At 69.5% G+C, this 56137-nt stretch carries 51 protein-coding genes, 1 tRNA gene and 1 pseudogene (1 of these 53 cut by a window edge); 27 read left to right on the forward strand and 26 right to left on the reverse strand.

The window, feature by feature from the left end:
- Positions 1-198: 198 nt before the first annotated feature.
- Entirely contained in the window at positions 199-1677 is a 1479-nt protein-coding gene (locus ACT3CF_RS11380; RefSeq protein ID WP_478422842.1) for a lipopolysaccharide biosynthesis protein, read from the forward strand.
- Between the two features lie 19 nt (positions 1678-1696).
- Here ACT3CF_RS11380 and ACT3CF_RS11385 read toward each other — a convergent pair whose 3' ends face one another.
- On the reverse strand, positions 1697-2125 hold the full coding sequence (locus ACT3CF_RS11385) for a CBS domain-containing protein (protein ID WP_478422844.1): 429 nt from the start codon (positions 2123-2125) through the stop codon (positions 1697-1699).
- A 76-nt stretch (positions 2126-2201) separates the two neighbouring features.
- Here ACT3CF_RS11385 and ACT3CF_RS11390 point away from each other — a divergent pair, with 76 nt between their 5' ends.
- Complete coding sequence (locus ACT3CF_RS11390) at positions 2202-2504, forward strand: hypothetical protein (protein WP_478422846.1); 303 nt, start codon at positions 2202-2204, stop codon at positions 2502-2504.
- A 45-nt stretch (positions 2505-2549) separates the two neighbouring features.
- Here ACT3CF_RS11390 and ACT3CF_RS11395 read toward each other — a convergent pair whose 3' ends face one another.
- The 6 genes from ACT3CF_RS11395 to hisS form a co-directional block, all read right to left on the reverse strand.
- The gene (locus ACT3CF_RS11395; protein ID WP_478422847.1) at positions 2550-4220 is read right to left on the reverse strand and encodes a DUF4139 domain-containing protein; all 1671 of its coding nucleotides are present in this window, start codon (positions 4218-4220) and stop codon (positions 2550-2552) included.
- 10 nt (positions 4221-4230) lie between these two features.
- On the reverse strand, positions 4231-5712 hold the full coding sequence (locus ACT3CF_RS11400; protein WP_478422849.1) for a DUF4139 domain-containing protein: 1482 nt from the start codon (positions 5710-5712) through the stop codon (positions 4231-4233).
- Positions 5713-5817: 105 nt separating this feature from the next.
- Positions 5818-6534: a DUF4167 domain-containing protein gene (locus ACT3CF_RS11405; protein ID WP_478422851.1), complete on the reverse strand. Its 717-nt coding sequence runs from the start codon at positions 6532-6534 to the stop codon at positions 5818-5820.
- Between the two features lie 263 nt (positions 6535-6797).
- Positions 6798-7631, reverse strand: coding sequence for a peptide chain release factor N(5)-glutamine methyltransferase (gene prmC, locus ACT3CF_RS11410; protein WP_478422853.1), 834 nt, complete (start codon positions 7629-7631; stop codon positions 6798-6800).
- Complete coding sequence (prfA, locus tag ACT3CF_RS11415; RefSeq protein ID WP_478422855.1) at positions 7624-8697, reverse strand: peptide chain release factor 1; 1074 nt, start codon at positions 8695-8697, stop codon at positions 7624-7626. The genes prmC and prfA overlap by 8 nt, the downstream gene beginning before the upstream one ends.
- Positions 8694-9950, reverse strand: coding sequence for a histidine--tRNA ligase (hisS, locus tag ACT3CF_RS11420; protein WP_478422856.1), 1257 nt, complete (start codon positions 9948-9950; stop codon positions 8694-8696). The genes prfA and hisS overlap by 4 nt, the downstream gene beginning before the upstream one ends.
- 224 nt (positions 9951-10174) lie before the next feature.
- Here hisS and ACT3CF_RS11425 point away from each other — a divergent pair, with 224 nt between their 5' ends.
- The 3 genes from ACT3CF_RS11425 to ACT3CF_RS11435 are packed head-to-tail and all read left to right on the forward strand — an operon-like array spanning position 10175 to position 16161.
- Complete coding sequence (locus ACT3CF_RS11425; RefSeq protein ID WP_478422858.1) at positions 10175-11446, forward strand: efflux RND transporter periplasmic adaptor subunit; 1272 nt, start codon at positions 10175-10177, stop codon at positions 11444-11446.
- A 6-nt stretch (positions 11447-11452) separates the two neighbouring features.
- Positions 11453-14641 (forward strand): efflux RND transporter permease subunit, encoded by a 3189-nt coding sequence (locus ACT3CF_RS11430; protein WP_478422860.1) that lies wholly within the window; start codon positions 11453-11455, stop codon positions 14639-14641.
- Positions 14638-16161 carry an efflux transporter outer membrane subunit gene (locus ACT3CF_RS11435; protein WP_478422862.1) on the forward strand — a complete coding sequence of 508 codons (1524 nt, stop codon included), beginning with the start codon at positions 14638-14640 and terminating at the stop codon, positions 16159-16161. The genes ACT3CF_RS11430 and ACT3CF_RS11435 overlap by 4 nt, the downstream gene beginning before the upstream one ends.
- Positions 16162-16189: 28 nt before the next feature.
- On the opposite strand, the gene ACT3CF_RS11440 is transcribed toward ACT3CF_RS11435, so the two are convergent.
- The 4 genes from ACT3CF_RS11440 to ACT3CF_RS11455 all read right to left on the reverse strand — a co-directional run bounded on the left by ACT3CF_RS11440 (position 16190) and on the right by ACT3CF_RS11455 (position 20303).
- Positions 16190-16819: a 2-dehydro-3-deoxy-6-phosphogalactonate aldolase gene (locus ACT3CF_RS11440; protein WP_478422864.1), complete on the reverse strand. Its 630-nt coding sequence runs from the start codon at positions 16817-16819 to the stop codon at positions 16190-16192.
- Positions 16816-17697: a 2-dehydro-3-deoxygalactonokinase gene (locus ACT3CF_RS11445; protein ID WP_478422865.1), complete on the reverse strand. Its 882-nt coding sequence runs from the start codon at positions 17695-17697 to the stop codon at positions 16816-16818. The genes ACT3CF_RS11440 and ACT3CF_RS11445 overlap by 4 nt, the downstream gene beginning before the upstream one ends.
- A gap of 10 nt (positions 17698-17707) precedes the next feature.
- On the reverse strand, positions 17708-19309 hold the full coding sequence (locus tag ACT3CF_RS11450) for a sodium:solute symporter family transporter (protein ID WP_478422867.1): 1602 nt from the start codon (positions 19307-19309) through the stop codon (positions 17708-17710).
- A 223-nt stretch (positions 19310-19532) separates the two neighbouring features.
- Positions 19533-20303, reverse strand: coding sequence for an alpha/beta hydrolase (locus ACT3CF_RS11455; RefSeq protein WP_478422868.1), 771 nt, complete (start codon positions 20301-20303; stop codon positions 19533-19535).
- A gap of 307 nt (positions 20304-20610) precedes the next feature.
- Between ACT3CF_RS11455 and ACT3CF_RS11460 the strand changes: the two genes are divergently transcribed.
- Positions 20611-20684, forward strand: a tRNA-Gly gene (locus ACT3CF_RS11460).
- A gap of 23 nt (positions 20685-20707) precedes the next feature.
- A complete protein-coding gene (gene hemW, locus ACT3CF_RS11465) occupies positions 20708-21862 on the forward strand; it encodes a radical SAM family heme chaperone HemW (protein ID WP_478422870.1) in 1155 nt (384 codons plus the stop codon).
- Positions 21863-22258: 396 nt separating this feature from the next.
- On the opposite strand, the gene ACT3CF_RS11470 is transcribed toward hemW, so the two are convergent.
- Positions 22259-23476 carry a penicillin-binding protein activator gene (locus tag ACT3CF_RS11470; RefSeq protein ID WP_478422872.1) on the reverse strand — a complete coding sequence of 406 codons (1218 nt, stop codon included), beginning with the start codon at positions 23474-23476 and terminating at the stop codon, positions 22259-22261.
- Between the two features lie 11 nt (positions 23477-23487).
- On the opposite strand from ACT3CF_RS11470, the gene rsmI reads away from it, so the two are divergent.
- A complete protein-coding gene (gene rsmI / locus ACT3CF_RS11475) occupies positions 23488-24390 on the forward strand; it encodes a 16S rRNA (cytidine(1402)-2'-O)-methyltransferase (protein ID WP_478422874.1) in 903 nt (300 codons plus the stop codon).
- Positions 24391-24406: 16 nt separating this feature from the next.
- Here the strand turns inward: rsmI and ACT3CF_RS11480 are convergent, their stop codons facing one another.
- Positions 24407-24607 carry a hypothetical protein gene (locus ACT3CF_RS11480; RefSeq protein ID WP_478422876.1) on the reverse strand — a complete coding sequence of 67 codons (201 nt, stop codon included), beginning with the start codon at positions 24605-24607 and terminating at the stop codon, positions 24407-24409.
- Between the two features lie 234 nt (positions 24608-24841).
- On the opposite strand from ACT3CF_RS11480, the gene ACT3CF_RS11485 reads away from it, so the two are divergent.
- The 4 genes from ACT3CF_RS11485 (at position 24842) to ACT3CF_RS11500 (ending at position 27065) form a co-directional block, all read left to right on the forward strand.
- Positions 24842-25246 (forward strand): YraN family protein, encoded by a 405-nt coding sequence (locus ACT3CF_RS11485; protein ID WP_478422877.1) that lies wholly within the window; start codon positions 24842-24844, stop codon positions 25244-25246.
- 132 nt (positions 25247-25378) lie between these two features.
- Positions 25379-26335 (forward strand): glutathione synthase, encoded by a 957-nt coding sequence (gshB, locus tag ACT3CF_RS11490; RefSeq protein WP_478422879.1) that lies wholly within the window; start codon positions 25379-25381, stop codon positions 26333-26335.
- Positions 26336-26343: 8 nt separating this feature from the next.
- Entirely contained in the window at positions 26344-26478 is a 135-nt protein-coding gene (locus ACT3CF_RS11495; protein WP_478422881.1) for a hypothetical protein, read from the forward strand.
- Positions 26475-27065: a DedA family protein gene (locus ACT3CF_RS11500; protein WP_478422883.1), complete on the forward strand. Its 591-nt coding sequence runs from the start codon at positions 26475-26477 to the stop codon at positions 27063-27065. The genes ACT3CF_RS11495 and ACT3CF_RS11500 overlap by 4 nt, the downstream gene beginning before the upstream one ends.
- 27 nt (positions 27066-27092) lie before the next feature.
- On the opposite strand, the pseudogene ACT3CF_RS11505 reads toward ACT3CF_RS11500, so the two are convergent.
- From ACT3CF_RS11505 to ACT3CF_RS11515, 3 genes and pseudogenes are all read right to left on the reverse strand, one after another.
- A pseudogene (locus ACT3CF_RS11505) lies at positions 27093-28249 on the reverse strand (IS5 family transposase).
- Positions 28250-28295: 46 nt separating this feature from the next.
- Positions 28296-28565, reverse strand: a complete 270-nt coding sequence (locus ACT3CF_RS11510; RefSeq protein WP_478422885.1) for a hypothetical protein — start codon at positions 28563-28565, stop codon at positions 28296-28298.
- Positions 28566-28625: 60 nt separating this feature from the next.
- Positions 28626-29162 (reverse strand): Abi family protein, encoded by a 537-nt coding sequence (locus tag ACT3CF_RS11515; protein WP_478422887.1) that lies wholly within the window; start codon positions 29160-29162, stop codon positions 28626-28628.
- A gap of 228 nt (positions 29163-29390) precedes the next feature.
- Here ACT3CF_RS11515 and ACT3CF_RS11520 point away from each other — a divergent pair, with 228 nt between their 5' ends.
- Positions 29391-29828 (forward strand): acetyltransferase, encoded by a 438-nt coding sequence (locus ACT3CF_RS11520; protein ID WP_478422889.1) that lies wholly within the window; start codon positions 29391-29393, stop codon positions 29826-29828.
- 16 nt (positions 29829-29844) lie between these two features.
- On the opposite strand, the gene ACT3CF_RS11525 is transcribed toward ACT3CF_RS11520, so the two are convergent.
- The 3 genes from ACT3CF_RS11525 to ACT3CF_RS11535 all read right to left on the reverse strand — a co-directional run bounded on the left by ACT3CF_RS11525 (position 29845) and on the right by ACT3CF_RS11535 (position 32175).
- Entirely contained in the window at positions 29845-30873 is a 1029-nt protein-coding gene (locus ACT3CF_RS11525; RefSeq protein ID WP_478423477.1) for a tyrosine recombinase XerC, read from the reverse strand.
- Positions 30874-31108: 235 nt separating this feature from the next.
- Positions 31109-31762 (reverse strand): fructose-6-phosphate aldolase, encoded by a 654-nt coding sequence (gene fsa / locus ACT3CF_RS11530; RefSeq protein ID WP_478422891.1) that lies wholly within the window; start codon positions 31760-31762, stop codon positions 31109-31111.
- Positions 31759-32175: a hypothetical protein gene (locus ACT3CF_RS11535; RefSeq protein ID WP_478422893.1), complete on the reverse strand. Its 417-nt coding sequence runs from the start codon at positions 32173-32175 to the stop codon at positions 31759-31761. The genes fsa and ACT3CF_RS11535 overlap by 4 nt, the downstream gene beginning before the upstream one ends.
- A 273-nt stretch (positions 32176-32448) precedes the next feature.
- Here ACT3CF_RS11535 and ACT3CF_RS11540 point away from each other — a divergent pair, with 273 nt between their 5' ends.
- Complete coding sequence (locus ACT3CF_RS11540; protein WP_478422895.1) at positions 32449-34620, forward strand: primosomal protein N'; 2172 nt, start codon at positions 32449-32451, stop codon at positions 34618-34620.
- Between the two features lie 69 nt (positions 34621-34689).
- Positions 34690-36276: a S1C family serine protease gene (locus tag ACT3CF_RS11545; RefSeq protein ID WP_478422897.1), complete on the forward strand. Its 1587-nt coding sequence runs from the start codon at positions 34690-34692 to the stop codon at positions 36274-36276.
- Between the two features lie 7 nt (positions 36277-36283).
- On the opposite strand, the gene ACT3CF_RS11550 is transcribed toward ACT3CF_RS11545, so the two are convergent.
- The 3 genes from ACT3CF_RS11550 to pncB form a co-directional block, all read right to left on the reverse strand.
- Positions 36284-37405 (reverse strand): methylated-DNA--[protein]-cysteine S-methyltransferase, encoded by a 1122-nt coding sequence (locus ACT3CF_RS11550; protein WP_478422899.1) that lies wholly within the window; start codon positions 37403-37405, stop codon positions 36284-36286.
- A gap of 69 nt (positions 37406-37474) precedes the next feature.
- Positions 37475-37960, reverse strand: a complete 486-nt coding sequence (locus ACT3CF_RS11555) for a PilZ domain-containing protein (RefSeq protein ID WP_478422901.1) — start codon at positions 37958-37960, stop codon at positions 37475-37477.
- A 77-nt stretch (positions 37961-38037) separates the two neighbouring features.
- Positions 38038-39342: a nicotinate phosphoribosyltransferase gene (pncB, locus tag ACT3CF_RS11560; protein WP_478422903.1), complete on the reverse strand. Its 1305-nt coding sequence runs from the start codon at positions 39340-39342 to the stop codon at positions 38038-38040.
- 312 nt (positions 39343-39654) lie between these two features.
- Between pncB and ACT3CF_RS11565 the strand changes: the two genes are divergently transcribed.
- Positions 39655-41049: a DEAD/DEAH box helicase gene (locus ACT3CF_RS11565; protein ID WP_478422905.1), complete on the forward strand. Its 1395-nt coding sequence runs from the start codon at positions 39655-39657 to the stop codon at positions 41047-41049.
- Positions 41050-41085: 36 nt separating this feature from the next.
- Here the strand turns inward: ACT3CF_RS11565 and ACT3CF_RS11570 are convergent, their stop codons facing one another.
- The gene (locus ACT3CF_RS11570; protein ID WP_478422907.1) at positions 41086-42024 is read right to left on the reverse strand and encodes a hypothetical protein; all 939 of its coding nucleotides are present in this window, start codon (positions 42022-42024) and stop codon (positions 41086-41088) included.
- A 40-nt stretch (positions 42025-42064) separates the two neighbouring features.
- On the reverse strand, positions 42065-42754 hold the full coding sequence (locus ACT3CF_RS11575; protein ID WP_478422909.1) for a dienelactone hydrolase family protein: 690 nt from the start codon (positions 42752-42754) through the stop codon (positions 42065-42067).
- A 203-nt stretch (positions 42755-42957) separates the two neighbouring features.
- Here ACT3CF_RS11575 and ACT3CF_RS11580 point away from each other — a divergent pair, with 203 nt between their 5' ends.
- The 8 genes from ACT3CF_RS11580 (at position 42958) to ACT3CF_RS11615 (ending at position 51520) form a co-directional block, all read left to right on the forward strand.
- Positions 42958-43512, forward strand: a complete 555-nt coding sequence (locus tag ACT3CF_RS11580; protein ID WP_478422911.1) for a F0F1 ATP synthase subunit delta — start codon at positions 42958-42960, stop codon at positions 43510-43512.
- Positions 43513-43522: 10 nt separating this feature from the next.
- Positions 43523-45052, forward strand: coding sequence for a F0F1 ATP synthase subunit alpha (gene atpA, locus ACT3CF_RS11585; protein WP_478422913.1), 1530 nt, complete (start codon positions 43523-43525; stop codon positions 45050-45052).
- Between the two features lie 105 nt (positions 45053-45157).
- Positions 45158-46045 carry a F0F1 ATP synthase subunit gamma gene (locus ACT3CF_RS11590; protein WP_478422915.1) on the forward strand — a complete coding sequence of 296 codons (888 nt, stop codon included), beginning with the start codon at positions 45158-45160 and terminating at the stop codon, positions 46043-46045.
- Positions 46045-46710, forward strand: a complete 666-nt coding sequence (locus ACT3CF_RS11595; RefSeq protein ID WP_478422917.1) for a hypothetical protein — start codon at positions 46045-46047, stop codon at positions 46708-46710. Before ACT3CF_RS11590 ends, ACT3CF_RS11595 begins: the two co-directional genes overlap by 1 nt.
- Positions 46711-46712: 2 nt before the next feature.
- Positions 46713-48185, forward strand: coding sequence for a F0F1 ATP synthase subunit beta (gene atpD / locus ACT3CF_RS11600; protein ID WP_478422919.1), 1473 nt, complete (start codon positions 46713-46715; stop codon positions 48183-48185).
- Positions 48186-48289: 104 nt separating this feature from the next.
- Positions 48290-48541 (forward strand): ATP synthase F1 subunit epsilon, encoded by a 252-nt coding sequence (locus ACT3CF_RS11605; RefSeq protein ID WP_478422921.1) that lies wholly within the window; start codon positions 48290-48292, stop codon positions 48539-48541.
- A 186-nt stretch (positions 48542-48727) separates the two neighbouring features.
- A complete protein-coding gene (locus tag ACT3CF_RS11610) occupies positions 48728-50299 on the forward strand; it encodes a CpaF family protein (RefSeq protein ID WP_478422923.1) in 1572 nt (523 codons plus the stop codon).
- 81 nt (positions 50300-50380) lie between these two features.
- A complete protein-coding gene (locus tag ACT3CF_RS11615) occupies positions 50381-51520 on the forward strand; it encodes a retropepsin-like aspartic protease family protein (RefSeq protein WP_478422925.1) in 1140 nt (379 codons plus the stop codon).
- Between the two features lie 27 nt (positions 51521-51547).
- Here ACT3CF_RS11615 and ACT3CF_RS11620 read toward each other — a convergent pair whose 3' ends face one another.
- Together ACT3CF_RS11620 and typA are read right to left on the reverse strand one after the other, a co-directional pair.
- Positions 51548-51910 (reverse strand): carboxymuconolactone decarboxylase family protein, encoded by a 363-nt coding sequence (locus tag ACT3CF_RS11620; RefSeq protein WP_478422927.1) that lies wholly within the window; start codon positions 51908-51910, stop codon positions 51548-51550.
- Between the two features lie 142 nt (positions 51911-52052).
- Positions 52053-53867, reverse strand: coding sequence for a translational GTPase TypA (gene typA / locus ACT3CF_RS11625; protein ID WP_478422929.1), 1815 nt, complete (start codon positions 53865-53867; stop codon positions 52053-52055).
- Between the two features lie 96 nt (positions 53868-53963).
- On the opposite strand from typA, the gene ACT3CF_RS11630 reads away from it, so the two are divergent.
- The 3 genes from ACT3CF_RS11630 to ACT3CF_RS11640 form a co-directional block, all read left to right on the forward strand.
- The gene (locus tag ACT3CF_RS11630; RefSeq protein WP_478422931.1) at positions 53964-54527 is read left to right on the forward strand and encodes an NADPH-dependent FMN reductase; all 564 of its coding nucleotides are present in this window, start codon (positions 53964-53966) and stop codon (positions 54525-54527) included.
- A gap of 159 nt (positions 54528-54686) precedes the next feature.
- Positions 54687-55895: a toxic anion resistance protein gene (locus ACT3CF_RS11635; protein ID WP_478422933.1), complete on the forward strand. Its 1209-nt coding sequence runs from the start codon at positions 54687-54689 to the stop codon at positions 55893-55895.
- A 6-nt stretch (positions 55896-55901) separates the two neighbouring features.
- Positions 55902-56137, forward strand: the 5' end (the start) of a protein-coding gene (locus tag ACT3CF_RS11640) for a hypothetical protein (protein ID WP_478422935.1). It continues 487 nt past the right edge of the window; the window shows 236 of its 723 coding nt (coding positions 1-236); its start codon is at positions 55902-55904; its stop codon lies beyond the right edge, outside the window.

Genomic DNA, 56137 nt, shown 5'->3' on the forward strand with positions numbered 1-56137 from the left:
ACCCATGCGCCTGATTTTCGGTGACCGCCGCGCCGTTCAGTGAAGAGCACCGCGTCGGTGGAGCGGCATATATGGGCCACCTCCAAACCCGTCAACACGCTTTTTCACTTTTGTTGCGGTTTTGCGTGTCGACGGTGACGCAGTCGCGGATTTCTGCGGTTTACGCGGCATAAACCCCGGACGGTCCATGGCGCCCTGGTGACCGAATCAACCGCGCCCGCACCGAATCAGCCCGTCGAATCGCTGCGTTCGCAGGTCCGCAACGCCGTGATCTGGCGTTCGGGTACCCAGATTCTGGGCCAGACGCTCACCTGGGCGTCGACCTTTTTCGTCATCCGCCTGCTCAACCCCGCCGATTACGGCCTGTTCGCGATGACGCAGGTCGTGCTGGTGCTGCTCAACATGCTCAACGGCTATGGCCTGGCGAGCGCGCTGATCCAGCGCGACGACGCCGGGCCGCACGCGCAGCGCCAGCTGTTCGGGATGCTGCTGCTGCTCAACGGCACGCTGGGGGCGATCCAGTTCTTCGGCGCGCCGCTCGCCGCCGCCTATTATCACCAGCCGATGGTCGCCGACCTGCTGCGCGTCCAGGCGCTGCTCTATCTGACGACGCCGTTCATCGCGCTGCCCTATGCGATGCTCGCGCGCAGCATGGACTTTCGCAAGCAGGCGCAGGTCAACTTCATCGCCGGGCTGGCCGGCGCGATCACCGCGCTCGGCGGCGCGCTCGCCGGGCTCGAGGTGTGGACGCTGGTCGCCGCGCCGATCGCGCTGTTCGCCACGCGCGCGATCGGGATGACGATCGCCGCGCGCACGCTGGTCTGGCCGAGCTTCGACTTTCGCGGCGCGGGCGACATCGCGCGCTATGGCGCGGTGATGGCGCTCGGCCAGGTCTTCTGGTTCGTCGAGAGCCAGGCCGACGTGTTCATCGCCGGCCGCCATTTCACGCCGCACGTGCTGGGCATCTATACGACCAGCCTGTTCCTGACGCAGATCCTGGTTTCGAAGTTCGTCCCCGCGCTCAACGAGGTCGCCTTTTCGGCCTATGCGCGGCTGCGCGACGACCGCGCCGCGCTGGGCCAGGCGTTCCTCCAGTCGGTGCGGCTCATCATGATCGTCGCGCTCCCCTGCTATTTCGGGCTCGCGGCCACCGCCGAGCCGCTGGTCGCGGTGGTGCTCGGCCCCAAATGGGCCGAGGCGGCGCCGGTGGTCCATGCGCTCGCGCTGGCGATGCCGTTCATGACGCTGCAGGTGCTCTATGCCCCGGCAAGCGACGCATCGGGGCGCCCGGGGATCAGCGCACAGAACGGCGCGACGGGCGCGCTGCTGCTGGGCATCGCCTTCCTCGTCGGCGTGCGCTGGGGGCTCGATGGGCTGATCGCCGCCTGGTACGTCGCCTATCCCCCCTATGTCGCGCTCTCGACGTGGCGGACGCTGCCCGTGCTGGGCGTGCGGGCACGCGCGCTGGCGGCGGCGATCGCCCCGTCGCTGATCGGCGCGGCGGCGATGGCGCTCGCGGTGGGCGCGGCCGACCATCTGTTCGCGATCGCCGCGCCGCTGCCGCGGCTGCTGATGCTCGTCGCGGTCGGCGTCGCGAGTTATGCCGGATGGATGCTCGTCTTTGCCCGTCGGACGGTGCGCGACATGATCGCGCTCGTCCGCGACCGCAGGAACTGATCCGCCCGCGACCGGGCGCTCACGCCGCCTGGATATAGGCGCGCATCGCCTCCGCCTCGGCCTCGATCCGCTCGATGCGGAACTTGACCAGATCGCCGATCGACACAAAGCCGATGCACGTCTCGCCCTCCACCACCGGCAGGTGGCGGATGCGGCGGCGCGTCATCAGCGCGAGTGCGCCGAGCACGCTCTCGTCGGGCGTCACCGTGATCGCGGGCGCGGTCATCACCTCCGCCACGGTGCGGTCGAGCGCCGCCGCACCGTCGCGTTCGAGCACATGCACCACGTCGCGTTCGGAAAAGACCCCCAGCACGCGATGGTCCTCCACCACCGGCACCGCGCCGATCCGCCGCGCGGTCAGCAAGGTCACCGCCTGCTGCACGCTGCGGTCGCCGCTGATCGAAATGACCTGATTGCCCTTGGTCGCCAGGATTGCCGCGATCGTCATCGCCCTCTCCTTCCTAATCGGCTCTTATCGGCCTGAGGCGGTTGCTTATCGCACGGATCGGCCCCAACTGAAAGCAATGGCCGAACCGACGCACGCGCTCGACGATCCTGCCTATGCCGCCCAGGCATGGCGCCGTTTTCGCCGCATCCTGGGATGGATGGCGGTGATCTCGCTGGTGACCGCGCTGATCAGCGAGGCGGCGCTCTACTGGGCGATGGGCGAACTGCAGCTCGTCACCGCGATCGCCACCTTTCTGGGCGTATTCCTGACGATGATGACCGCCGCCGGGCTGATGGGGCTGATGTTCCTCAGTTCGGGCAGCGGCCATGACGCGCGCGTCGAGGATCCGCTGCGCGACGCGGTCGAGATCGACGACTGACCGCCCGGCGCCGCCGGTCGCGCGGCACCCGCCGCCCGCGCGCGCTCAGTCGCGCGTGACCAGCCGATAATCGAGCCGCGCGACGCCGTTCGCGGGCACGGTGACGCGCCACAATGCCGCGCCGTCCTTGCTGCCGAGCCTGGTCGACGGACCTTCGATTCGCTCACCCGCGCCGGTGCGCAGCCTGGCCTCGAACGTGACCGGGCGCGCGGCGGCGTTGCGTACCGTCAGCCGGTGGCGCGCCACCGCGCCGTCGCGCGTCCGCGCCGCCGTGTCGTCGTCCAGCCGGATCGCGCCGCCGCCGCCGATCACGATATCGGCAGTCTCGCCGTCGGCCTTGTCGGCCATCCCGCCTTCGCCGAGCAACAGCCGCGTCCCGGCCGCGGGCGAGAACACCGCGACTCGCCCGCCCGGCAAGGGCAGGCCCAGCCCGTCCTCACGCCGGTTGCGCAGCCGCACGACCTGGCGGATCGGCGCGGCGTCGGGCGCGCCCGCAGGCGCGTCGAGCGTATAGAGCAGCGCGACCTTCACCGCCGGCTTGCGCACCATCGCCACCTGCTTCTGCGCCTGCGCCGCCACCGTCGTCGGCACCGGCATGCGATAATATTGCAGGTCGCCCAGCACCTCGCGCTGCACCTCCACGGCGCGGACGCGCGACCCGGAAACGACGATGCTTTCCGGCGCGGCCATCGCCATCGGCGCGGGCGGCGCGGGCGGCGCCGGCGGTGCCGGGGGATCAGGCGGCGGCCGGTAAAAGCAGCGAAAGGTCAGCGGCGCCTCGCGGTCGCGCGAATAGGGCGCCGAATCCTCGCGGTTCACCTTGCCCGCGATCACGCCCATCTCGGCATCGCGAAAGCTGGTCGGATCGCTGCTCGCCAGTGTCACCCACGCGACCAGTTCGGCCTTTTGCCCAAGGGCGTCGAGGTCGACGACATAATCGGCCTGCCAGTCGAAGCCCCAGGCGAGATAGGAAAGCTGAAGCTCGGCCTCGACCGCGTCGGGCGAATCGACCGCGACCGACAGCGTCGGCTTGGCCGACAGCCCCGGCGGCACCTCGGCATAGACCGGCGTTTCGAACATCGGGCCGCAATCGACCGCCTGAAACCCCTCGCCGGTCTGGATCACCGCCGCGCCGTCGGGGCCGGAGCGGATCACCGCCGCGGTTTCGGTAACGGCGCCGGTGCGCGGGTCGGTGCGCCGGATCGTCACCGGGCGCCCGAGCATCCGGGCATAGAGCGTGCGCGGCGAGAGCAGGTCGGCGTCGAGATTCTTCTCGCGCGCCGCCGCGGGCAGCCCGCGCACGATCGCGCTTTCGGGCAGCATTCCGCCCGCCACGCCTTCGAAACGGATCACGTTCGCCCCCGCGCCCAGCCGGACGCGCCGCGTCTCGGTGATGAGCGCATAGCCGCGACGGACCTGCCAATCGTTCATGGCGCGCGGCATCGGCGAATCGGCGCCGCGTTGGGGATCGCGATAGATCGTCACCGCCACGCGATCGGGCGCGGGCGACACCGTCACCCGAGGCGCCACGGGGGGCGTCGCTGTCGGCGTAGCCGCGGGTGTCGCCGCGGGTGTCGCCGCGGGCACATCCGGCACGCGACCCGGCACCGGCGCCGGATCGCGTTGCTGCGCCGCCAGCGCCGCGGCGCCGCCGCCCGGCCCGAGCAGCAAGGCCGCACCCGCGCACAGGCGCGCACGAAGCAGGACGCGCGTCACGCCGCCCCCGTCAGTAACGCGTGTCGAAATCGACGCTCAGCACCGTCGCGCCGTTGGCGGGGACGGTGACGCGCCACACGCGCTCGTCGGCGTTGCGCTGCGTGCCCGGCACCGTCTCGCGCGGGACGCGCGTGTCGCCCCAGCCGCGATCGAGCCCGGCCTGCACCACCTCCACCGTCACCGGCGTCGGCCGGGCGTTGGTCAGCCGATATTCCATCGACGTTCGCCAATAGGTCACAGCACTTTCGACCGTGGTGGTGCGCTGATCGCCGTTGGCGGTCGTGACGCGATAGCGCAACGAGCGTTCCCATTCGCCGCTGTCGATCTTGCTGCGGCGCGTAACCACCGGCTGCACCTTGACGTCGAATGCCTCGCCGGTGCGGATCGCCAGATCGGACCCCATCGGGGTGTGCGGAATCGCGTTCTCGCCGATGAACTGCGCCTGGCCGCGCGCGTCGCGCATATAGACGCGCACCGTCCCGGCGGGCAGCGCATCGCCCAGCCCGCCGTCGCGCGATGCCGAGAAATGCAGCACGGTGTCGACGCTCGCCGCCTCGTCCAGCCCGCGCTGCCACGGATTGTAGAAGGAATAGGCCTTTTCGCCGCGCGCGCCGTGGACGTCGAGGAAACTCACCTGCTTCTGCTGCTTGTCCGCGATCGTCGTGCGCCCGGCGATCGGATAGACATAATAGTCGCCGAGCTGCTCGCGCGCCGCGGTCTCGGTGCCGGGGCGGTTGCCCGAGGGGCGCCGCGACTGCCAGGCCCGACCGCCGTCGTCGTCCGATTCCCCCACCGTGCCCGCGACGAGCAGCGTGCGCGCGTTGCGGAAGGTGGTGCCGCTGCGGTTGGTGAGCGTCACCCATCCCTGGGCGTCGATCGTCCGCTTCGCCTCGTCGAACAGCACGACATAATCGGCCTTCCAGCCGAAACCGCGCGACAGATAGCTGAGCGTCGCCGGCCGGGCGCCCGCCGCATCGGCGTCGAGCGTGATCGACAGCGTCGGTCGCGCACGCAGATTGGGCGGCAGCCTGGGGAACACGACGCGGCCGGGCACCCCCCGGTCGCCGCCCAGCACCTCGATCCGGTCGCCGACGCGCAGCACCGTGCCGCCATTGTTGGCGAGCACCTCGGCGCTCTCGCGCGTTTCGGCGCCGGTGGCGGGGTTGGTGCGCACCAGCGTCACCGTCTGCCCCACCGCCTTGTCCATCAGCTTGTCGGGCGACAGCAGGTCATAGTCGAAATTCTGTTCGACGATCGCCGCGCCCGTGATCGCGAGCGTGACCGTCTCGGCGCGGATCGCGGCGGAGACGTCGGCGAATTCCTGGCGCGAGATCCCGCGCGGCAGGCTCAGCTCGCGCCGGTCCTGCACCAGCGCGAGGTCGTTGTTATAGATGGTGACGGCAACGTCGCCCTGCGCGCTGCCCGCCTCGGGCGCCTGCTGGGCATGGGCACTCAGCGGCACCGCGGCCGCAAGCAACAGGCTCCAACGCAAAACATCCTCCCCCGGGCTGGTCCGGGGAAGGATGTTAGCGACTTGCGGGGCGGGCGCCAGCCCCGGCGTTGCCGGCGGCGCTCGCTTGGTCCCGAAACGGGCGGATCAGCCCGCGGGCTGCGCCTCGGCGTCGTCGGCCTTGATCGTGCGGCGGCGGCGCGGCTTGCGCGGGGCCTCTTCGCCCTCGGCCGTCGTGCCCGTGTCGGCGCCCAGCGCGGGCGGCAGCACGGCGACGTCGATGCCGGGGGCCGTACCCTCGTCGGCGCCCGCCTCGTCGCGGCGCGGACGTGCGGTGCGGCGGCGCGGCGCGCGCTCCTTGCGCTCGGCCGATTCGGCCGCGTCGTCGGCCGCTTCGCCCTCGTCCGTCCCGGTCTCGGCCGGGGCATGGCCGTTGGCCTGTGCCGCGGCATGGCCGTTGCGCCGGTCCTCGCGCGGCTCGCGCGCTTCACGGGGTTCGCGCGGCTCGCGTTCGCGGCGCGGACGCGGCTCGGGCTGCACCTCGGCGGCCTCGCCCTCGAACTCGAAATCCTCGTCCTCGGCCTCGTCGCGCTGGCGGCGCTGGTTCTGTTCCTCGAACCGGGCGCGGCTTTCGTTCAGGACGCGAAAATAATGGTCGGCGAACTGGAGATAATATTCGGTGTTGACCCGATCGCCCTGCATCTGGGCGTCACGCGCCAGATTCTTGTACTTTTCGAGCAACTGGGCGGCATTGCCGCGGGCGCGATTGTCGATGCGGTTGCCGTTGCCCTGGTTGGAGCTGCCCCCACCCTGGCGCTGCTGGCCACCACGGCCGCGACGGCGGCCGGCCTGACGATTGTTCATCAAGGTCTGGTTGTCCTGTTCGTTTCTTTAAGCCGTCCGTCGATCCACCACAGGTCCCGGATGCATGTTACAAATGCGGCGGATCGCCCGTTGCTGGCGCTCCCGCCTGCCACGGCCACCGGACTACAGCGGCTCACATGACCATGGAGTGGGCCTCAGCCCCTGTTTTCAACGACTTGGTTGAAAGTGCCTTGCCCCGGCGCCGTTCTTAGCCGGTGGCGCACCAATCTCCAAGCGGAAATATGGGGCGCCGCACCCCCGATTCAAGCCGATGTCAGGTGCACGGCGCGCGGCCGTGCCCCCAGATCCTTATAGACGGTCGGGACGAGTTGCTGTTCCCTCGCCAGCGCACAAACCGCATCGGCCTGCGTCCAGCCGATCTCGATCACCGCGCAGCCGCCGGGCGCGATCAGCGCGGGGAGCGCGGGCAGGATGCGGCGATAGTCGTCGAGCCCGTCGGCCCCGGCGAACAGCGCCGATGCGGGCTCGTGCGCGCGGACATCGGCGCCGATCGGCTCGTCGACGGCGATATAGGGCGGGTTGGCGAGCACCAGGTCGAACCGCCCGGCGACGCCCGCCGCCCAGTCGCCCTCGGCAAAGGCCGCGCGCGCCGCCATCCCCAGCCGCGCGGCATTGGCGCGGGCATAATCGAGCGCGACGGGCGAACGGTCGATCCCCAGCCCGCTCGCCCCCGGCCATTCGGCGAGCGCGGCGAGCAGCAGCGTCCCCGGGCCGGTGCCCAGGTCGAGGATGCGGCGCGGCCCGGCTGCCCCGAAATGGGTCACCGCCACCTCGATCAGAGTCTCGCTGTCGGCGCGCGGCACCAGCGCGCCCGGGCCGACGCCCAGCTCGATCGTCCAGAAGGCGCGCGTGCCCGTGATGTACGCCACCGGCTCCAGCGCGGCGCGGCGCTCGACCAGTGCGGCAAAGCCCGGCGGCACCCGATCGTCGAGCCGCGCGAGCAGCAGCGCCTCGCGCGTGCAGCCCATCGCGTGCGCCATCAGCAATTCGGCATCGAGCCGCGGCGTGTCGCTCGTCGTCGCCAGCCGCGCCGCCGCGGCGGTGATCGCCGCGCGCGCGGTGGCGGGCTCAGCCATCGAGCTGCGCGAGCCGCTCGGCCTCGTCCTGCGCGATCAGCGCGCCGATCAGCTCGTCCATCTCGCCCTCCAGGATCTCGGGCAGGCGGTGGAGCGTCAGGTTGATGCGGTGGTCGGTCACGCGTCCCTGCGGGAAATTATAGGTGCGGATGCGCTCCGAACGGTCGCCCGATCCCACCATCGACTTGCGCGCGCCCGCGCGCTCGGACGCCAGCCGCTCGCGCTCGGCCTCGTACAGCCGGGTGCGCAGCACCTTCAGCGCCTTGGCCTTGTTCTTGTGCTGCGACTTCTCGTCCTGCTGGATCACCACCATGCCCGTCGGCAGGTGGGTGATCCGCACCGCGCTGTCGGTGGTGTTGACCGACTGGCCGCCCGGCCCCGACGATCGATAGACGTCGATGCGCAGGTCCTTGTCGTCGATCTTCACATCGACATCCTCGGCCTCGGGCAGCACCGCCACCGTCGCGGCAGAGGTGTGGATGCGCCCGCCCGCCTCGGTCACCGGCACGCGCTGGACGCGGTGGACGCCGCTTTCGAACTTCAGCTTGGCGAACACGCCCGCGCCCGTCACCGACGCGACGACTTCCTTGTATCCGCCCGCCTCGGACGGGCTCGCCGAAATCAGCTCGGTGCGCCAGCCCATGCGGTCGGCATAGCGCTGGTACATGCGGAACAGGTCGCCGGCGAACAGCGCGGCCTCGTCGCCGCCGGTGCCCGCGCGGATTTCCAGCATCGCGGCGCGTTCGTCGGCCGCGTCCCTGGGGAGCAGCGCCAGCGCCAGCCTGCGTTCGGCGGCGACCAGCGCGCCCTCGTTGGCGTGAAGCTCCTCCACCGCCATCGCGCGCAGCTCGTCATCGGCGTCCTGCGTCATCCGCGCGAGCGATTCGCCCTCGGCACGCAGCCGCCGCACCTCGCCCGCCGCCGCGGCGACGGGCTCGATCTCGGCATATTCCTTCGACACCTGGACGAAACGGTCGCCGCCAAGGTCGCCGGTCGCCATCAGCGCCTGCAACTCGTCGCGCCGCGCCTCGATCGCCGCGATGCGGTCCGCGGGGATGCGCGTCATGCGGCGGCGCCGCCCCCGCCCCAGGCGATCCCCGCCAGCGCCGCCTCGATCGCGCCCGCATCGGCGTCGACCAGCTTGAGCCGGGTGGTCGTCGCGCCGTCCTGGTGCCCCAGCGACAGCAGCGCGCGCGGATTGGCCTTCACCGCCTTGTCGAACCGCTTGCGCGGCGATCCGGTCGCCAGCAGTTCGGCGACGAGCCCGGCGCGGCGCAGCGCGGCGACCGCGGCGACGCCGTCGGCGCCCGCGCGATCGTCCTCGACGACGACATAGACCTCGATGCGGGGCGCCTCGGGCTCGGCGATCAGCATCGCCAGCCGCTCGACCCCGGCCGCCCAGCCCACGCCCGCCGTCTCGGGACCGCCCAGCGAGCCGATCAGCCCGTCATAGCGGCCGCCGGCCAGCACCGTGCCCTGCGCGCCCAGCCGGTCGGTCACGAACTCGAACGCGGTGTGGCGGTAATAATCGAGCCCGCGCACCAGCCGGGCGTTGCGCGTCCACGCGACGCCCGCCGCGTCGAGCCCGTCGGTCACCGCCTTGAAGAAGGCGGCGGCCTCGTCGGTCAGGTACGCGTCGATGTCGGGGGCGCTGTCGGCGATCGGCCGGTCGCGCGGATCCTTCGAATCGAGGATGCGCAGGGGGTTCTTTTCCAGCCGCGTCAGGCTGTCCTCGGACAGCGCGTCCTTGTGCGCCTCGAAATGCGCGACCAGCGCCGCGCGCCACGCCTCGCGCGTCGCGGCGTCGCCCAGCGTGTTGAGCTGGAGCGTCACGCCCTCGGCAATGCCCAGTTCCTTGAGGAGCTGGTCGGCGAGCACGAGCAGCTCGACATCGGCGGCGGGTTCGGGCGCGCCCAGGATCTCGGCGTCGATCTGGTGGAACTGGCGATAGCGGCCCTTTTGCGGGCGCTCGTAGCGGAACACCGGGCCGGAGGTCGCGAGCTTCAGCGGCGCATATTGCTGCCACCCCTCGGTGATGAACGCGCGCGCGATCCCCGCGGTGAATTCGGGGCGCAGCGTGATCGAATCGCCGCCGCGATCCTCGAAGCTGTACATCTCTTTCGAGACGACGTCCGAGGTCTCGCCCATCGAGCGGGCGAACACGCCCGTCGCCTCGAAGATCGGCAGGTCGACGCGCTGGAAGCAATAAAGGCTGCGGACCCGGTCGAACGTCGCCAGCACGCGCGCGAAGCGCCGCTGATCCTCGCCGAAAATGTCCTGCGTGCCGCGGATGCGGTTGGGGGTTTCGATACGTGCCATGGAGCGGCGCTATTTAGGGGGTCGCGCGGCGTTGCGCCACTGGCGTTTTCACCGCGGCGACGCGCGCGGGCGTCCCGCCGCCGCCGCTGCGGCTTTTCGCGATCGTTTCTGCTACATTTCGGTACATTTATGCATTGGAAGTGTCGCGGAGGCGCTTCTATGGAGCAAGCTCCCTCATGAAAACGCGCGCCGGCCCATGGCTGCGCCTTCGGCGGAATCGAGAATTGGCAACCACGCATCGTCCCCATCGTGCTCCGGCCCGTCGTGCTCCGGCGCTGATCGGCCTCCTGTCCGCAGTCTCGCTGCTGGCGTCGTGCGGCGCCGGCGGCGGCGATGCCGCGCAAAAGGGCGGCGGACGCGGCGGGCCGAAGGGGCCGGTCAAGGTGGGCTTCGTCGTCGTCCAGCCGACCGCCGTGCCGCTCACCACCGAATTGTCGGGCCGCGTCACCGCGCTCCAGACGTCGGAGGTGCGGCCGCAGGTCGCCGGGCTGGTGCGCAAGCGCTTCTTCACCGAAGGCGCGATCGTCCAGCAGGGGCAGACGCTCTATCAGATCGACCCCAGCCTCTATGAGGCCCAGGTCGCGCAGGCGAGCGCCAACCTGCAAAGCGCGCGCGCCAATCTCGAGGCGGCGCGGACCAAGGCCGAACGCTATCGCCCGCTCGCCGCGGCGCAGGCGGTGTCGCAACAGGAATATACCGACGCCACCGCCGCCGCGCGCCAGGCGCAGGCCGCCGTCGCCCAGGCGACCGCCGCGCTGCGCACCGCCCAGATCAACCTGCGCTTCACGCGCGTGCCCGCGCCGATCACCGGCCGCATCGGCCGCTCGCTCGTCACCGAAGGCGCGCTCGTCACCACCAACCAGGCCGATCCGATGGCGGTGATCCAGCGGCTCGACCCCGTCTATGTCGACATCCAGCAGTCGAGCGCCGAGATGCTGGCGCTGCGCAAGGCGATGGCGCAGGGCGGCATCGCCCCCGCCAGCGCCGCGGTGCGGCTGCGGCTCGAGGACGGCAGCGACTATCCGATTCCGGGCACGGTCGAGTTTTCGGAAGTGATGGTCAACGCCAACACCGGCACCGTCACGCTGCGCGCGCGCTTCGCCAATCCCGAAGGGCTGCTGCTCCCCGGCATGTTCGTCCGCGCGATCTTTGCCCAGGCGATCGAGAAGCAGGCGTTCCTCGTCCCCCAGCAGGGCGTGACGCGCGATCCCAAGGGCAATGCCACCATCTATGTCGTCGGGCCGGGCGGCCGCGCGGTCGCGCGCACCGTCGTCGCGCCGCGGACGCAGGGCGCCTATTGGGTCGTGACGCAGGGGCTCGCCCCCGGCGACCGCGTGATCGTCCAGGGCCTCGCCAATGTGAAGCCCGATACCGAAATCAACGCGGTGCCCGCCAACACCCCCGAAAAGATCGTGCCGCCCGCGCGCGGCGCCGGGGGAGCGGGCGGCGCGGGCGGGGCCGGCGGCGCTGCCGGCGCGCGGGCCAAGGGGAACTGATCCCCCATGTCGCGCATCTTCATCGATCGTCCGATCTTCGCCTGGGTCATCGCGATCATCGTGATGCTGGCCGGCATCGGCGCCATCTTCGCGCTGCCGATCGCGCAATATCCCGATATCGCGCCGCCGCAGGTCAATGTCCGCGCCAGCTATCCGGGCGCGTCGGCCGAAACGGTGCAGAACAGCGTCACCCAGGTGATCGAGCAACAGCTCACCGGGCTCGACGGGCTGCTCTATTTCAACTCGTCCTCGACCTCGCGCGGGCAGGTGACGATCACCGCCACCTTCCGCAAGGGCACCGATCCCGACATCGCGCAGGTGCAGGTGCAGAACAAGGTGCAGCAGGCGCTGTCGCGGCTGCCCCAGCAGGTGCAGCAACAGGGGCTCACCGTCACCAAGTCGAACCCCGACTTCCTGATGCTCGTCGGCGTCTATGACGAAACCGACACGCGCACCAACATGGACGTGTCGGACTGGCTGTCGTCGAACCTTCAGGACACGCTCGCGCGCATTCCCGGCGTCGGCGACACCAACGTGTTCGGCGCGCCCTATGCGATGCGCATCTGGCTCAACCCCGACCGGCTGGCCAGCTATTCGCTGATGCCCAGCGACGTGATCGCCGCGATCCAGAACCAGAATACCGAAGTCGCCGCGGGCGAGCTGGGCGGCCAGCCCCAGCCCAAGGAACAGATGCTCAACGCCACCGTCACCGCCCAGTCGCGGCTCCAGACGCCCGAGCAGTTCCGCGCGATCATCCTCAAGACCGAAAGCAGCGGCGCGACGGTGCGGCTGAGCGACGTCGCCCGCGTCGAGCTGGGCGCCGAAAGCTATGCCTCGTCGAGCCGGGTCAACGGCCATCCGGGCGCGGGCCTCGCCATCTCGCTCGCGCCGGGGGCCGACGCGCTCACCACCGCCGATCTGGTCAAGCGCGCGGTCGCCGACGCGTCCAAGACCTTCCCGGCGGGTTTCAAATACGCCTATGCCAACGATTCGACCGGCTTCATCAAGCTGTCGATCGAGGAAGTGGTCAAGACGCTGGTCGAGGCGATCGTCCTCGTCGTCATCGTCATGTTCGTGTTCCTGCAAAGCTGGCGCGCGACGCTGATCCCCACGATCGCGGTGCCCGTCGTGCTGCTCGGCACGCTCGCGGTCTTCTATGCGCTCGGTTTCTCGATCAACACGCTGACGCTGTTCGGCATGGTGCTGGCGATCGGCCTGCTCGTCGACGACGCGATCGTCGTCGTCGAGAATGTCGAGCGGCTGATGGAGGAAAATCCCGACCTCACCCCGCGCGAGGCGACGATCCGGTCGATGGACCAGATCCAGGTCGCGCTCGTCGCGATCGCGCTGGTGCTGTCGGCGGTGTTCCTGCCGATGGCGTTCTTCGGCGGGTCGACCGGCGTGATCTATCGCCAGTTCTCGGTGACGATCGTGTCGGCGATGGTGCTGTCGGTGCTCGTCGCGCTGATCCTCAGCCCGGCGCTCACCGCGACGCTGCTCAAGCAGAAGCGCCAGGGCGACGGCGGCTGGCTGCCGCGCCGCCTGCCGCGCGTCGCCGCCGCGATCGACCGCGCGCGCGACGGGTTCAACACGCGGTTCGAGGCGATGACCGAACGCTATGCCGGGTCGGTCACGCGCGTCGTCGGGCGCAAATGGCTGTTCCTGCTGATCTTCGCGGGCACCTGCGCGCTGCTCGTGCTCATGTTCGTGCGGCTGCCCACCGGCTTCCTCCCCACCGAGGACCAGGGCGTCGCGTCGATCGACTTCCGCCTGCCCGCCGGCGCGACGCAGGGCCGCACGCAGGAGGTCCAGCTCGCGATCGAGAAATATTTCCGCGAGAAGGAAGGCCACAACATCGGCACGATGTTCACCGTCGCGGGCGGCGGCGGCGGCGGGCCGAGCGGCCAGAATACCGGTCGCGGCTTCCTCAACCTGTCCGACTGGTCGCAGCGGCCCGGCCGCCAGAACAGCGCCGATGCGATCACCCAGCGCGCCTCGGGTGCGTTCCGCGGCTTCCGCGACGCCCAGGTGTTCGCGCTCGTGCCGCCGGCGATCCGCGGCCTCGGCCAGTCGACCGGCTTCACGATGGAGTTCCAGAACGCCAGCGGCATGTCGCGCGAGGATTTCGCCGCGGCGCGCGACCGGCTGCTCCAGCTCGCGATGCGCGATCCCAAGCTGACCGCGGTGCGCCTGTCCGACCTGCCCGACGTCGCGACGCTCAAGGTCGATATCGACCAGGCGAAGCTCTCGGCGCTGGGGCTCAGCCAGACCGACGTCAACACGACGCTCGCGACCGCCTGGGGCGGCCGTTACGTCAACGATTTCATCGACCGCGGCCGCGTCAAGCGCGTCTATGTCCAGGGCGACGCCCCCTATCGCGCCGCGCCCGACAATCTCGACGAATGGTTCGTCCGCACGCGCTCGGGCGAAATGGCGCCCTTCTCGGCCTTTGCGAGCACGAGCTGGACGACCGCACCGACGACGATGTCGCGTTTCCAGGGCATCCCCGCGTTCGAGATCCAGGGTCAGGCCGCGCCGGGCGTCAGCTCGGGCGAGGCGATGAAGCGGATGGAGGAGCTCGCCGCACAGATTCCGGGCACCAGCGTCGCCTGGGCCGGGCTTTCCTATCAGGAACGCCTGTCGTCGGGTCAGGCGCCGATCCTCTATGCGATCTCGCTGCTCGTCGTGTTCCTGTGCCTCGCCGCGCTCTATGAAAGCTGGACGATCCCGGTCGCCGTGCTGCTCGTCATTCCGCTCGGCCTGGTCGGCGCGGTGTTCGCGGTGACGCTGCGCGGGCTCCAGAACGACGTCTATCTCCAGATCGGCCTGCTCACGACGATGGGCCTCGCCGCCAAGAACGCGATCCTGATGATCGAGTTTGCCGAGGCGGCCGAGAAGCAGGGCAAGCGCGTGATCGACGCCGCGGTCGAGGCGGCGCGGATCCGCCTGCGCCCGATCCTGATGACCAGCCTTGCCTTCATCTTCGGCGTGCTGCCGCTCGCGCTCTCGACGGGTGCCGGCGCCAACAGCCGCATCGCGATCGGCACGGCGGTGATCGGCGGGATGCTCACCGCGACGATCCTCGCCATCTTCTACATCCCGCTGTTCTTCGTGCTCGTCCGCCGCGGCGTGCGCGACGGACTGAAGGCGCTGCGCAGCCGGCGTCGCAACCCCAATCCGGAGGCTTCGGCATGAAGCGGCTGACGCTGCTCCTCGCGGGCGCCGCCGCGCTCGCCGGCTGTTCGATGGAACCGCGCGACGTGCGCCCGGCCGCCCCGGTTCCCCCCGCCTGGCCCACGGGCGACGCCTATCCCGCGCCCGACGATGCGGCGCTGCCCAGCGTCGGCTACCGCGACATCTTCACCGATTCGCGGCTCCAGGCACTGATCGAGCAGGCGCTCGTCAACAATCGCGACCTGCGCGTCGCCGCGGCGAACATCCGCATCGCGCGCGAGCAATATGTCGTCCAGCGCGCGGGACGGCTGCCGACGATCAACCTCGGCGGCAGCGTGACCGAATCGCGCGGCAGCACCGGCGGATCGTCGAGCGGCGGCGCGGGCACCGGCGGGACGGGCGGCACCGGCGGCACCACCGGCGGCGGTTCGGGCGGGGCAAGCGAACGCACCACGCTGTCGACCCAGCTCGGCCTGACCAGCTTCGAAATCGACCTGTTCGGCCGCGTCGCCTCGCTCACCCGCGCGGCGCAGGACCAGTATTTCGCGTCGCAGGCAGGCGCGCGCGCCACGCGGCTGACGCTGATCGGCGAACTGGCCAACGCCTGGCTCACCTATGCCGCCGATGCCAGCCTGCTCGCGATTGCCGAGGACACGGCGCGCAATGCCGAGGCGAGCGTGCGGCTCACGCGCGTCCGGCTCGAAGGCGGCATCGCGCCGCGCACCGATCTGCGCCAGGCCGAACAGGTGCTCGAACAGGCGCGCGCCAGCATCGCCGCCCAGCGCACCGCGCTCGCGCAGGACGTCAACGCGCTCCAGCTTCTCGTCGGCGCGCCGGTCGAGGCGCGGCTGCTCCCCGGCTCGATCGACGAGGCCGCCGCGACGGTGAAGCCGCTTCCCGCCGGCGTCGATTCGGGCGTGCTGCTGCGCCGTCCCGACGTCGTCCAGGCCGAATATCAGCTCCGTGCCGCCAATGCCCAGATCGGCGCGGCGCGCGCCGCGCTGTTCCCGCGCATCTCGCTCACCGGGCTGCTCGGCTTCACCAGCGACGCGCTGCGCACGCTGTTCGACGACGGCCGCTTCACCTGGCAGGCGGGCGCGAACGCCAGCTATCCGATCTTCAACGGCGGCGCGGGCCGCGCCAATGTCCGGCTGAGCGAGGCGCAGCGCGAGGCCGCGCTCGCCCGGTACGAAGGCACGATCCAGACGGCGTTCCGCGAGGTGGCCGACGCGCTCGCCCGCCGCGGCACCATCGCCGAACAGCGCCGCGCCGTCGCCGCCCAGGCCGAGGCCGCCGCCGATACCTATCAGCTCGCCGAGGCACGCTATCGCGGCGGGATCGACAGCTTCCTGTCGAGCCTCGACGCCCAGCGGTCGCTGTTCACCGCGCGGCGCACGCTCGTCGCGACGCAGCTCACCGAGGCGAGCAACCTCGTCGCGCTCTATCGGACGCTGGGGGGCGATTCGCGCCTCGATCCGACCGATCGCGGCCCGGTGCCGGTCGGCGGCGCGGCGCTCCCCGGCGATCCCGCCGCGCGCTGACGCCCGCCGGGATCGCGAAGGCCGGGGATCAGGCGGCGAGTGCGGCGACGAACGCCCGTGCGCGCCCGCCGACCTCGGCCGCGTCGATGCCGGGCTGGTAGAGCGCCGATCCCAGGCCGAAACCCGCCGCGCCCGCCGCGCGCCACGGCGCCATCCCCTCGGGCGTGATCCCGCCGACGGGCAGCACGCGCGTGCCCTTGGGCAGCACCGCGCGCATCGCCTTCAGCACCGCCGGGCTCGCGCCCTCGGCCGGGAACAGCTTGAGCGCGGTCGCGCCCGCGTCGAGCGCGGCAAAGGCCTCGGTCGGCGTCGCGATGCCGGGCAGCGAGACCATCCCCGCCGCCGCCGTCGCCGCGATCACGCCGGGATTGGCGTTGGGCGAGATCACCATCGTCCCGCCCGCCGCACGCACCGCCGCGACATCGGCCTCGCGCAGCACGGTGCCCGCGCCGATCTGCGCCCGCCCGGCCATTGCCCCGGCCAGCCGCGCGATGCTCGTCAGCGGCTCGGGCGAATTGAGCGGCACCTCGATCAGCGTGAACCCCGCGTCCACCAGCGCCTCGCCCACGCCGACCACCGCGTCGGGCGTCACCCCGCGCAGGATCGCGACCAGCGGGCACGCGGCAAAGGCAGCGTCAAAGGCGGCAACATGGCTCATTGAATCTCGCTCCCGATGGCAAGGATGCCCGCGACGAACGCCGCATGGCTGTCGATCAGCCGGGCCACGCGACCATGGCCCTCGACCGCCACCGAATAAAGGCCGCCCAGCATCGGATCGGCCAGGATGTACACCATCGGGTGCGAATGTTCGGCCAGCCGCGCCGCGACGTCGCTGCCGATCAGCACGCCGCTCGCGAACGCCGCCGCCTCGGCATCGTCGCGGCGTCCCAGCATCTTGGCGGCGCGGATGCCGAACAGCGACGCCGCCAGGTCGCGCCGCCGCCCTTCCTCCAGCCCCGCACGGAACGCCGGGCCGATCGTCACCTCGCCGCCAAGCTGCGCGGCGAGCAGCCCGTGCTCGCGGATCAGCGCGAACAGCTCGCCCGTCATCGCGGTGGTAAAGCCGGCGACGCGGCCGTCGGCCATCTCGGCCCATTTGCAGTGCGTGCCCGGCTGCGCGAGCAGCGCGTCGGGCGGCGCCATCCCCGCGGCGACGGCGCCCAGCAACTGGACCTCCTCGCCGCGCATCACGTCCGGGCGCCCGTCGCGTTCGGTCGACAGCCCCGGCACGATCGCGGTGCGCGCGTCGATCCAGCTCAGCGCCGCGGCCAGCTCGGCGACGCCGGCGGGCGCGGGCACATAGGGCGCCGTCCGCCAGCCGATATTCGATCCGACCATGCCCGCCAGCAGCATCGGCAGGTCGCCGTGGCGCGCGCGGATCGCGGCGGCCTCGTCGGCAAAGCCGCCGGGGCCGACCGCGGTCACCCCCTTCGGATCGCGTTCGGTGTGCACCACCGCCCCGTCCTCGATCACGAAGACGCGGCGATTGGTGGTGCCCCAGTCGACCGCCAGGAAGCGCGCGCCGAGCGCGGTCACGCGCCCCGCCTCACCACCAGGTCGCGTACAGCGCGATCAGCACCAGGATCACGCCGATGCCGGCGACGTTGAAGGTGGTGGGCGTCGCGAACGAAACGCCTTCCATCCGCACGCGGTTGGCATCGCCGCGGCCGCGCACCAGCAGCGACACGACCACCGCCAGCGCCAGGCTGATCAGGAACACCAGCCCCATGCGGTCCATGAACGGGATCGTCGGCATGCCCACCTTGAACAGATAGGACAGCACCACCGACGCCACCGCCGCGACGATCGCGCCGGCCTCGCTCGCGCGCTTCCAGAACAGGCCCAGCAGGAAGATCACCGTGATGCCCGGGGTGAAGAAGCCCGAGAATTCCTGGATGAACTGGAACGCCTGGTCCGACTTGCCGATCAGCGGGCGCGCCGCGAACAGCGCGATCACGATCGCCGCCGCCGCCACGAGCCGGCCGACGAGCACCAGGTGCTTTTCCTGCCCCGCGCCCGCTTCGCCCGCGTCCTTGTCGCCCATGCGCATCCCGCGCGCCTTGGCATAGAGGTCGAGCGTGAAGATCGTCGCGATCGAATTGATCTTCGACGCGGTCGACGCGATGATCGCGGCGATCAGCGCGGCGAACACCAGCCCCAGCAGCCCCGGCGGCAGCAGCTTCAGCATCGTCGGATAGGCTTCGTCGGGCTTGGCGAGGTTGGGCGCCAGCAGCACCGCGGCGATGCCGGGCAGCACGATGATGACGGGCATCAAAAGCTTCAGATAGGCCGCGAACACCACGCCCTTCTGCGCCTCGCCCAGGTTCTTGGCCGCCAGCGCGCGCTGGATGATGTACTGGTTGAAGCCCCAATAGCTCAGATTGGCGATCCACATGCCGCCGACCAGCACCGAAATGCCCGGCAGGTCCTTGTAGAAGGGGTTGTCGGGCGAAAGGATCATGTCGAAATGGCCCGGCACCTGGTGCGTCAGCGCGGTGAAGCCCGCGATCACGCCCTGATGGCCGCCGATCTGGTCGAGCGTCAGGTACGAAACGACCAGCCCGCCCATCACCAGCAGCGTCACCTGCACGATGTCGGTCAGCGCGACCGCCTTCAGCCCGCCGTAAAGCTGATAAAGCAGCGCAAACAGGCCCAGCGCGATCAGCGCCGCGTCCTGGTTGATCCCGGCCACCTTGTTCACCGCGATCGAACCCAGCCAGATGATCGAGGTCAGGTTGACGAAGACATAGAGCGCAAGCCAGAACACCGCCATGATCACCGGCAGCACGCGCCCATAGCGCTGCTCCAGGAACTGCGGCATCGTATAGATCTCGTTCTTCAGGAAGATCGGCAGGAAGAACTTGCCGACGATCAGCAGCGTCAGCGCCGCCATCCATTCGTACGAGGCGATCGCCAGACCGATCGCATAGCCCGATCCGGCCATGCCGACGATCTGTTCGGCGGAAATATTGGCCGCGATCAGCGACGCGCCGATCGCCCACCAGGGCAGCGCCTTCGACGCCAGGAAATAATCCGACGTGTTCTTGGCATGGCCCGCGCGTTCGCGGCTAACCCATTGGGCAAGCCCGAAAATACCGATGGCATAGATTATGACAACGGTGACATCAATCGTCGAGAGACTGGTCACAATTTCCTCCCCAGGGCTTGCGCCCCGGCGCGCCCGGAGCGACCGCGCTCGTGAACCATGGCGCGGTGGGAACGCGGTTTATCGCAACTGACGCGCTTGTCCAGCACCGGGCGGCGCGCAGCGCGACGTCGCCGTGCCGCTGCGGCATCGGCGGCCGGCGTCGCTGCGGCATCGGCAACCGGCATCGCGGCCGATCGCTGCGGGCGCGGGCCTGCGCGCGCGGTCAGCGGACGGTCGGCGGCGGTTGCCGCCCTGCGTCCGGGGTCATGCCGCGCGTCGGCGCGTCGGGCGATGCCCCCCGGCGGGGCGGCGGCTCGCCCAGCCGTGCGACCAGCGCGTGCAGCATCCGTTCGCCCTCGCGCCACGCCGCGCTCACGCGCGCGCCCGCGCTTTCGGCCAGCGCAGTCTCGTCGCCGATCGCCTCGAGGAAGCGTCCGCCCCATCCCGATGCCAGCGCGCGCAGCCGCGCGTTGATCGCCCGCCCGCGCCGCGCGCCCTGCGCGACGAGCGAGGGAAAGGGGAGCAGCGTGCGCGGCCCCGCGGCAAAGCGCCGCGCCGCGTCGGGCAGCCCGGCATCGTCGCCCGCGACCGGGTCGAGCATCAGCCCCGCCGCCACCGGCGCGACATAGGCGGCGGGCGACAGCCGCGCCCACCAGGCCAGCGCCAGGCACCCGATGCCGTGCGCGGCGATCACCACCGGCCCCTCCGCGCCGGCCACCGCCGCATCGAGCCGCGCCGCCCACAAATTGGCGCGGCCGGGGCGAAGGTCGAGCAGGATCGGCGGCGACTCGGCGCCCGCCTGCCGCCACAGCGTCCGCCACGCGCGCGGCACCACCGCGTCGGGCGCGCCGATCGTCAGCAGCCGCGGCAGCGCGGGCTCGGGTCGGGGCTCGGGTCGGGACTCGGGGGCGGCCGTCGCACCGGCGGCCCAGGGGGCGATTCGGCGCCCCGGCGACGCGCGATCGGTCGAAATGCCGGACGAAGAAAACGACATGGCGCATCTTCCCACCACGACCGCCCAGCGGCGGTACGAAGCGCGAGGCTATCCGAATCGCCGCCGCCGACAAGCCCCTTTGCGCCGGGCCGCGCACGCCCTGCCCACGACCTGCGCCGCGCCGCCTGCGCGCCTGCGGCACGGCACGGCACGGCACGGCACGGCACGGCACGGCACGGCACGGCACGGCAAACGCCTGCGCAGCAGATGATGCGCCGCAACCGGTTGACCCGACCCGCGATCTTGTGGCACTCGCCGATTTCGCTCGCGGCGAACGCCGCCGCCGGGCAGCCCCCGGGCCGGTCGGGCGGGTATAGCACAATGGTAGTGCAGCAGCCTTCCAAGCTGAATACACGGGTTCGATTCCCGTTACCCGCTCCAGCCCCCCTGCTTTCCCGGTGCCGATGACCGCCCCTTCCCCCGACGCGCTCGCGCTCTACGTCCATTGGCCGTTCTGCGTCTCGAAATGCCCCTATTGCGATTTCAACAGCCATGTCCGCGCCGAAATCGACGAGGCGGCGTGGCGCGCCGCGCTGCTCGCCGATCTCGCGCATGAGGCGGCTGCGCTGCCGGGGCGGCGGCTGGGGTCGATCTTCTTCGGCGGCGGCACGCCCTCGCTGATGGCGCCCGCCACGGTCGCGGCGATCATCGACGCGGCGGCGCGCCACTGGCGCTTCGCCGACGACATCGAGATCACGCTCGAGGCCAATCCCTCGTCGGTCGAGGCGGCGCGCTTCGCCGGACTCGCCGCGGCCGGGGTCAACCGCGTCTCGCTGGGGCTCCAGGCGCTCGACGATGCCGCGCTGGCGTTTCTCGGGCGCGCGCACGGCGTTGCCGAGGGGCTGGCGGCGCTCGCCACCGCCCAGACCTGTTTCGCGCGCGTCAGCTTCGACCTCATCTATGCGCGGCCGGGGCAGACGCGCGCGGCATGGGCGGCAGAGCTCGACCGCGCGCTCGGCTTCGGGACCGAGCATCTCTCGCTCTACCAGCTCACGATCGAGCCCGGCACGCGCTTCGCGACGCTCGCCGAACGCGGCGAGCTGGCGCCGTTCGATCCCGATCTCGCCGCCGAGCTGTTCGAATATACGCGCGCGCGCACTGCCGCCGCCGGGCTTCCCGCCTATGAGGTATCGAACCACGCGCGGCCCGGCGCCGAAAGCCGCCACAACCTCACCTATTGGCGCTATGGCGACTATGCCGGGGTCGGCCCCGGCGCGCATGGCCGCCGCGGCGGCGCGGCGACGCTGCGCCATCGCAAGCCCGAAAACTGGCTCGCCGCGGTCGGCCGCAACGGCCACGGCATCCAGGAAACGACGCCGCTCGCCCCCGCCGAACGCGGGATCGAGGCGGTGCTGATGGGGCTGCGTCTCGGCGAGGGGATCGACCTCGCCCGCATCGCCGCGCTCGGCAACGGCACCGCCCCGATCGACGCCGCCGCGACCGACCGCCTCGCCGCGCACGGCCTCGTCACGCACGACGGCGACCGGCTGCGCGTCACCGAAGCCGGGATGCCGGTACTCGAGGCGATCCTGCGCGAACTCGTCCTCACCGACGCCTGACCCCGCCGCCGCCCCGCACCACCGACCCGACAAACCCCAACGTCGCCCCGGGCTCGACCCGGGGCCCAGCTCCGAACGCCCCCGCCCGCGCACCACCGGCCCGACAATCCCCATCGTCGCCCCGGGCTCAACCCGGGGCCCAGCTCCGAGCGCCCGCGCCCACGCACCACCCGGCCCGACAAAACCCATCGTCGCCCCGGGCTCGACCCGGGGCCCAGCTCCGAGCGCCCGCACGCCCGCGCACCACAGACCCGACAAAACCCATCGTCGCCCCGGGCTCGACCCGGGGCCCAGCTTCTTCCCCGAAAGGGCATCCGGTCCGCGCTGACGCCTGACCGGCCGCAACGGGCAACCGGCCGCTCCCGGCAAGCCGCCCCGCAGCGCCCGCGCGGTCGCTCAGCGCCCGTCGAAGCGCGTCGGCGCGGGCGAGACCGGCACGGTGGTGCCGCCGCGGATTTCCTGCACCTCCAGCGCGCGCTCGGCCACGCCGTCGCGGCCGAAGCGGAACGCGCCGTCGAGCCCGGCAAAGCCGTCGGGATCGGTCAGCCGCCGCTCGGGGAATGCCGTCCCCGGCCGCCAGTCGAGCGCGATGCGGACGCTCAGCAGCACTGCGTCATAGCCCATCGTCGACAGCCGATAGGGCGCGGTGCCGAACCGCGCGCGATATTTGACCGCATATTGGCGGTAATAATTGTTGGGCACGCTCGCGAACCAGGCGCCGTTGAGCACCGCATGGCTGCCGATCGCCGAATCGGTGTTCCACAATTCGGTGCCGAGCAGCTTGGCCGCCTTGCCCGGCGCCGACCGGCGGATCGCGGGCACCGCCGCCACCGCGCTGCCGCCGCTCCCGGCGACGAGCACCGCCTGATAGGGCACGCGCCCGATCCGCGCCGCCGCGGTCGCCAGCGCGCCGGGCCGGCCGTCATAGGTCTCGAGCGCGAGCACCTTGCCGCCCGCATCCTCCACCGAACGCAGCAGCGCGGTCGACGCGCGCTCGCCGTAAAGCCCGCTCGGCACCAGCCCGGCAAAGCGCGTGATGCCGGTACCGCGCGCATAGTTCACCACGCGCTCGATCGACTGGCTGGGGACATAACCCAGGATATAGGTGCCGTCGCCCGCGACGCTGGCGTCGTTCGAAAAGCTCAGCACGGGGACGCGCGCCGCGCGCGCCACGGGGGCGACGTCGCGCGCCTCCTCGGCGAGCAGCGGCCCCAGGATCAGCCGGTTGCCGTCGGCGATCGCGGCCTGCGCCGCCGCCACCGCGCCGCCGGGGCCGGCGGTGTCATAGGTGGTGATGCGGATCGCATCGCTCTTGGTGTCGAGGATCGCGAGCTGCGTCGCGTTCTGGAGCGAGCGCCCCACCCCCGCATTGGCGCCGGTCAGCGGCACCAGCAGCGCGATGCGGTGCCGCTCGACATCCTGCGGCAGCCCCGGCTGGATCGGCCGCGGCGCGGGCGGCGGGGTCGCGGGGCGCGTCGCCGGCGCGGGCCGCTCGGCCTCCGGAATCACGCGCGGGCCGGAGGCACAGGCGGCCAGGAACAATGTCGCGCCCAGCGCCGCGCGCCGCAGCCACGCCTTCACACCCCGTTGCGGATTGGCTGCACCCTCTGCCATGACGTTCCCCGATGACTTCAACGCTTCCCCCCGGCCTCTACATCGTCGCCACCCCGATCGGCAATCTTGGCGACCTCACTCCGCGTGCAGCGGAAATACTGACGAACGCCGATATCGTTGCGGTCGAGGATTCGCGCGTCACCGCCGGGCTGTTCCGCCATCTGGGGGTCAAGGGGCGGATGACGCCCTATCACGACCATAATGCCGACGCGGTGCGCCCCGACCTGATCGCGCGGCTCGCGACTCAGGTGGTGGCGATCGTCTCCGACGCGGGCACGCCGCTGATCTCCGATCCGGGCTACAAGCTGGTGCGCGACGCGCGCGCGGCGGGCCATCTCGTCACGACGATTCCCGGGCCGTGCGCGGCGATCGCGGCGCTCACGCTCGCGGGGCTGCCGACCGATCGCTTCTTCTTCCTCGGCTTCCTCCCCGCCAAGGCCCAGGCGCGCGCCGCCGCGATTCGCGAGGTCGCGCCGATCCGCGCGACGCTGGTGCTCTACGAAAGCGGGCCGCGCCTCGCCGCGTGCCTTGCCGCGCTTGCCGAAGGGCTGGGCGAGGATCGCGAAGCCGCGGTCGCGCGTGAGATCACCAAGCGGTTCGAGGAATGCGTCACCGGCACGCTCGGCACGCTCGCCGAACGCTATCGCGACGCGCCGCCCAAGGGCGAGCTGGTGGTGGTCGTCGGCCCGCCGGGCGCGGCGCCTGCCGCCAGCGCCGACGATGCCGATGCGCTGCTGCGCGCGGCGCTCGTGCGGCTGCCCCCGGCCAAGGCGGCCGGAGAGGTCGCCCGCGCGACCGGCGCCGATCGCAAGGCGCTCTACGCGCGCGCGCTCGAACTGCGCCACGCCGATGAAGCGCACGCCGATCCGGAACAGGCCGATCCCGGCGATTCGCAAGACGACGCCGACGGCTGAGCCGCCGCGCCGGCGCTCAGGCGTATTGCTGGCGATGCGGGGCGAGCGCCGTCGCCAGCAGCGCGGTCTCGTCCGCCCCCGTCAATTCGGCCAGCCGTTTCAGATAGGTCTCGGCCAATTCGGTGCGCCGCCGCTTGGCGACTTCGGTCAGCGCGGTTCGCGCAGCCGTCAGTTCCTGGATTGCGCGACGCCGATAATAATGTTCGTTCGATTCCATTATGTCTGCTCACCCCCCGGCGGGACAGATTCTCACCAATAGGCAACCCTGCGAATCGGCGACTGCGCTTTTAGTCCACGATTGTTAAAGGAACGAGTCGCGACGGACGAAATGGGTGCGTTGCGGGACGAACCGCAAATTCGCCCCCGAATCGCCTCTGTTGCCTCCGAAATCCGCGCCGATCGCCCGCCGGACCGCGGCTTGCGCCCCGCCTTTTTGACACCCCTGGCGCGCATGGCCATGCTCGTCGCCATGCCCCGCCCCCGCGCGCCCCGCCCGCTCGCCGCCCGCCGCCAGGCCGAAGCCGCCGGACGCCGGGGCGAGCGCCTCGCCGCCTGGTGGCTGCGGCTCAAGGGCTGGCACATCGTCGATCGCCGCGTGCGCACGCCCGCGGGCGAGGTCGATCTGGTCGCGCGCCGCGGCAGCCTCGTCGCCTTTGTCGAGGTCAAGACGCGCCGCGACGCCGCCGGGCTCGACCATGCGATCGACGCGCGCCGGCTCGCGCGCGTCGCCGCCGCGGCCGAACTGCTGATGCCGGTCTATGCGCGGCCGGGCGACGATATCCGCGTCGACGTCGTGCTGATCGCGCCGGGCACCGCGCCGCGCCACATCGAGAATGCGTGGCTCGAAAACGGCTGAGCCCTGCGCGCCCGCGCCCGCGCCCCGCCCCGGGCGCGCTCAGGGTGACAAGCGCCCGCCCCGCGCCTACATCGCGGACCAGTTTCACGGGCCCGCGCCGCCGGGCCGGTTCCATCGGGAGGAAGGTTCGGCATGGCGCTCACCGTCGCGGTTCAGATGGATCCGCTCGATTCGATCAACATCGCGGGCGATTCGTCCTTCGCGCTGATGCTGTCGGCGCAGGCGCGCGGGCACCGGCTGTTCCATTACGCGCCCCAGGATCTCAACTATGCCGCGGGGCATGTCTGGGTGCATGCGCATCCGGTGACGGTTCAGCGCGTCGCGGGTGATCATTTCCGCTTCGGCGATCCCGTCCGGCTCGATCTGGGCGATCAGGCCGATGTCGTGCTGATGCGCCAGGATCCGCCCTTCGACCTCGGCTACATCACCGCGACGCACCTGCTCGAACGCATCGCCGACCGCACGCTGGTGGTCAACGATCCGGCGAGCGTCCGCAACGCGCCCGAAAAGCTGTGGGTGCTCGATTTCGCGCAGTTCATGCCGCCCACGCTCATCACGCGCTCGCTCGACGAGGCGCGCGCCTTCCTCGCCGAACATGGCGAGATCGTCGTCAAGCCGCTCCACGGCAACGGCGGCAAGGCGATCTTCAAGGTCGGGCGCGACGGCGCCAACCTGTCGTCGCTGATCGAGGTGTTCAACACCGCCTATCGCGAACCGCACATGATCCAGGCGTTCCTTCCCGAAATCGTGCGCGGCGACAAACGCATCGTGCTCGTCGACGGCGAGGTGGCGGGCGCGATCAACCGCATCCCGGGCGAGGGCGAGATCCGTTCGAACCTCGCGGTCGGCGGGTCGGCCGCCAAGACCGATCTCACCGCGCGCGAACGCGAGATCTGCGCCGTGCTCGGCCCCGAACTGCGCCGGCGCGGGCTCCTTTTCGTCGGCATCGACGTTATCGGCGGCGAATGGCTGACCGAAATCAACGTCACCTCGCCCACGGGGATCGTCGCGATGGACCGTTTCAACGGCACCGATACCGCGGCGCGCATCTGGGAAGCGATCGAAGCCCGCGTCGCCGCGCGCGGCTGACGCGGCGCATGGCGCGCACGGGACGCATGGCGCGCACCGAACGCACGGCGCGCACCGAACGCATGGCGCGCACCGAACGCATGGCGCGCACCGAACGCACGGCGCGCCCCCTGCCCGCCGCGCGGCCGGGAACGGCGGCATGATCAACTGGCTCGACTGGGGCTATTGGGGCGTGTTCGTCCTGATGATGCTCGAAAACGTCATTCCGCCGATCCCGTCCGAAGCGATCATGGGCATGGCGGGCGTCGCCGTGGCCCAGGGGCGGATGGCGTTCGTCCCGCTCGTCCTTGTCGGCACCGCGGGGACGATGGCGGGCAACCTGTTCTGGTGGGAACTCGGCCGGCGGCTCGGCTATCACCGGCTGCGCCCGTTCGTCGAACGCTGGGGCCGCTGGCTGACGCTCGAATGGGAGGATGTCGAACGGCTGCGGCGCCATTTCGATCGCTGGGGCGGCGTCACCGTGTTCGTGTTCCGCTTCCTGCCCTTCGGCCGCACGATCATCTCGGTCCCCGCCGGGCTGATGCACATGCCCGTCGGCCGTTTCCTCCTCTATACCGGCGCGGGCAGCGCGATCTGGAACACGCTGCTCGTCGCCGCCGGACTCGGCCTCGGCAACGTCGTCGACGGCCTCGAACGCTGGGCCACCCCCATCCTCGCCGCAACGCTCGCGATCGCGCTGATCGGCTATCTCTGGCGCGTCCTCACCTGGAAACCCCGCTCGCGGCGCTAGGGGGCGCTAAGGGGGCGCTAGGGCGCTTCATTGCCACAGCGGGCGCTGCGTCCAGTCCGACGGAAACCCCATCGCCGCGAGATCCGCCGCAGGTCGCGGCACGAGCAGTTGCACCAATTCGTCCTTCCACCCGATTCCGGGGTCGATCCGGTCCAGCAGATAACGGACGAGGCAGAGCGTGTTGTAGAGCAGGGCCGGCCCGTTGCCGGGCACGCTGTCCAGCGTCGCCGCCAGATCGGCGGGTTTCTGCGGCAGACGCATGCGGATCAGGAAACCGCGATTCCACAGGCGGGCATGGTGGGCACAACTGTTCCGCACCGTCGCCAGATGCTTGAGAAACGGCACCAGTATCGCCTCGGGCAGGCCCAGCGGCCGCGCGATCCGGTTGCGTAACGCCCGGTCCGAAAGCCCCGAGTACCAGGCCGTAGACTCATAAGCGCGACGCCACAGCCGCATCGAGGCGAGTTGAATCATGGCAAGGAAGTTGGCGGCGAGATTGTCGTATCGAGTGGCGACACGGCGGAAGTGCTTCAGTTTGGAGAAGAAGAGCTCGATCAGATTGCGCTCGCGATAGAGCCGCTTGCTGAAGCAGGGTTTCCACTTCCGATTGGATTTGGCCGGGATATTCGGCGTAGCGCCTTGCCCCTCGATCAGTTCACGGATGCGGTCAGCGTCGTAGGCTTTGTCGGCCAGCACAATGGTGTGCGGGCCGAGATGGTCGAGAAGCGTGTCAGCGACCTGCCCGTCATGCGCCTGCCCAGCCGTCAGGCCGAGCCGGATCGGGAGCCCTTGCGCGTCGACGACCGCGTGGATTTTGGTCGTGAGTCCGCCGCGCGATCGACTGAGACAATGATCTGCATCCCCCTTTTTGCCGTCGCGGCCTGCTGATGGGCGCGAACGGAGGTGCTGTCGATCATCTGTATGTCGCCATCGTGGGCGACGGTGATGGCGTCCATCATCCGATCCCAGACGCCCGCCTTCCGCCAGCGAACGAAGTGGTTGTAGCAGGTGGTGCGCGGACCGTAACGCTCCGGCAGATCACGCCATGGCGCGCCGGACCGCAGCACCCAAAAGATGCCATTCAGCACCCGGCGGTCATCAACGCGCCGAACGCCTCGGGGCTTGTGGGGCAGCAGCGGCTCGATCACGCGCCACTCGAAGTCGGTAAGATCATATCGGCTCATGCCGGCGCTGAATCAGAGTTGTTCAGCAAAAGAAAGTGCCCGGCACTTACGCGTCGTTGATGGCGTACCGGATCAATCGCTCACACGCTGCCTCGCCTACATCATAAGGCGCGTCCAGATCGTCGAGAAAATCGCGCGCGATGAAGCCTTCGAGAAAATAGGCGTAGCTCTTTCCACCTTGGACGATCGGACCTGCTGTGTCCGGCGTCTCGTTTGAAAGAAGCGCTTCCGCGTCACCGCCCCACGGTTCGACCATATAAATGGTCTCGTCATCCGACCAATCGCGTCGACCGCGCAGCAACTCTCGCAGCTTCATGCCACCACCCCCAATCGCATACACCTTATGGCTGCGGCGATGGTTCGAACGCCAGCAGATTTATGAGTTCACGGCCCAGCGTGACAATTGCCCCAACGACATCATCTCCGCCACCATCCAGACCGGCGGCATCGGCGGCGTGTCGCAGCGCTGCCGGTAATGATCGATATAGGTTTCGGGCGAGCTGCCGACTTCACGCACCAGGCGGGCAAGATTTTCGTGAAACAGCCGACGCTCGTTGTACAGCGCGGCGTCGAGATAGGCGTGCGGCCCGCCGTGGTGTGCAAGGTTGTAGGCCCAGTTCCCGCGGACGGCGACCTCGATCCGCTCGATCGCATTCAAAAGATGCAGCCGCAGGCGGCGATCGAATTCATATAGTTCAACGACCGATTCGAAATCGGTCCCTGCCTTGAAACGCGGCCCCGCATTGCCCTTCGCATTCTCGAAGGGGAGCCAATAGGCGCTCAGCCGATAATAACTGACATGGCGTAACCAGTGCTCGGCACGCGCCCGATCTGCGACGATCATGCCTTCGGCCTGCAGATGCGCGATCTGTTGGTCGAACGTCGTTGCAGGTTTCGCGAAAATGCGCGCCATGTCGCAATCTATGCGCAGGTTCGCCAAAAACAAAAGACCCGCCAAGTGTGCATGCCCTGACGGGCAGAGGCCTGGCGGGTTCGATTGACTTTCAGATAGATCGTGCCGCCGTCGATTACAAGCAATGCGGGCGTTGTTCTGTAATCGGCCTCCATGTGCGGGGCGAATGCGGCCGTCATTCGCCCCCCCCCGCTTGTCCTCGCCCGGCGCCGCGATTATCGCCTCGTGATGATCCGGATCCGCAATTCGACGCCCGCCGACGGCGATCGCGTGCTTCAGGTGTGGCGCGATGCCGTCGATGCCACGCATGATTTCCTCGCCCCCGCCGATCGTGTCGCGATCGAGGCGGAGGTGGCGGGTTTTCTGCCCGCCGCGCCGTTGTGGCTCGCGGTCGACGATGCCGATGTCGCGATCGGCTTCATGCTGCTCGACGGCGCGCAGATGGAGGCGCTGTTCATCGACCCCGCGCATCGCGGGCGCGGCGTCGGCCGGGCGCTCGTCGCGCACGCGCTGGCGTTGCACCCGGCGCTCACCACCGACGTCAACGAAGCGAACGAACAGGCGGTCGGCTTCTATCGGCGGCTCGGCTTCGTCGTCACCGGCCGCTCGCCGCGCGACGGCCAAGGGCGCGCCTATCCGCTGCTCCACCTGCGCCGCGACGGTTGAGGCGGGGCGGCTGCGTTCACGCGCGCGGGTGCGCCGCGCGGTACACGTCGAGCAGGTGCGCGGCGTCGACCGCGGTATAGATCTGGGTCGAACTCAGGCTGGCATGGCCCAGCAGCTCCTGCAGCGCGCGCAGGTCGGCGCCGCGGCCGAGCAGGTGCGTGGCAAAGCTGTGGCGCAGCGCGTGCGGCGTCGTGCGGTCGGAAAGGCCCAGCGCGGTGCGCGCCGCCCGCACCGCCTTGCGGATCAGCGCGGGCGACAGCGGCCCGCCGCGCGCGCCGCGGAACAGCGCGGCATCGGGCGCGGTGCCATAGGGGCACAGCCGGACATAGGTTTCGATCGCCGCGCGAACGGGGGCGAGCAGCGGCACGATCCGCGTCTTGTCGCGCTTGCCGGTGACGCGCAGCGTCTCGCCCAGCGGCAGCACCGCGCCGGTCAGCGCCATCGCCTCGCCGATGCGCAGCCCCGCGCCATAGAGCAGCAGCAGCACCGCCCAGTCGCGCGCGGCGATCCACGGTTCGGACGCGGCCTCGGACACGGTCTCGGCCAGCGCGACCGCCTCGTCGGGGGCGATCGGGCGCGGCACGCCCTTCTTGACGCGCGGCCCCTTCATCCGCGGCAGCTCGGTCGCCTCGCCGCCGACGAAGCGCAGAAAGGCGCGCACCGCCGACAGTTCGCGCGCGGCCGAGGCGTTGCTGATCCCGGCATCGCGGCGGTGCGTCAGGAACGCGCGCAGGTCGGCGAGCGGCAGCGCGACCAGCGCCGCGCGCGTCACCGGCTCGCCCCAATGGCGCTGAAGGAATGCGACCAGCCGCTCGGCGGTGGCGCCATAGGCGCGCACCGTGTGTTGCGAACGCCGCCGGTCGTGGCGCAGATGGCGGACGAACTGGAGCGGCAGCGCGGCCTCGGTCGCGGGGGACTCAGAGGGGGCGGGCTCGGAGGGGGCGGGCTCGGTCGCGGCGAACTCAGGATGCGTGGGCCCGGTCGGGGCCGGCTCGATCTCCCCCGGCTTGACCCGGGGCGCGGCTGGCGCGGGCGCGGCGCGCATGGGCGCGATCGGGGTCGCCTCGCTCCGGGCCGGGGTCCGGGGGGGCTCGGGGGGCGCGGGCTCGGTCATGCCGCGCTTGTACCGCCTTTGCCGCGGCTTGGCACCGTCCACGGCGTCGGCGGCGGTACGCGACGGTGTGCGGCACGCCGTCCGGGAGGACCGCCGGGTCGGTGCCGGGCACGGGGACGGCGGGCGATGCGGCGCCCGCCTGCCCCCGTGCCCCGGCGGGGTCGGGTCAGGCGATCGTCTGGCCGGTCTTGGCCCAGTCGGCCAGGAAGCCCTCGATGCCCTTGTCGGTCAGCGGGTGCTTGACGAGCTGCTTGATGACGGCGGGCGGCGCGGTCATCACGTCGGCGCCGATGCGCGCGGCCTCATAGACATGGACCGGGTGGCGCACGCTCGCGACCAGGATCTCGGTGTCGAAGGCGTAATTGTCATAGATCTGGCGGATGTCGGCGATCAGCTGCATCCCGTCGAAGCCGATATCGTCGTGGCGGCCGACGAACGGCGAGATGAAGGTCGCGCCGGCCTTGGCGGCGAGCAGCGCCTGGTTCGCCGAAAAGCACAGCGTGACGTTGACCATCGTGCCGTCGCCGGTCAGCGCCTTGCACGCCTTCAGCCCCTCGATCGTCAGCGGCACCTTGACCGCGATGTTGTCGGCGATCTTGCGGACGATTTCGGCTTCCTTCATCATCGTCTCGAAATCGAGCGCGACGACCTCGGCCGAAACCGGGCCTTCGACGATCTCGGCGATTTCGGCGACGACTTCCAGGAAGTTGCGGCCCGCCTTGTGGATCAGCGAGGGGTTGGTGGTGACGCCGTCGAGAAGGCCGGCGTCGGCCAGCTCGCGAATCGCGGCGGTATCGGCAGTGTCAGCGAAGAACTTCATCGGTTTTCCCTAGGACTGTCAGGACCATAGTGCACGAGCATCAGCCGTGCCCGATCCGCCCGCAGGCGGCTCACCGACACCCGATAGGCCCCCGGGGCCAGCTTGTAACGCACGATCTTGCGGATCGTCGAACAGGCCGGGCCGCGCGCCTCGCCCGCCATCTTCAGCGCCCGCCCGCGCTCGGGGGCGACGTCGATCCAGCCGGGCTGGTCGATCGCGATGCCGAACAGCCCCGGCCGGCGGATGGTGACGCGCGTCGCCAGCGCCGCGCCGCGGCGGGGGATCAGCACCGACCGCCCGGTGTCGAGCGTCGTGCCGGTGCGCGTCCACCCCTTCAGCCGCGGCGGCAGCCTTGTGTCGAGCGCGGTGCATTGCGGCGCGGCGAGTGCCAGCGCGATCGTCATCGTCAACATCGCCAAATCCTCCCCCGGTCGGCCCGATGACAAGCTTATGCAGCGCGACGACGGGCGCCAAGTCAACGCGCGCCCCTGAACGGCATGATTTCGTCCCGCAACGGCGCGATTTCTGCACGCGTCTTGCGCCCAACGACGCGAATTGCGTGCGGATTGCGCGATCGGTACGGTCATTGGGGCGGCGCCGGGCGGTTTTTCGGGCCGGCGCCGCGGCGGTTCGCGGGCGCCACCCGCCACCTTCCCATGCGCGCCGCAAAGGGCGATATGGGGCGCATGCCCGGCAACCGCGCGCGCGTCCTCGTCCTCAATTCCGCCCTCGGACCGCTCGATTACCGCGTGCCGCAGGGAATGCACGTCGAACCCGGTTCGATCGTCATCGCCCCGCTCGGCCCGCGCCAGCTCGCGGGCGTGGTGTGGGAGCCCGACCGGCTCGAAACCGAGCCCGTCGGCGACAATCGCCTGCGCAACCTGATCGCCGTCGTCGATGCCCCGCCGCTTCCCGCCGCGGTGCGCCGCCTCGTCGAATGGACCGCCGACTATTATCTCAGCCCGCCCGCGGCGGTGCTGCGGATGGCATTGTCCTCGTCCGCCGCGTTCGAGGCCGCGCCGACGATCACCGAATATCGCGCGACGGGGCATGTCCCGCCGCGGATGACCGCGCAACGCGAACAGGCGCTCGAGCGGATCGGCGACCGTCAGGGGCTCGTGCGCGAGCTCGCGACGATCGCCGAGGTGTCCGAGGCGGTGATCCGCGGGCTCGTCAAGGCGGGCGCGATCGAGGCGGTGACCGTCGATACCGACAGCCCCTTTCCCCCGCCCGACCCCGGCTTTGCGCCGCCTGCGCTCAATCCCGAACAGGCAGCGGTCGCCGCGCGACTGCGCGAGGCGGTGGAAGCGGCTGACTTTCAACCCTTTCTTCTCGACGGCGTCACCGGGTCGGGCAAGACCGAGGTGTATTTCGAAGCCGTCGCCGCGGCGATCGAGGCCGGGCGGCAGACGCTGGTGCTGCTCCCCGAAATCGCGCTGACCGAGCCGTTCCTCACCCGCTTCACGCGTCGCTTCGGCTGCGAGCCGGTGCCGTGGCATTCGGGGCTGCGCACCTCGCAACGCCGCCGCGCATGGCGCGCGATCGCCCGCGGTGAGGCGCTGGTGACGGTCGGCGCGCGCTCGGCGCTGTTCCTGCCCTATCCGAATCTCGGGCTGATCGTCGTCGACGAGGCGCATGAGACGAGCTTCAAGCAGGAGGACGGCGTTCATTACCACGCGCGCGACGTCGCGGTGATGCGCGCCAAGTTTCAGCAATGCCCGGTGGTGCTGGCGTCGGCAACGCCAGCTATTGAAACGCGTTATCAGGTTTCACTGGGCCGCTACAGCGAACTCAAGCTTCCCGGCCGCTACGGCGCCGCCGAACTGCCTGAAATCGAACCGATCGACCTCATCAAGGAGCCGCCCGAACGCGGTCGCTGGCTCGCACCGCGACTCGTTCTCGCGATCGACGCGGCGCTCGAGCGGGGCGAACAATCGCTATTGTTTCTCAATAGGCGCGGCTATGCTCCACTGACGCTGTGCCGCCATTGCGGCCACCGCTTCCAATGTCCCAACTGCACCGCATGGATGGTCGAACATCGGCTGATCCGGCGGCTGACCTGCCATCATTGCGGCTACACGCTGCCGACGCCCGACGCCTGCCCCGAATGTGAGGAGAAGGACAGCCTCGTCGCCTGCGGCCCCGGTGTCGAGCGCATCGCCGACGAGGCGGCGCAGCTCTGGCCCCAGGCGCGCATCGCAATCGTCACCTCCGACACGCTCTGGTCGCCCGCCAAGGCCGCCGAGTTCGTCCAGCGGATGGAGCATGGCGCGATCGACATCGTCGTCGGCACCCAGCTCGTCACCAAGGGCTATCACTTCCCCAACCTTACCGTGGTGGGCGTGGTCGATGCCGATCTGGGCCTCGACGGCGGCGACCTCCGCGCGGCCGAGCGGACGTTCCAGCAGATCATGCAGGTCGCCGGGCGCGCCGGCCGCGGCGAAAAGCCGGGCCATGTCTTCATCCAGACGCACGCGCCCGACGCACCGGTGATGCAGGCGCTCGTCAGCGGCAATGCCGATGCCTTCTACGCCGCCGAAACCGAGGCGCGCCGCGATGCCGAGGCACCGCCCTTCGGCCGCTATGCCGCGATCATCGTCTCGTCGGAGCAGAAGCAGGCAGCGCAGGACGTGGCGACGATGATCGGCCGCGCCGCGCCGCAGGGGGAGGAAATGCACGTCTACGGCCCCGCGCCCGCGCCGCTGGCGATGCTGCGCGGACGCCACCGCTTCCGCCTGCTCGTCCATTCGCGCCGGGGCTTCGACATGCAGGCGGCGATCCGCGACTGGCTGGGCACGCTCGAATGGGGCAGCAAGGTTCGCGTCTCGGTCGATGTCGACCCATACAGCTTCCTTTAGCGCGGGGCCGCGGCGCACACTGCTTCGCGCTTGAACGCGGGCCGCTTTTGCCTGAAAGCAGCCGCGCAAATGGAGGCGCAGGTGGTGATGGTGCGGCAGTTGCTGATCGTGGTTGCGCTGATGTTCGCCTGGGCGGTTCCGGCGCGCGCCGACGATATTTCGGCCGCCGCCCGCGGCGTGGTGCGCGTGGTGACGATCGCCGTCGTCGACGACGAGGTCGTCGGCTTCGGCCATGGCAGCGGCTTTGCGGTCGCACCGAACCGCATCGTCACCAATGCACACGTCGTCGACCTCGCCGATCGCTATCCGGGCAACGTCGTGATCGGCGTCGTCCCGTCCGAGGGCGATCGTTCGGTCCAGGGCCGGCTGGTCGCGATCGACCGGCAGCGCGATCTGGCGCTGATCGAGTTCAACGGCGTCCGGCTGCCGCCGCTTGCGCTGTTTTCGGGGATGCCGGGCGACGGCGACACGCTGATCGCGCTCGGCTATCCCGGCAATGTCGATCTGGCGACGGCGCGTTCGGCCGCCGATTTCATCACGCCGCAGTCGCCGGTGCGCTCGCAGGGCGGTTTTGCCGGCACGCGCGCGCTGGAAGGCGTCAGCGTGCTGCTCCACACCGCCAGCATCGCGCGCGGCAATTCGGGCGGCCCGCTGCTCGACCGCTGCGGGCGCGTGCTGGGCGTCAATTCGGCGATCACGCGCGGCGACGAGGGCGATTCGTCGTTCGCCTTCGCGATCGCCAACGGCGAGCTGGCCGCGTTCCTGAAGGCGGCGCGCCAGCCGTTCCACAGCGTCGACGTGCCCTGCACGACGATCGAGGAACAGCTTGCCGCCGAACGCAGCGCCGACGAACAGGCGCGGCTGCAGGCCGACGAAGCCGCCCGCGCTGCCGCCGCACGGGCCGACGCCCAGCGGCAGGAGGCGATCGCCCAGGCGCGTGCCCGCAACGAAGCGAGCCGCGAGAACTACATGGCGGTCGCCGCGCTGATGCTCGTGCTCGGCGGGGTCGCTGCCGGTGCGGCGGTGCTGCTCTATACGCGCGACCGGCAGCGCGAGGGCATGTGGGCCGCCGCGGGCGCGCTGATGCTGATCCTTGCCGCCGGCATCGTGTTCGTGAAGCGCCCGGTGTTCGACGAAACCAAGATCGAGCCGCTGCCCACCACCGCGAAATCGGGTGGATCGAACCTGCCCGCCGCAACGGGGACCGGACCGATGCTGTGTACGCTGGTCCCCGAACGCAGCCGCGTGACCGTCAGCCAGACCGACCCGGTGCGGCTCGACATCGGCAAGGACGGCTGCATCAACGGCCGCACCCAATATGCCGAGGCGGGCGCACGGTGGCAGCGCATCCTGGTGCCCGACCAGGAACAGACGGTGTCGGTGCTCGATTACGATCCGTCGACGCGCACCTATACCAACACGCGCTTCCTGCTCGGCGCCGCGCAGATGAAGGAGGCGCGTGCGGTGCGCAGCGCAGTGCCGATCAAGAGCTGCTCGTCGGACCAGGCAGCGCGCGCTGCGCTTGCCAGCCAGCAGCAGACGCTGCGCGCGACGCTGCCCCAGATCTACAACGAAAAGCTCGTCTATCGCTGCCAGTCGGCCAGCGCGACCGAAGCGACGGGAAGCATCGACGCCGCGTCTGCAGGCGGACGCTGAGCCCCGCTCAGCCGTCGTCGTCGGCCGTTTCGGGCGCGCCCGATCCGCGATCGAGCCCTTCGCGGCGGCGTAGCGTTACCTTGCGGTCGATGCCCCAGGCATAGCCCGCCATGCTGCCGTCACCGCGCTGCGCACGGTGACACGGAATGACGATGCCCACCGGGTTGGCGCCGCATGCCGTCCCCACCGCCCGCACCGCGCGCGGGCGGCCGATCGCCGCCGCCAGTTCCGAATAGCTGCGCGATTCGCCCTCCGGAATCGCGCGCAGCGCCGCCCACACCGCCTCCTGAAAGGCCGTACCGCGCACATCGAGCGGCAGGTCGCGGTCGCGCGTGGCGCCGGGCCGCTCGACCTGCGCCACGACCGCCTCGGCGAGCGTGCGCAGCGCGTCGTCGCCCGGCTCGATCGTCGCTCCGGGAAAGCGCCCGCGCAACGCCGCCTCGTCCTCATCGAACGACACGCGACACAGCCCGCGCGCCGTTGCCGCGACGAGCAGCGGCCCCAGGCTGGTCGGCACGCGCACCCAACGAATCGTCTCGCCTGCGCCGCCCTGCCGCCAGGCGCGGGGCGCCATCCCCAGCCGCTCGCCCGCCATGGCGTAGAAGCGGCTGGGCGCCGCATAGCCGGCGGCATAGATGGCGTCGGTGACGCGGGACTCGTCGGCCAGCGCCGCAGCGGCCCGGCGGGCGCGGACGCCGCGGGCATAGACGGCGGGACTTACCCCCGTCGCGCGCTTGAACAGCCGCTGGAAATGATGCGGGGCATAGCCGACTGCGGCGGCGAGATCGGCAAGTGCCGGCGGTGTTTCGGCAGCCTCGATCGCCGCGATCGCCTCCGCAACGGCGACCCGGTCGCGCGCCTCGGCATCGGGGCGACAACGCAGGCACGGGCGAAACCCCGCAGCGACGGCGGCATCGCCATCGCGGAACAGCCGAACGCGCGATCGCGCCGGGCGCCGCGCCGGGCAACTCGGGCGACAATAGATTCCCGTGCTCGCTACCGCGACGACGAAGCGGCCGTCGGCATTGCGGTCACGCGCGAGAAAGGCAGCCCAGGCGACGTCAGCCTCGGCGCCCTCCAGTTCGGGGGCGGGATCGGCGTTCGGACGGGCGGTGGCGCGGTGCGACATGCGGGCACCATAGCGGGAGCGGCGATGGCGGACATCCCGCGGCTTGCGTTCAAAAGCGCAGAGCGAACGTCAGTAACGGCGGTGCGAGGCCCACCAGTCGCGCAAACGCTGCCAGAGCCCTTGAACGGGCGACGCGGCGGGGGATGGCCGGAGGTCGCCTTCGCCTTCATCGGCAGCAGGGCCTGGCTCCTCGCCGCCGAACCGGCGACGCAATTCGGCCTCCAGATCGGCGACGACAGCGTCGCGCCCCTTGAATGCCCGCGCCATTTGCGACTGCGGCAGCGGCACGAGGAACTCGCAGCCATGGCGCTCGCCGTCGCGCCACACGACGCGCGCCTCGCGAAGGCCGGCGCCGGACAGGCCGACCGCGACGAGCGTACTTGCCGGAAATTCGACGTCGGAGAGGAACAGGAAGCCCGTCCGCGAATAGTTTTCGACGCGCACGTCGACAGGGCGACCGTCGAGACCCCGGACGGTGGAGGCGGTGTCGACGGTGAAGCGCACCGCGCCGCGCTCGTCCACTTCGCCCAGGACCTCGAGCCTTGCGATCAGCACGCCTCGACCTTCCCTGCCCATTTCCAAGCGGTTATGCCGAAAAGGGTTAACAAATCCCTACTTTCGCCCCTTTCGTTTCACACCGAAACGGTGCCGTTGCGGCGATCGGCATCGCCGAAAACGCGCAGATACCGGGCGATTTCCGCTGGTTCGCCGGTTGATTTGGCCCGATTGTCGGACAGCTTTACCGCCGGCCGGCCGTTCGCGGCGACGACCTTGGCGACGAGCGAGATCGGTTCGAGCGCCGCATCGCCTTCGGGGTCGCAGCCGCGGAAATCATTGGTGAGGTTGGTGCCCCAGCCGAAACTCATCCGCACCCGGCCGTGAAAGTGGCGGTAGGTCGCCTCGATCGAATCGATATCCATGCCGTCGGAGAAGATCAGCAGCTTGCTGCGCGGGTCGCGACCGCGCGCCTGCCACCAGTCGATGATCTGCTCGCCCCCCTCGATCGGCGGCGCGCTGTCGGGGCGAAAGCCGGTCCAGTCGGCGACCCAGTCGGGCGCGTCGCGCAGAAAGGCGGTGGTGCCGAAGGCGTCGGGGAGCGCGATCAGCAGATTGCCGTCATAATGGCGCTGCCAGTCGTCGAGCACGCGATAAGGCGCCTGGCGCAGCGCCGCATCGTCGGGCGCAAGCGCGGCGAGCACCATCGGCAGTTCGTGCGCGTTGGTGCCGATCGCCTCGAGATCGCCCTCCATCGCCAGCAGCACGTTCGAGGTGCCGATGAAGCGCTTCCCCAGCCCCTCCTTCAACGCCTCGACGCACCAGCGCTGCCACAGGAACCCGTGCCGCCGCCGCGTGCCGAAGTCGGAAATCACCAGATCGGGCAGCTCGCGCAGCCGCTCGACCTTGTCCCACAGCTTGGCCTTGGCGCGCGCATAGAGCACGTCGAGCGCGAACCGGCCGCGATTGCGCAGCGCCGAGCGCGCGCGCAGTTCGTTGACGATCGCGAGCGCCGGGATCTCCCACATCGTCGTATGCGTCCACGGCCCGTCGAAATGCAGCTCGAACTGGCCGTCGACGACGCGCAGATCATATTCGGGCAGCTGGAAATCGGCGAGCCATTCGATGAAGTCGGGCGCAAACATCCGCGACTTGCCATAAAAGCTGTTGCCGGCCAGCCAGATCAGCTCCTTCTTGGCGAACCGCAGCGACCGCGCATGATCGAGCTGCGCCCGCAGCTCGCGTTCGTCGATCACGTCGGCGAGCCGGACCCCGGCCGAACGGTTGATGAGCGCAAAGGTCGCCCGCACCTCCGGATAGAGGTGGCGGATCATCTGGAGCATCAGCAGCTTGTAGAAATCGGTGTCGAGCAGGCTGCGCACGATCGGATCGAGCCGCCAGTTATGGTTGTAGGTGCGGGTAGCGATGTCGGTCACGGCCATGCGGGCATCGGGCTCCTGTGCGGGACGGTGCGGGCGGCGGGATGCCCCGTCCGCAACCGGGTTCACGCGCCGCCGCCTAACAGCCGCGCGCCGCGGACCCCAGCCCCAAAACGCCGCCCGATTGACTTTGCGCCCCCCGGCGCGCATATTGCATCGCAGCGAGGCATCGTGCAGCGTGATCGGGCGGTTTCCGCCCCGGCTCTGCCTCGGTTGATTTCCACGGCTTCCCTAGTCACGCGGGTCGTCAATTTCTGACCCCGCCTCCGCACCCCGATTCCGGGGTTCGCTGGCCGTTATTCTGTAAGGGCTTTCATGCAATTTTCCGAACTCGGTCTCTCTGAGACCGTTCTCGCCGCGCTTGCCGCCAAGGGCTATAGCGAGGCGACGCCGATCCAGGCGCAGTCGATTCCGGCGCTGCTGGAAGGGCGCGACCTGCTGGGCATCGCCCAGACCGGCACCGGCAAGACCGCCGCGTTCATGCTGCCGTCGATCGAACGGCTGGTGAAGTCGGGCCGCCGCGCCCAGCCGCGCGGTTGCCGCATGCTGGTGCTCGCCCCGACGCGCGAGCTCGCCGCGCAGATCGCCGACAATGCCAAGCATTACGCCAGCGGCACCGGCCTGCGGATCGCCACGGTGTTCGGCGGCACCTCGGTCCACAAGAACAAGACCGACCTGGCGCGCGGCGTCGACATCCTCGTTGCCACGCCGGGCCGCCTCGTCGACCTGATCGACCAGTGCTATGCGATCCTGCTGGGCATCGAGATCCTGGTGCTCGACGAGGCCGACCAGATGCTCGACCTGGGCTTCATCCATGCGCTGCGCCGCATCGTGAAGGAGCTGCCGAGCAAGCGCCAGTCGCTGTTCTTCTCGGCGACGATGCCCAAGTCGATCCGCGAGCTGGCCAGCCAGTTCATCCACAATCCGGTGGAAGTGAAGGTGACCCCGGTCGCCACCACGGCGGAGCGCGTCGAGCAGTTCGTCACCTTCGTCAACCAGGCCGAAAAGCAGGCGCTGCTGACGATGAAGCTGCGTTCGCTGGAAATCGACCGCGCGCTGGTCTTTACCCGCACCAAGCACGGTGCCGACCGCGTCGTGCGACTGCTGGCGGGCAACGGCATCGCGTCGAACGCGATCCACGGCAACAAGAGCCAGCCGCAGCGCGAACGGGCGCTCGGCGAGTTCCGTTCGGGCAAGGTCAAAATCCTGGTGGCGACCGACATCGCCGCGCGCGGCATCGACGTGTCGGGCGTGAGCCATGTGTTCAATTTCGAACTGCCGAACGTGCCCGAGCAATATGTCCACCGTATCGGCCGCACCGCGCGCGCCGGCAATGACGGCATGGCGCTGAGCTTCTGTGCGGACGACGAGCGGCCCTATCTGCGCGACATCGAAAAGCTGACGCGCCAGAAGCTGACCGTCGAGCCGCTGCCCGAAGGGTTCATGGCGGAGGCCGAAAAGGTCAAGAACAGCCGCGTTGCGGTGCCGATGAGCCGCGGCGAGCAGGCCGGCCGCCAGGGCCGCGACATGCAGCGCCAGCAGGGGCGTCGCGGCGACGGCAAGCCCGCGGCCGAGCGCCGCGGCCCGGCCGCGCCGCAGGGCGAAAAGCCGCGCGGCCCCGCGCGCCCCAAGCGCAAGTGGCAGGCCCGCCCGACCCAGGGCGGCGGCCGTCGCAGCGGCGGCAACAGCGGCGGCGCCGCCCGCGGCTGATCGCCGAATGCGGGAGCGGTGCCGGCCGGGTTGCGATCAGCGACGCCGGCGCCGCGCCCGTTCGCGGGCATCCGCGGCGCCGGCGATCAACTGGTCGGCCCGCGCCGCCGCATCGCCGGCCTCGCCCGCCCCGGCCGCCTGCGCGGCGCGGTAGAAGCGCGCCGCCTCGGCATAGCTGCCGCCATGTTCGGCACAGACGCCGAGATCGAACAGCACCGACGGATGATCCGGCAGGTCGCGCGCCATCGCCGCCCAGCCGGCGCAGGCCCCGGCGGGATCGCTCTTGGTCTGGCGGACCAGCAGCTTGAAGCCGTCGGCCTGTTCACGCGACATCCCGCGCGTGCTTTCGCGCACGCGAATCCGATAATGATCGATCCGCGGCACGACGTCGTCGCGCACCGCCTGGGCAATGCGCCCCAACGCCTCACGCACCACCGTTTCGGTCCCCTCGGCGGGGCTGTCGCCCTCGCACCAGGTATCGGTGCGGCTCTCGGGCTTGCGCGCCGAATAGAGAATGCGACCGTCGGCCATGCGGACGATCCGCACGTCCGCCTCGACCGAAACGAGTCGGCGGGTACAGCCGACCTCGACCTCGGCCTCTTCGCTGCACTTGCCCTTGTCGTCGCGCGCGACGCAACGACGGCGCTTCTCGCGTACCCGGCTGGTATCGACGCCGGTGGCGACCGTGCCGGAAACGGCGCCCTCGACGCGGGCGCCCGGTGCGCGCAGGTCGAAGAACTCGGCGCCGTCGGCGCGCGGTTCGACGAGCGCGCGCTCGATCGCAATCGCGAGTGCCGGGCCGTCCTCGCCTGCAAAGCGCTCGACCGCCAGCGACGCCAGAAAGCTCACCTCACGCGCCCGCGCCGGAAACTCGCCCGTCGCCTCGAGCACCTCAGCCCCGGCAAACCCTCCACCAAACGCCGCCAGGACGAGCGCCGCGCAGCCCCTTGCCCCGATCCAGTATCGCCGCATCATCCCGCCCCCTCCATTGCCACAGCGCCCGGCAACCGCGCGTTCAACGGCCGCCGGCGCCTGCCGCGGCAAACAGCGCCAGCGTGCGATCGAGCGCCAGCGCCGCTGCCGGCGGATCATAATCGGCGCGCTGGTCGCAGTTGAAGCCGTGCCCGGCGTCGTAAAGGTACACCTGCGTTCCGGGGTGGGACGCAGCGATCACGCGTTCGACCCCGGCGAGCGGGATTCCCGGATCATGGCGCCCGAAATGGAGCGCCACCGGGCAGCGCGGCACCTCGTCCGCCGCATCCGGCACCAGCGCACCGTAATAGCCTGCGACCGCCGCAACACCGTGCAGCCGCGTCGCAGCGAACCAGGCGAGCGACCCACCATAGCAATAGCCGACGACGAAAACCGGGCCGTCGGGCCCCAGCGCATCGATGCAGGACTGGGTGTCGGACAGTGACAACGCTATCGGATGCAATTCGCGCGCCAGCCGACGTCCCGCCGCGATGCCGTCGGCATCATAGCCGACCTCGAATCCGGGGGCCTCGCGATCGAAAAGCGCGGGCGCGAGCACTTCGAAACCCAGCGTGGCAAAGCGGTCGCAAAGGCTGCGAATGTGCGAGTTGACCCCGAAAATCTCCTGGAGAAGAACGATGCCGCCGCGGCGAGCGCCCTGCGCAACCGCATGATAAACGCGAATTTTGGCGCCGTCGGCCATGATGTGCCGTTCGAACTGGCCGGTCATCATCGGCGATTCTCCCTGCCCCGATTCGCACCGCACGCCGCGGTGCGCGGGGGCGCATCGGCTAGCATTCACGCGCGCGCAAGTCAGCGGGTTGCATCGCTGCGGCCCCGATGCTAGCAGCCGCCCAACCCATGGGGCAGCGTCTTCGGCGCCGGCCCTTATTTGTGCATGGGGCCATTCCGAACCTCCAAGGGGAACCCGATCGCGTGGAGACATCCGGCGGTATCCAGGCCAGCTTAAGCGGACGTTACGCAACCGCGCTGTTCGAGCTCGCGCGTGACGCCAAGAACCTGGCAGAAGTCGAGGCGAGCCTTGCCCGCGTGCAGGCTGCGCTCGACGAATCGAGCGACTTCAAGACGCTCACCACCAGCCCGCTGATCAGCCGCGCCGAAGCCGGCAAGGCCGTGGCCGCCACGGCGGCCGCGCTGGGCCTCGACGGCACCACGACGAAGTTCCTGGGCGTGCTGGCCGAGAATCGCCGACTGGCGGTGCTGCCCGCGATCATCCGCGACTTCCGTGCGCTTGCCGCCGACTTCCGCGGCGAGACGACGGCGCAGGTGGTTTCGGCCCATCCGCTCGATGCCGATCAGGTCGAGGCGCTGAAGGCGCAGCTGCGCACCCGCGTCGGCCGCGACGTCATCGTCGACCTTTCGGTCGACCCCTCGCTGCTCGGCGGCCTGGTCGTGAAGATCGGCAGCCAGATGATCGATTCGTCGATCAAGACCCGTTTGAACTCCCTCGCGCACGCGATGAAAGGCTGAAGGCTAAACCATGGATATCCGCGCCGCAGAAATCTCCAAGGTCATCAAGGACCAGATCGCCAGCTTCGGCACCGATGCCGAAGTGAGCGAGACCGGCACCGTGCTCTCGGTCGGTGACGGCATCGCGCGCATCCACGGGCTGGACAAGGTCCAGGCCGGCGAGATGGTCGAATTCGCCAACGGCGTGCAGGGCATGGCGCTCAACCTCGAAGCCGACAATGTCGGCGTCGTGATCTTCGGCTCGGACGCCGAGATCCGCGAGGGCGCGACCGTGAAGCGTACCGGCACGATCGTCGACGTTCCCGTCGGCCGCGGGCTGCTGGGCCGCGTCGTCGACGCGCTGGGCAACCCGATCGACGGCAAGGGCCCGATCGAATACACCGAACGCCGCCGCGTCGAAGTGAAGGCGCCGGGCATCATCCCGCGCAAGTCGGTGCACGAGCCGATGCAGACCGGCCTCAAGGCGCTCGACGCGCTGGTGCCCGTGGGCCGCGGCCAGCGCGAGCTGATCATCGGCGACCGCCAGACCGGCAAGACCGCCGTCGCGATCGACACCTTCATCAACCAGAAGGGCATCAACCAGGGTTCGGACGAATCCAAGAAGCTCTACTGCATCTACGTCGCCGTCGGCCAGAAGCGCTCGACCGTCGCGCAGATCGTCCGCCAGCTCGAAGAGAATGGCGCGATGGAGTATTCGATCGTCGTCGCCGCGACCGCGTCGGAGCCCGCTCCGCTGCAGTTCCTCGCGCCCTATACCGGCTGCGCGATGGGCGAGTTCTTCCGCGACAACGGCATGCACGCCGTGATCGTGTATGACGATCTTTCGAAGCAGGCCGTCGCCTATCGTCAGATGTCGCTGCTGCTGCGCCGTCCGCCGGGCCGCGAAGCCTATCCGGGCGACGTGTTCTATCTCCACAGCCGCCTGCTCGAGCGCGCGGCGAAGATGAACGACGCCAACGGCGCCGGCTCGCTGACCGCGCTGCCGATCATCGAGACGCAGGCGGGCGACGTTTCGGCGTACATCCCGACCAACGTGATCTCGATCACCGACGGCCAGATCTTCCTGGAAACCGACCTGTTCTTCGCGGGCATCCGTCCGGCGATCAACGTCGGCCTTTCGGTCAGCCGCGTCGGTTCGGCCGCCCAGACCAAGGCGATGAAGAAGGTTGCCGGCTCGATCAAGCTCGAGCTCGCCCAGTATCGCGAGATGGCGGCGTTCGCGCAGTTCGGTTCGGACCTCGATGCGTCGACCCAGAAGCTGCTCAACCGCGGTGCGCGCCTGACCGAGCTGCTCAAGCAGCCGCAGTTCAACCCGATGCCGTTCGAAGAGCAGGTCGTTTCGATCTTTGCCGGTACCCAGGGTTTCCTGGACACGATCCCGGTGCAGGACGTGGTGCGCTATGAAGCGGCGATGCTCGCCGAAATGCGTACGGCGCACGCCGATGTGCTGAAGACGATCCGCGAGACCAAGGATCTGTCGGACGAGACCAAGGCGAAGATCAAGGACGCGCTGACCGCGTTCGCCAAGACCTTTGCCTGAACCCATGATCCTCTCCCCGCGCCCGCGGGGAGAGGGTTGAGGTGAGCGGCAGCGGGTAACCCTGCCCCTCTCCCCAGCCCTCTCGGAGGGAGAAGAAGGAAGAAGATGGCTAGCCTCAAGGCCCTCAAGCTCCGCATCGGCTCGGTGAAGTCGACGCAGAAGATCACCAAGGCGATGAAGATGGTCGCCGCCGCCAAGCTGCGCCGCGCGCAGGAAGCGGCCGAGGCCGGGCGCCCCTATGCCCAGCGGCTCGAGGCGGTGGTCACGAGCCTGGCGGCAAAGGTTTCCGCCAGCGCCAGCGCGCCCAAGCTGCTGACCGGATCGGGCAAGGACGCGGTGCACCTGCTGGTGGTCGCGACGTCGGATCGCGGCCTCGCCGGCGCGTTCAACACCAACATTGCCCGCCTCGCGCGGCGTCGTGCGCTGGAGCTGAAGGCGCAGGGCAAGACCGTGAAGTTCTACACGATCGGCCGAAAGGGCCGCGCCGTGCTGGCCCGCCAGTTCCGCGACGACATCGTCCATTCCGTCGAACCGGGCGACCTGGGCAAGCTGGGCTTCGCCGAGGCGCGCGGCTATGCCGACGACCTGATCCGCCGGTTCGAGGCGGGCGAGTTCGACGTCGCGCACCTGTTCTATTCGAACTTCAAGTCGGTGCTGGTGCAGGAGCCGACCGAGCAGCAGTTGCTGCCCGTGGCGATCCCGGCCGCCGATGAGGCGGGCGTCGACGACGCGGCTTCGGCGACGGTCGAATATGAACCCGACGAGGAATCGATCCTGGCCGACCTGCTGCCGCGCAACGTCGCGATCCAGGTCTATCGTGCGATGCGCGAGAATGCCGCGTCGGAACAGGGTTCGAAGATGACCGCGATGGACAACGCCACGCGCAATGCCGGCGACCTGATCAATCGGCTGACGATCCAGTACAACCGCACGCGCCAGGCTGCGATCACCACCGAGCTGGTCGAAATCATCTCGGGGGCCGAGGCCCTTTGATGCAGCGGCCCGCCGCCCTTGCGTTCGTGCTGACCGGCCTCGCGCTTGCGGGGTGCGGGAGCCGTGCGCCGCAAGGGGCGCAGGGGCCGCTCAACGAGACGCAGGCGGCGGCGGCAGGCGTCGCGCCCGACGCCGATGTGGTGATGCGCGAGCGCTGGCAACGGATGTTCACCGACCCCGCGCGCGTCGTCGCCGCCGCCAACGAGTTCGGCTATGCCGTCGGCGGCTATAGCGGCACGGGCACTGCCTATGCCGCTAAGGGCAAGGTGCAGACGCTGCCCAGGACGCCGGGCGCCATCACGGTTCGCACCGATTTCGAGGCGAACGGGCGCAGCGCCGGCGCGATCGACACCGTGCGCTTCCGCTTCGACATCGACGAGGCGAGGGCACCGGAGTCGCAGAAGGAAGCCGACGCCCGGCGCATCCCGCAGCGCATCCTCAACGGCTTTCTGAGCCGGTTCGAGGTCGGCACCGGCGATGACATCAAGCGCGCGATCAACGAGCGGCGATCGGCGTCGGTTCTTCTGCATGGCGTCGCGATCCGCGTCGACATCCAGCCGCTCCAGGGCAGCACGGCGGCCAACAGCAACACGCTGCTGGTCTCGTTCACCCGATCCGAAGCCCCGGCTTCGCCCCAGAACGCAAATTCAACCGCAAGGAAGTGAAGATGGCAACGGCGCCTGAATTGAGCCCCCCTGTGGCCACCACGAACAATGTCGGCCGCATCGCGCAGGTGATCGGCGCGGTCGTGGACGTCACGTTCGACAACAACCTGCCCGCCATCCTCTCGGCGCTCGAGACGGACAACAACGGCAACCGTCTGGTGCTCGAAGTGGCGCAGCATCTGGGCGAGAACACCGTCCGCACGATCGCGATGGACTCGACCGAGGGCCTGACCCGCGGCCAGGCCGTGACCGACACCGGCGCGCAGATCTCGGTTCCCGTCGGCCCGAAGACGCTGGGGCGCATCCTGAACGTCGTCGGCGAACCGATCGACGAGCGCGGCCCGATCGGCACCGACCTGAAGGCGCCGATCCACGCCAAGGCTCCCGAGTTCGTCGAGCAGTCGACCGACAGCGCGATTCTCGTCACCGGCATCAAGGTGATCGACCTGCTCGCGCCGTATGCGAAGGGCGGCAAGATCGGCCTGTTCGGCGGCGCCGGCGTGGGCAAGACCGTGCTCATCCAGGAACTGATCAACAACATCGCGAAGGGCCATGGCGGCACCTCGGTGTTCGCGGGCGTGGGCGAGCGTACCCGTGAGGGCAACGACCTCTATCACGAATTCCTCGACGCCGGCGTCATCGCCAAGGATGCCGACGGCAACCCGACGAGCGAGGGATCGAAGGTCGCGCTGGTCTATGGCCAGATGAACGAGCCGCCGGGCGCCCGTGCCCGCGTCGCGCTGTCGGGCCTGACCATCGCCGAATATTTCCGCGACGTCGAAGGCCAGGACGTGCTGTTCTTCGTCGACAACATCTTCCGCTTCACCCAGGCGGGTTCGGAAGTGTCGGCGCTGCTCGGCCGTATTCCTTCGGCCGTGGGCTATCAGCCGACGCTGTCGACCGACATGGGCGCGCTGCAGGAGCGCATCACCTCGACGACCAAGGGTTCGATCACCTCGGTCCAGGCGATCTACGTTCCCGCCGACGACCTTACCGACCCGGCGCCAGCCACGTCGTTCGCCCACCTCGACGCGACGACCGTGCTTTCGCGCGCGATTTCGGAACTCGGCATCTACCCGGCGGTCGATCCGCTCGATTCGACCAGCCGCGTGCTCGAGCCGCGCGTCGTCGGCCAGGAGCATTACGAGACTGCCCGTGCGGTCCAGTCGATCCTGCAGAAGTACAAGTCGCTGCAGGACATCATCGCCATCCTGGGCATGGACGAGCTGTCGGAAGAGGACAAGCTGACCGTCAGCCGCGCACGCAAGATCCAGCGCTTCCTGTCGCAGCCGTTCCACGTCGCCGAGGTGTTCACCGGCATCCCGGGCAAGTTCGTCCAGCTGGAAGACACCATCAAGTCGTTCAAGGCGGTGGTGAACGGCGAATATGACCACCTCCCCGAAGCGGCCTTCTACATGGTCGGCGGCATCGACGAGGCCGTCGAAAAGGCCAAGAAGCTGGCCGGCGAGGCCTGAGCCCATTCCCGGTCCCCTTTCCCTGGTGGAAGGGGGACCGGCAGCCAGGCGGCGACCACGCCGAATGATCCCCGCAGACCGGCGGGGAATTTAGGAAGAAGAAGATGCTGCACTTCGAACTCGTCACCCCCGAAAAGCTCGTCCGTTCCGAGGACGTGCACATGGTCGTCGTTCCCGGCACCGAGGGCGACTTCGGCGTGCTCGAGGGCCATGCGCCCTTCATGTCCACCGTCCGTGACGGCAATATCGAGGTCTACAAGACGGGCAACGCGACCCCGGAGATCATCCGCGTCGAAGGCGGCTTCGCCGAGGTCAACGCGCAGGGCCTGACCGTGCTGGCCGAACGCGCCGAATAATCCCGGCGAGCGCTGCTGCCGCGCTCGCTCGATTGCATGATTCGCGTCCGTTGACGTCCCGGAAGCTGCTTCCGGGGCGTTTTTCGTTGTCCGCCGCGCGCACCCGCGCCGCAACGGAACGGGCGAATTAGCCAATTCTCAAGCCTTCACCGCTACGCTCAAGCGCACTCGGAGAAGCAAGACGATATGAGCGCATTCGGACGACGCAGCGGCATGGGAAGCGCGACCGGGGGCCGTCCCGCCTTCGGCGTGGCGCGCCCGATGCAGGGCCCGATGCCGGGCGTCCGCCAGCCCGATCCGATCCCGATGGGCGGCGACCAGTTCCCCCCGATTTCGAGCGTTCCGCTGCCGGGCGGCGGCGGCCTGGCGGGACCCGTTTCCATCATGGAGCCACGCGACCCCGGCGGTCCGAGCGTCGCCAGCAGCGACGCGATGCAGCGGCTGGCCGAACGCCAGGCGGCACCGGCCGAACTGAGCGGCGCGCGCAACGAGGGTTTCGAAGCGTCGATCCACCGCATCAAGGAACAGGTGCTGCCCCGCCTGCTCGAGCGCGTCGATCCCGAAGCCGCCGCGACGCTGAGCAAGGACGAACTTGCCGAGGAATTCCGTCCGATCATCGGCGAAGTGCTCGCCGAACTGAAGCTGACGCTCAACCGGCGCGAGCAGTTCGCGCTCGAAAAGGTGCTGGTCGACGAACTGCTCGGGCTCGGGCCGCTCGAGGAGTTGCTCGCCGACGCGACGATCACCGACATCATGGTCAACGGTCCCGAGCAAACCTATGTCGAGCGCAAGGGCAAGCTGGAACTGGCCAACATCCAGTTCCGCGACGAGGAACATCTGTTCCAGATCGCCCAGCGCATCTGCAACTCGGTCGGCCGTCGCGTCGACCAGACGACGCCGCTTGCCGACGCCCGCCTCAAGGACGGCAGCCGCGTCAACGTGATCGTGCCCCCGCTTTCGCTGCGCGGCACCGCCATCTCGATTCGTAAATTCTCGGCCAAGCCGATCACGCTCGACATGATGGCGCAGGGCGGATCGATGAGCCAGAAAATGGCGACCGCACTCAAGATCGCAGGCGCCAGCCGGTTCAACGTCGTGATCTCCGGCGGTACCGGCTCGGGCAAGACGACGATGCTCAACGCGCTGTCGAAGCTGATCGACCCGGGCGAGCGCGTCATCACGATCGAGGACGCGGCCGAATTGCGACTGCAGCAGCCGCACTGGCTGCCGCTCGAAACGCGTCCGCCCAACCTCGAGGGACAGGGCGAGATCACGATTCGCGATCTGGTGAAGAACGCGCTGCGTATGCGCCCCGACCGCATCATCCTAGGCGAAATCCGCGGCTCCGAATGTTTCGACATGCTCGCCGCCATGAACACGGGCCATGACGGCTCGATGTGCACGCTCCACTCGAACAGCCCGCGCGAGGCGCTGGCGCGTATGGAGAACATGGTGATGATGTCCGACATCAAGGTGCCGAAGGAGGCGATCAGCCGTCAGATCGCCGATTCGGTCGACCTCATCATCCAGGTGAAGCGCCTGCGCGACGGTTCGCGTCGCGTGACCAACGTGACCGAGGTGATCGGCATGGAAGGGCCGGTGATCGTCACGCAGGAGCTGTTCAAGTTCGAATATCTGGACGAGACCGCCGACGGAAAGATCGTGGGCGAATACCGGTCGATGGGCCTTCGCCCCTATACGCTCGAAAAGGCAAAGCAGTTCGGATTCGACCAGGCGTTGCTCGAAGCCTGTCTCTGATGGCTTGGGCGCGTGCGGAGGCCGGCGCAGCGCGCTAGAGGTTGTCGCGTGCTTGCCCGGCCCCTGCCCCTTCTGGCGGCATTGACCGCTGTCGCGTTCGCGGCGCCTCTGACCGCGGGCCACGCCGCTCCGTCGACGCAGGACCGCTTTGCCCCGGATCCCGACAATCCGTGGATTGCGTTCGCGCGCACGCCCTTTGGGCAAATCCGGCTGATGGTGACGCTGAACGGCGTCGCGGCCCGCGCGATCGTCGACACCGGTCTCAGCCACACGATCATCACCCCGGCTTTGGCGGCACGTGCTGGGGTGAAGGCGCTTCGGCACGAAGGCGAAAGACGAGGGATCGCGATCGGCGGCGACGTGCCGATCGTTTGGGCTGCCGCCGAACGGCTCACTGTCGGCGGGCTCACGCGGACCGGTGGCACGATCGGCATCACACCCGCCGCCGCCGACGCGCGCCTTGCCACGGACATGCTGTTGGGCGCCGATGTGCTGAGCGCCGCCGCGATCGAGATCGACTTCGACACAGCGCGGCTGCGGCTGATGCCGAGCGGTCGGAGGCCGTTTGCGGGAACCAGCATCACGATCCGGCGCGCCGGAGAGCGGTGGCTGACGGAGGCGAGGGTCGCGGATCGACGCGTGCGCCCGGTTCTGATCGACACGGGCGACGGTGGTGCATTGACCCTGACCGAGCGCGCCTGGGCCGCCGCGGGACTGGCGCCAGCTCCAACGACGACGATCGGCTGGGGACTGGGCGGCGAACAGACGAGCGGGCTTGCCGTGGCGCACGTCCGCCTAGGCGACCTGCCCGCCGCCGAAGCGGAAATACGGGTGGATCCGCCCTCCCCATTCTGGGCGCGGACAGGGGCCGCCGGCCGGATCGGCACCGCGTTGCTCGATCGCTACCATGTGCTGATCGATGCACAGGCGGGCCGCCTGGTGCTCGCGCCTGGCAGGCGGGCCGCCGCGCCCGCGCCGCGATCGACGAGCGGGCTGATCATGGCATCCGAGGCGGGTGCGCTGCGGATCGTGCATGTGATGCGGGGCTCGCCCGCGGCACAAAGCGGGTTGCGCGCCGGGGAGCGCATCTGCGCGATCGACGGCACGGCCCCCGATCCCGCAACGCTGCCCCGCTGGACCGCCGGGGCGCCGGGAACACGTGTCCGCCTGACGTCATGCGCCGGGCGTGACGTCGTGCTGACGCTCGCGCGCTTCTACTGATTACGCCGGCCCGCTCCGCGGGTGCGATCAGGCCTGAGTCTCGGTCGGCGGGCCGGCGAACTGGTCATAGGCGCGCAGCGCGTCGGCGGCGTACATCAGCGCAGGACCACCGCCCATATAGACGCACATCGCCATCACCTCGGCCACTTCGGCGCGCGTCGCGCCCATCTTGACGAGCGCCTTGGTGTGGAAGCCGATGCAGCCGTCGCAACGCTGCGTCACGCCGATCGCCAGCGCGATCAACTCCTTGGTGCGGGCGTCGACCGCCCCCTCGGCACCCGCAGCCTTGGCGAGCGCATAGAAGCCCTGCATCGCGTCGGGCGTCAGCTTGCGCAGTTCGGCAGTATAGGCGCCGATGTCCTGCGTGAGCGCCTGATAATCCTTGGCCATGGTGTCTCCGTTGTGTCCGTTGCGGCGACCAGCCTGGCAGACGCCCGCCGCGGAGCAATGCGAAATCCTACGGAACAACGCTGCCCCCGAACGAAAAAGGGGCCGGCAGTGCCGACCCCTTCCCTGTCCGTTCTCTGTCCGATCAGGCCGCGTTGGCGCGGCTTGCGCGCTTGCGCTCGTGCGGATCGAGATGGCGCTTGCGGAGCCGGATCGACTTCGGCGTCACCTCGACGAGTTCGTCGTCGTCGATATAGGCGATCGCCTGTTCGAGCGTCATCTTGCGCGGGGGAGTCAGGCGAATGCCCTCGTCCTTGCCCGAGGCGCGGAAGTTGGTGAGCTGCTTCGACTTCATCGGATTGACCTCGAGGTCATCCGTCTTGGCATTCTCGCCGATGATCATGCCCTCGTAGATCGGGTCGCCGGGCGACACGAAGAGCACGCCGCGCTCCTCAAGCGCGTTGAGCGCGTAGGCGACGGCCTCGCCGGTGCCGTTCGAGATCAGCACGCCGTTCTTGCGGCCCTCGATCGCGCCCTTGTACGGTCCGTACTTCTCGAACAGCCGGTTCATGATGCCGGTGCCGCGCGTGTCCGACAGAAACTCGCCATGATAGCCGATCAGGCCGCGCGACGGCGCCGAGAAGGTGATGCGGGTCTTCCCGCCACCGCTCGGACGCATGTCGGTCATCTCGGCCTTGCGCTGGTTCATCTTGTCGACGACCGTGCCCGAAAATTCCTCGTCCACGTCGATCACGACGGTTTCATACGGCTCCTCGCGGCCGTTCTCGCCTTCGCGGAACAGCACGCGCGGACGGCTGATGCCGAGCTCGAAGCCTTCGCGGCGCATCGTCTCGATCAGCACGCCGAGCTGAAGCTCGCCGCGGCCGGCGACTTCGAAGCTGTCCTTGTCCTCGCTCTCGGTGACGCGGATCGCGACATTCGATTCGGCTTCGCGGAACAGGCGGTCGCGGATCATGCGGCTCGTGACCTTGCTGCCTTCGCGGCCGGCCATCGGCGAGTCGTTGACGGCGAAGCGCATCGACAGCGTCGGCGGGTCGATCGGCTGCGCCTTGATCGGCGCGCTGACCGACGTGTCGGCAATGGTGTTCGCCACGGTCGCGACGGTGAGGCCAGCAAGGCTGATGATGTCGCCCGCCTGCGCCTCTTCGACCGGAACGCGCTCCAGCCCGCGGAACGCCATGATCTTGGTCGCGCGGCCCGTCTCGATGATGTTGCCGTCAGCGTCGAGCGCGTGGATCGGCTGGTTCATCTTGACCGTGCCCTGTTCAACACGCCCCGTAAGGATGCGGCCGAGGAAGTTGTCGCGATCGAGCAGCGTGACGAGGAACTTGAACTCCGCGTCCGGGTCGACCTGGGGCGGCGGGACATGGCCGACGATCTTTTCGAACAGCGGGCGCAGCGTTCCCTCGCGTGCTTCGGGATCGTCGCTGGCATAGCCGTTGCGGCCCGAAGCGTAGAGGACGGGGAAATCGAGCTGCTCATCGTTGGCGTCGAGGCTGACGAACAGGTCGAACACCTCGTCGAGGACTTCCTGGATCCGCGCGTCCGAACGGTCGATCTTATTGACGACGACGATCGGCTTTAGGCCGAGCGCCAGCGCCTTGCCGGTGACGAACTTGGTCTGCGGCATCGCGCCTTCCGAGCTGTCGACCAGCAGGATCACGCCGTCGACCATGCTGAGGATGCGCTCCACCTCGCCGCCGAAGTCGGCGTGGCCGGGCGTGTCGACGATGTTGATGCGCGTGCCTTCCCATTCGACGCTGGTGCACTTCGCCAGAATGGTGATGCCGCGCTCCTTCTCCAGATCGTTGGAGTCCATCGCGCGTTCTTCCACGCGCTGGTTGTCGCGGAAGGTGCCGGACTGGCGGAAGAGCTGGTCGACGAGCGTGGTCTTGCCGTGGTCGACGTGTGCGATGATCGCCACGTTGCGGAGGTTCATGCGATATCCTGAAGTTTCGCTGGAGCGCGGGTTCGCGGCGCCCTTAGCCTAGTTTATCGTTTCCGGGAAGGGTGGGGCAGAAATCGGGAGAAGCAGATGACGACGCCGTTGAAGATCTTGGTCATCCTGGGCAGCGTCCGCGAGGGGCGCATGGCCGAACCGGTGGGTCGCTGGGTGATCGAACAGGCCGCCGGGCGCGAAGAACTGGCGCTGGAGCTGGTCGACCTCAAGCAATGGGCGCTGCCCTTCTATGCCTTTGCCGACGCGCCCGCGAAGGGCAATTACCACGATCCGCTCCAGCAGCGCTGGGCCGAACAGGTCGCGTCGGCCGACGGCTACATCCTGATCGCACCCGAATATAATCACGCGCCTCCGGCGGTGCTCAAGAACGCGCTCGACTTCGTTTATGCCGAATGGAACCGCAAACCGGTCACTTTTGTCGGCTATGGCGGCAATGGCGGCGCCCGGTCGATCGAACAGCTGACCTGCATCGCGCGCGAACTGCAGATGGCGCCGCTCGAGGCCTCGGTTCATATCATGGGCGTATGGAGCAAGGTGAATGACGGGCGCTTCACCGGCGACGACAAGGACGTGCGGTGGACGGCGCACCTGCTCGACGAACTGACGTGGTGGGGCCGGGCACTCAGGGCGGCACGCTGAACGCGCAGCAATGCTTGGCAGGAGGCGCTTGTGTCCTATATGAACAAGACACCGCATCGTTCAGCGCCGGAGACGACGCCGATATTTGCGCGATGCGGTGCTTGAACACGCGACGCCGAGGCCGCAATCTGGGACCGAAGCAACACGATGGAGTACGGGATGGCGACTGGAGCTGATAGCGTGACGGCCGAAAAGGACCTGGTCCTGACGCCGCCCGATCCGGTGCCGACGGTCGCCCCCGAAAAAGCCGCCGGACTGGTGCCGGTGGACGACGGCAAGAAGAGCGAGCTTGAAAAGCGCGTCGACGCGTTCATTGCCGATCTGGTGGCGCAGGACGTGAATTCGCCCGAATTCGGCAAGCGCGTCGATGCTATCGCGGCGATGGGCCAGAAGGAGATTCGCGACGCGGCCAGCCAGTCCAACCGCTTCCTCGATCGGCCGGTAAAGGCGATGGACGGCGAATCGGGCGTGGGCACCGACCTGATCGCCCTGCGCCGCCAGGTGGAAGACCTGGACCCCAGCAAGAACGGCAAGCTGATCGGCGGCAAGGGCGGTTTCCTCGACCGCATCTTCGGCTCGGGCGGTTTCAAGAAATATTTCCAGAAATACCAGTCGTCGCAGACGCACATCAACGCGATCCTGAAGAGCCTGGCCAACGGCAAGGACGAGCTGTTGATGGACAACGCCGCGATCGACACCGAGCGCGCGAACCTGTGGGCGGCGATGGGCCGGCTCGAACAGATGATCTATCTGTCGAAGGCGATGGACGCCCGGCTGGAGGACAAGGCAAACGAGCTCGATCACACCGACCCCGCCAAGGCCAAGACGATCCGCGAGACCGCGCTCTTCTATACGCGGCAGCGCACACAGGACCTGCTGACCCAGATGGCGGTGACAGTGCAGGGCTATCTCGCGCTCGATCTGGTCAAGAAGAACAATGTCGAGCTGATCAAGGGGGTCGATCGCGCGTCGACCACGACCGTTTCGGCGCTGCGCACCGCAGTGACGGTGGCACAGGCGCTCACCAACCAGAAGCTGGTGCTCGACCAGATCACCGCGCTCAACACCACCACCGCGGGGCTGATCGATTCGACGAGCCAGTTGCTCAAGAGCCAGTCGGCGGCGATCCACGAACAGGCCGCCAGCTCGACCATTCCGGTCGAAACGCTCCAGCGCGCCTTCCAGAACATCTATGACACGATGGACGCGATCGACAGCTTCAAGCTGAAGGCGCTCGATTCGATGAAGGTGACCGTGACCACATTGTCGAACGAGGTCGAGAAGTCGAAGGGCTATATCGCGCGTGCCGAGGGCGCGACGCAGAACCAGGGCAGCGGTGCGGCCCCCTTCAAGCTGGAGGCGTTGTAAGCCGCCATGCCGACCGACGTCGATCGCCAGCTTGCCCATGCCGAAGCGCTGCTCGAGCGCACGCGTGCGCGTACCGGCGCCGGGCCGGACGCACAGCGCGCACGCCGGCGGCGCGAGGCGGAAATCCTGCGGCGGCTGGGACGAATCGCGGCAGCCGACGGCGCCATCATCGTGGCGGCGATCGTCGCCGGACTGATGCTTCCCAACGGCATCGGCATGATGGGCGCAATGGCCGTGATGCT

Source organism: Sphingomonas chlorellae, assembly GCF_056485145.1.

Bases quoted from the DNA above. Each gene is read 5' to 3' on its own strand.
- ACT3CF_RS11620 (WP_478422927.1), bottom strand. From the start codon at position 51,910: ATGGCCAAGGATTATCAGGCGCTCACGCAGGACATCGGCGCCTATACT.
- ACT3CF_RS11440 (WP_478422864.1), bottom strand. From the start codon at position 16,819: ATGAGCCATGTTGCCGCCTTTGACGCTGCCTTTGCCGCGTGCCCGCTG.
- ACT3CF_RS11610 (WP_478422923.1), top strand. From the start codon at position 48,728: ATGAGCGCATTCGGACGACGCAGCGGCATGGGAAGCGCGACCGGGGGC.
- ACT3CF_RS11605 (WP_478422921.1), top strand. From the start codon at position 48,290: ATGCTGCACTTCGAACTCGTCACCCCCGAAAAGCTCGTCCGTTCCGAG.
- ACT3CF_RS11525 (WP_478423477.1), bottom strand. From the start codon at position 30,873: ATGCGCGCCGCGCCCGCGCCAGCCGCGCCCCGGGTCAAGCCGGGGGAG.
- ACT3CF_RS11570 (WP_478422907.1), bottom strand. From the start codon at position 42,024: ATGATGCGGCGATACTGGATCGGGGCAAGGGGCTGCGCGGCGCTCGTC.
- ACT3CF_RS11390 (WP_478422846.1), top strand. From the start codon at position 2,202: ATGGCCGAACCGACGCACGCGCTCGACGATCCTGCCTATGCCGCCCAG.
- ACT3CF_RS11635 (WP_478422933.1), top strand. From the start codon at position 54,687: ATGGCGACTGGAGCTGATAGCGTGACGGCCGAAAAGGACCTGGTCCTG.
- ACT3CF_RS11630 (WP_478422931.1), top strand. From the start codon at position 53,964: ATGACGACGCCGTTGAAGATCTTGGTCATCCTGGGCAGCGTCCGCGAG.
- ACT3CF_RS11550 (WP_478422899.1), bottom strand. From the start codon at position 37,405: ATGTCGCACCGCGCCACCGCCCGTCCGAACGCCGATCCCGCCCCCGAA.
- pncB (WP_478422903.1), bottom strand. From the start codon at position 39,342: ATGGCCGTGACCGACATCGCTACCCGCACCTACAACCATAACTGGCGG.
- ACT3CF_RS11385 (WP_478422844.1), bottom strand. From the start codon at position 2,125: ATGACGATCGCGGCAATCCTGGCGACCAAGGGCAATCAGGTCATTTCG.
- rsmI (WP_478422874.1), top strand. From the start codon at position 23,488: ATGACTTCAACGCTTCCCCCCGGCCTCTACATCGTCGCCACCCCGATC.
- ACT3CF_RS11535 (WP_478422893.1), bottom strand. From the start codon at position 32,175: ATGTTGACGATGACGATCGCGCTGGCACTCGCCGCGCCGCAATGCACC.
- ACT3CF_RS11575 (WP_478422909.1), bottom strand. From the start codon at position 42,754: ATGATGACCGGCCAGTTCGAACGGCACATCATGGCCGACGGCGCCAAA.
- ACT3CF_RS11590 (WP_478422915.1), top strand. From the start codon at position 45,158: ATGGCTAGCCTCAAGGCCCTCAAGCTCCGCATCGGCTCGGTGAAGTCG.
- ACT3CF_RS11405 (WP_478422851.1), bottom strand. From the start codon at position 6,534: ATGAACAATCGTCAGGCCGGCCGCCGTCGCGGCCGTGGTGGCCAGCAG.
- ACT3CF_RS11565 (WP_478422905.1), top strand. From the start codon at position 39,655: ATGCAATTTTCCGAACTCGGTCTCTCTGAGACCGTTCTCGCCGCGCTT.
- ACT3CF_RS11455 (WP_478422868.1), bottom strand. From the start codon at position 20,303: ATGTCGTTTTCTTCGTCCGGCATTTCGACCGATCGCGCGTCGCCGGGG.
- ACT3CF_RS11500 (WP_478422883.1), top strand. From the start codon at position 26,475: ATGATCAACTGGCTCGACTGGGGCTATTGGGGCGTGTTCGTCCTGATG.
- typA (WP_478422929.1), bottom strand. From the start codon at position 53,867: ATGAACCTCCGCAACGTGGCGATCATCGCACACGTCGACCACGGCAAG.
- ACT3CF_RS11495 (WP_478422881.1), top strand. From the start codon at position 26,344: ATGGCGCGCACGGGACGCATGGCGCGCACCGAACGCACGGCGCGCACC.
- ACT3CF_RS11480 (WP_478422876.1), bottom strand. From the start codon at position 24,607: ATGGAATCGAACGAACATTATTATCGGCGTCGCGCAATCCAGGAACTG.
- atpA (WP_478422913.1), top strand. From the start codon at position 43,523: ATGGATATCCGCGCCGCAGAAATCTCCAAGGTCATCAAGGACCAGATC.
- prfA (WP_478422855.1), bottom strand. From the start codon at position 8,697: ATGACGCGCATCCCCGCGGACCGCATCGCGGCGATCGAGGCGCGGCGC.
- ACT3CF_RS11515 (WP_478422887.1), bottom strand. From the start codon at position 29,162: ATGGCGCGCATTTTCGCGAAACCTGCAACGACGTTCGACCAACAGATC.
- hemW (WP_478422870.1), top strand. From the start codon at position 20,708: ATGACCGCCCCTTCCCCCGACGCGCTCGCGCTCTACGTCCATTGGCCG.
- ACT3CF_RS11545 (WP_478422897.1), top strand. From the start codon at position 34,690: ATGGAGGCGCAGGTGGTGATGGTGCGGCAGTTGCTGATCGTGGTTGCG.
- ACT3CF_RS11430 (WP_478422860.1), top strand. From the start codon at position 11,453: ATGTCGCGCATCTTCATCGATCGTCCGATCTTCGCCTGGGTCATCGCG.
- ACT3CF_RS11435 (WP_478422862.1), top strand. From the start codon at position 14,638: ATGAAGCGGCTGACGCTGCTCCTCGCGGGCGCCGCCGCGCTCGCCGGC.
- ACT3CF_RS11485 (WP_478422877.1), top strand. From the start codon at position 24,842: ATGGCCATGCTCGTCGCCATGCCCCGCCCCCGCGCGCCCCGCCCGCTC.
- prmC (WP_478422853.1), bottom strand. From the start codon at position 7,631: ATGGCTGAGCCCGCCACCGCGCGCGCGGCGATCACCGCCGCGGCGGCG.
- hisS (WP_478422856.1), bottom strand. From the start codon at position 9,950: ATGGCACGTATCGAAACCCCCAACCGCATCCGCGGCACGCAGGACATT.
- ACT3CF_RS11520 (WP_478422889.1), top strand. From the start codon at position 29,391: ATGATCCGGATCCGCAATTCGACGCCCGCCGACGGCGATCGCGTGCTT.
- ACT3CF_RS11540 (WP_478422895.1), top strand. From the start codon at position 32,449: ATGCCCGGCAACCGCGCGCGCGTCCTCGTCCTCAATTCCGCCCTCGGA.
- gshB (WP_478422879.1), top strand. From the start codon at position 25,379: ATGGCGCTCACCGTCGCGGTTCAGATGGATCCGCTCGATTCGATCAAC.
- ACT3CF_RS11470 (WP_478422872.1), bottom strand. From the start codon at position 23,476: ATGGCAGAGGGTGCAGCCAATCCGCAACGGGGTGTGAAGGCGTGGCTG.
- ACT3CF_RS11510 (WP_478422885.1), bottom strand. From the start codon at position 28,565: ATGAAGCTGCGAGAGTTGCTGCGCGGTCGACGCGATTGGTCGGATGAC.
- ACT3CF_RS11595 (WP_478422917.1), top strand. From the start codon at position 46,045: ATGCAGCGGCCCGCCGCCCTTGCGTTCGTGCTGACCGGCCTCGCGCTT.
- atpD (WP_478422919.1), top strand. From the start codon at position 46,713: ATGGCAACGGCGCCTGAATTGAGCCCCCCTGTGGCCACCACGAACAAT.
- fsa (WP_478422891.1), bottom strand. From the start codon at position 31,762: ATGAAGTTCTTCGCTGACACTGCCGATACCGCCGCGATTCGCGAGCTG.